The organism is Acinetobacter sp. YH01006 (assembly GCF_013420445.1).
Taxonomy (GTDB): domain Bacteria; phylum Pseudomonadota; class Gammaproteobacteria; order Pseudomonadales; family Moraxellaceae; genus Acinetobacter; species Acinetobacter pseudolwoffii.
Window position 1 is genome coordinate 1 of record NZ_VOYB01000020.1, and the last position, 48415, is coordinate 48415.

Below are 48415 nucleotides of genomic sequence, written 5' to 3' on the forward strand. Positions count from 1 at the left end.
TTCGCAAGAGATGCGATGGATGTCTGGTGATTTGTAGTCATAAATTTTAGTCCCCACTTGTTTTTAAGTGGGGACTAAATTAAGGCTTATAGGATGAATTCATAAGGTGTGTTCAGCGGACGCTTACGAACTGTCAATCTAACATTCAGTTTTTCACTCGTATTTCATTCGATACCTGTAGCTGGTAGCCATAGTTACATTAGACCTCTTTCATAAATCATTTTTTGCTCATTTCCAAGTTGTAGATTCCAGCGATTAAATTGAATCTCAAACCAAGCCTTTTACCTCTATTTCGATAACGCTCAGCAAGGATTTTGAAGGTTTTCAGGCTGCCAAATACATGCTCAATTCCGATTCTTCTTTTATTGATTTCTTGATTATAGATTTTCAATTCAGGATCCAATTTACAGTGTCTTTTGGCTTTTAATGGCAACAGGCTATTCGGATACAACACATAAATCCCCTGATAGCCTTTATCTGCAAGGATAAAAGCCCCAAAAGGAATCTGGTTTAAATTGCGTTTGAACAACTCGAAATCATGCACTGCACCGCGACTGGTACATAAACTCAGAATTTGCTGAGTTTTGTAGTGAATCATGGCCTGTACTTTAAAGGTATGGGTCTTTTTCTTGCCGCTATAGCTTTTCTTCTGTTTTTTTAGGCCTTTGGATTGGAATTTCCGTGGCATCCACGATCACAACATTCCAGTCGATGCCTTCGCCCTCGGGTAAATCTTTGGGTAAATTAAACAGATTGGACCGAATCAGGCAGTCTTCAACATGACGGACAATTCTTGAGGCTGTGGGCTCTGAAACCCCGTAACTCGTCGCAACGTGAAATAAGGTTCGGTATTCCCGCCAATAGCTCAGACAGAGCAGAACCTGATCCTCCAGGCTTAACTTGGGCGGTCTGCCTTTGGCAGAGACATGCTTCTGCAATTGCTCAACCATCAAATAGAAAGTTGACCATGAGATGCCTGTGTATCGCTTGAACTGAGGATCAGAAAGCTTGTTTGAATCGATGTATTTCATCCGCAGATTATGCACGAATGCCAAGAAATCCGGAGTGCAAATATTAACCAAAAAGAAGATCGTTTTTTGATTTATGAAAGAGATCTATTATGCTAATACTCGCTTATGCTCAAAATTAATAGTTTAGATATAATCTTGTAGTACTCCGCATTTAGCTTTCGTGAAAGTCTTATTTACCCATGCTTGGTGTTATTTCACCTCTTTTGTAAATAAACTAGTGTCATGAATACTTTTTTTTGAAAATCGCGCAGCACCAACTTCCTGATCAGGAGCATTAATTCCCTCTTGGCTTAACATTACCTTAGCGGTTTTAAACATAATTTTAAAATCAAACCAAATATTATACTGTTCAATATATTGCACATCTAATTCAAATTTTTCTTCCCAAGATAAATTGTTGCGTCCACTCACCTGAGCAAGCCCTGTCATACCCGGTTTTACCTCATGGCGTCGCATTTGTTCATCTGTATAATGTTCTAGAAATTCTTTCATTTGAGGGCGAGGCCCAACAATACTCATATCTCCTTTTAAAACATTAATCAGTTGAGGCATTTCGTCTAAGCTGGTTGAACGTATCTTCTGTCCAAATGATGTGATACGAAATTCATCAGGCAAAAGATTGCCATCTTTATCTACTGCATTTCTCATAGAGCGGAACTTAATCATTTTAAATAATTTACCATTTTTACCCGGGCGTTCTTGGTAAAAGAAAATGGGGGAGCCTAAATTTTTCCGCACTTTATAGCTCATAATGGCTTTGTTGCATAAACATTCAAAAGCTGAGTTTTCCCCAATCCATTCAAATTTAAGTGACAACTTGGGTGTGAGGTCTACCTAATTCCGTAAATCTATTCAGAACTGCCACACGCGCATGAACTTCATTGACCTGACTTTGAAAATGTCTTGCCGTCAGCTTATCTCCTAATAATTTGATGCAATGCATCTTGGTTTCCACCAAACTGCGACGGTGATAGCCCGACCATTTTTTCCATAGGGTTCTGCCTAAATGCTTAACCGTTTGAAGTAACTCATTTCGTTCTATTGAACTGATTTTAGAATCTTTCCAGGGCTTGGCATTCTTCCTGGGTGGAATTACTGCATGTGCTTGACGATCTGAAATCACTTGTCTGCAGCACTTCGTGTCGTACGCCCCATCGGTATAGACAGAATCTATTCGCTCATTTGGTGGGATTTGATCCAGTAAATCACCTAGTACTTGTGAATCACTGACATTATTTGTCGTAAGCTGAACGGCACGTATTTGCAGTGTTTCAGCATCTATACCAATATGCAGCTTACGCCATTGCCGACGGTATTCAGGCTGATGTTTCTTACGCTTCCATTCACCTTCACCTAAAAATTTTAAACCCGTAGAGTCGACGAGTAGGTGTAACCCATCACGACTTTTCTGATAGCTTATCGCAATATCAATATGCTTTTGTCGTCTACAGAGGGTGGAGTACGAATATCACTGATATTCGGGGCTGCTCAGCCACAGAGTTTAATCAGGCTTTGAGCAAAGCCAGTGACCATACGTAAAGAAAGACGGAATAGAGATTTGATCATTAAACAGCATTGAATCGCTGTATCGGAATAAGTTTGATTTCGTCCGTGCTTGCCTTGTGGTTGTGCATACCATTGGGTCTTAGGATCAAACCAGATTGAAATATTTCCTCGCTTGATTAAAGCTTGGTTATACGAGGACCAATTGGTTGTACGGTAAGTTTTAGGTGCAGGCTTCTTCATCTGGAAATTATATTGCTAAAGAAGCCCTCAAGAATAGCTTTGTGCAACAAAGCCGCTATAAAACCAAAACAAAAACCAGTTGATCTTTTTGAATAAAAAAAACCAGCCATTGCTGGTTTTTTTATTTTTTTAAAGCTCTACCAAACTGCGATATTTGCTTGCTAAAAAACCACCCATTCTGCAAGATTTCTCAAAATTTTCTGCTAAGATGGAATGAACCTCAACGATAACATTAGATTGGAATAATACATGAGCAAGGCCTTACCGATTGCTGTCGCTGTTCTTCTAGGCGGTGCCGCGCTAGTACCTGTTTACTATGCAACTCAAAACCCAGCTGCTCAAACGACTAAAGCATCTAAAGATGCCTCTGCTGTTTCTAAAATCAGCTATGCTCTCGGTTATGAAGTGGCTCATCAAACCCCACCTGAACTCGATATTAATAGCTTTGTGACAGGCGTACGTGAAGGACATGCGCGTACTGAACCGGCGTATACTGAAGAAGAATTACAGGCAGCTTACGAACAGTTCCAGAAAGAAATGCAGCAAAAGCAACTCGATAGCACTAAACAGGCACAAGCATCGAGTGACAGTTTCCTGACCGAAAATGCCAAAAAAGCGGGTGTAAAAACCACAGCTTCCGGTTTGCAATACCTAGTGACCAAAGAAGGCACGGGCAAACAGCCGGCTGCTTCTTCAATCGTGAAAGTCCATTACACCGGCAAACTGGTGGATGGTACTGTATTTGACAGTTCGGTTGAACGTGGCGAGCCGATTGAGTTTCCACTCAATCAAGTGATTCCAGGCTGGACTGAAGGCCTGCAACTGATGAAAGAAGGCGGTAAAGCGACCCTGTATATCCCATCTCAACTTGGTTATGGTGAACAAGGCGTGCCAGGGACGATTCCTCCACACAGTACTTTGATTTTTGATGTGGAACTCATTGAAGTCAAATAATCTATAAATAAGGAGAGCAATGCGCTCTCCTTTATTTTGAGAATAAATATGAAAATACAAATAAGTTTGATGGTTTTACTGCTAAGTTCTGGCAATCTGCTTGCCAAAGATGTGACCAATAAAAGCCCGGAAGCTGAACAGGTCGGTTATAGCTTTGGTTATCTGATGGGGAAAAGTAATGCCGACTCTTTGCAAGGGATTGATCTGGACGCTTTCAGTGCCGGTTTAAAAGCTGCTGCTGCCGGAAAACAGTCCACTTTAACTGAAGAAGACATGGCTCGAGTGCTGACTCAGTTTAAACGTCAAAGTGAAGCCAAAGAGCTGATTGAATTAAAACAAAAAGCTGAAGAAAACAGCAAAATTGGTCAGGCTTTTCTGACAGAAAATGCCAAAAAAGCAGGGATAAAAACGACTAAATCTGGCCTGCAATATCAGATTCTTCAGGAAGGCAAAGGCAAATCGCCAAAAGCCGATAGCAATGTCCGCGTACATTATGAAGGCCGTTTGATTGATGGCACGGTTTTTGACAGTTCAATTGCCCGTAATCAGCCTGTGGTCTTCCGTACCACCCAAGTGATTACCGGTTGGACTGAAGGCCTGCAACTGATGAAAGAAGGTGCCAAATACCGCTTCTTCATTCCTGCAGAACTGGCCTATGGACAAATTGGTTCAGGTGATGTGATTGAGCCAAATAGTACCTTAATTTTTGATGTGGAATTACTGGAAATTATGAAGTAATCAATACTGTTTTTTTAAATATTCAATCAGAGAGGCGCGATAGCGGCCTCTCTTTTTTATATGGATGAAGCATAATTAATCGAATGTTTTCATGTCACATTCAGATCAGTTTTGCTATGTTATATGTTAATTAAACGGTTCAACAAGAATAGAGGACGTCAGCATGGCAGCAATCAAGACCCGTGAAATTCATTATACTGCGCCGGATGGTAGTGCATTGATTGGCTATTTTGCCGCTCCAGAAACAGATACACCCCTTGCAGGTGTGCTGGTCGCACCAGAATGGTGGGGTCGTAATGAATATACCGAACAGCGCGCTCGCGAACTTGCAGAACATGGCTATTCGGCCTTGGCGATTGACATGTATGGTGACAAAAAAGTGACCACCCATTCTGATCAGGCCTACCAGTGGATGATGCAGACCTTTGAATATCCGGACACCATCGTTGATCGTGCAACAGCAGCTTTAAATACCTTGGCAGCACAGGATGAAGTCAATGCAGAGAAACTTGCTGCCATCGGTTTTTGCTACGGCGGTAAAGTGGTGCTGGATCTGGCGCGTGCCAATGCCCCTTTAAAAGCAGTGACCACCTTCCACGGGACACTTGCTGCCAAAGCACCGGCTCAAAAAGGTCAGGTTCAGGCCGAAATTCTAGTCTTGCACGGTGAGCTAGACAGCATGGTCACCTTAGATGATGTCGCCAGTTTCCGTGAAGAAATGCATGCGGCCAACGTCGAGCATGAGGTGATTGTCTTTGAAGATGCCAAACATGGCTTTAGCAACCCGCTCGCCGACGAACGGGCCAAAGCCAATGGCGTGGATCTTGGTTACAATGCTGAAGCGGAACAAAAAAGCTTGGCGGCGATGTATGCCTTATTGGAACGTCATTTGGCTTAAATAGATATAAGTGCTCGACTTGAAATCAAGCTGAGCACTTTAAAGAATCATTGAAGAAAAGAACGATAAATCCTACCAGAGGAGAATGCTGACTATGGCTGAAACCAACTGCCCTTACTGTAACTATGACGAATATGATGTCATTGCCAAAAATGATTATGGTGTGGTGCTGCCTGAACCGAATTCATTATCCGAAGGTCACTGTGTGATTATTCCATTGCGGCATGTGGCCTCGTTTTTCGAAGTGACGGACAAAGAACGTAAAAGCCTGATGTCTTTGCTCGAACAGGCACGTAATGAGCTCCATTTACGTTACCAGCCCGCCGGTTTCCATGTCGGTTTTATTGATGGTGAGGTATTTCAGGAAAAGGTCGAACATCTGCATATTCATATTATTCCGCGCTATAAAGACAAAGTATTGAAGCTGGATGAACGCTGGGGGATTAGCGACTAAATCTTTGCTGTTTTAAAATAAATGCTCTTCGGAGCATTTATTGTTTGTGTTATTAAGCCGATATCCATACACACTACTCCGCAGTTTTTATCTACTTTTCACATTTCAGGCCTGCCGATTCCACTATAATGGCTGCTGCTTATTCGGTTACTATTTATCCATGTTTGTATTTTCAGATGCCCTGTTAGAATGGTTTGATGTGCATGGTCGTCATGACTTGCCCTGGCAGGTGACAGATGATCCCTACAAAGTCTGGGTCTCTGAAATCATGTTGCAACAAACCCAAGTCAAAACTGTGCTGCAATATTATGAACGCTTTATCCAGCGTTTTCCGACCGTTCAGGACTTGGGTCAAGCCTCTTGGGATGAGGTCGCACCGTACTGGGCAGGACTGGGCTATTATGCCCGTGCCCGTAACCTGCACAAAGCTGCCGGCATGGTGACAGCACAGCAGCAGTTTCCCCAAACTCTGGAACAATGGATTGCCTTGCCGGGGATCGGCCGTTCCACCGCTGGTGCCTTAATGTCACTGGGTTTACGCCAATACGGCGTGATCATGGATGGCAATGTCAAACGGGTCTTGTCGCGTTTCTTCGCGATTGAAGATGATCTGTCCAAACCTATCCATGAACGTGCCTTATGGCAACTGGCCGAAGAATTATGTCCGGTCGAACGTAATCATGACTATACCCAGGCGATTATGGATCTCGGTGCTACGGTCTGCACTCCGAAAAAACCTCTGTGCCTATACTGTCCGATGCAGCAACATTGCAAAGCGCATCAGCAAGGTCTGGAAAATGAATTACCATTCAAGAAAGCCAAAAAACCGGTGCCAGTGCGCTCAGCACAGGTCTTGCTGATTCAGTCCGGTGAAGAATGGCTCTGGCAACAACGACCGAACAGTGGCCTGTGGGGCGGACTCTGGTGCTTGCCGATTATTGAAAATGCCCATGAATTCGAACAGCAATGTCAGCAGCTTGGCCTGAAAAATATCCTCAAAAAAGTCCAGATCAGCCACAGTTTCACCCACTTCACCTGGCAGCTTGAAGCAATCGTTTTCGCAGTGGATCAGGATCAGCAGGAACATCTGGCAATTGAACTGCAAGGCAACTGGATGCGTCCAGAGACAGCCATTGATTGCGGTCTGCCGACAGCAATGAAAAAATTGATCTCTGCCGTTAACCTATGACATAGTCTGGACAAAGCATCATATCGATCAGCTCAGAATGAGCATTGCCAATATTTAAGGATGAATAACGTGCGCCAATACCTTGCTTTGACCTGGGTGGCTTTGATTGCCATATTACTGACCGCCTGTAGCAGTACGCCGAAACAACCTTCTTCTGCACAGTTAAATCCGCTACTGGTACAAAAACTGCAAAATAAGCGAATGCCTTCTTCACTGCCCATCCCGGTGGCACGTGTACAGGCACGTGAATTACAGGATACTTGGGGGGCGTCGCGCAGTCGCGGACGTTTGCATGAGGGCATTGACATCATGGCTCCACGTGGAACCAAAGTCTTTAGTGCCACAGAAGGTCTGATTGCAGATTTACGCAATAACAATTTGGGTGGTAAAGTAGTCTGGATTCTCGGTCCGGGCGGCTCCTGGCATTATTATGCACATCTGGATGGACATAAACGTGGCCTGAAAGTAGGTAATGCTGTCAAAAAAGGCCAGCTTATCGGCTATGTCGGCAATAGCGGTAATGCCCGACATACTGCACCACATCTGCATTATGGAATTTATTTAGAAGGCAAGGGGCGCGGTGTGGTCAACCCCTACCCCTATTTACGTTAATTTTAGGATATTTACATGTCAGAAACGTTGATCAACCGTCTGGTAGAATTTGCTGAATCAGGCAATCAACAAAAAATCGTACTGAATGGTCAAAGCTATCAGGGCTGGGTGATGGAAATTACCGAGGAAGCCTTGCTAATCAGTACCGGTTATGCCGACAAAAGTGGTAAAGACATGTGGATTCAATTTAGCGATCTGGATCAGGCTGAACTGTCTTACTGGGATAATCAGCAAGATCAATGGGTTGTGTTTAAATTATAAAACTATAAAAATAAGGAGCATGGCATGACTCTGCAACGCTGTGGCTGGTGCTCCAATGATCCGCTATATATCACCTATCATGATCAGGAATGGGGACAAGCCCTGCTGGATGAAAATCGCCTGTTTGAAATGCTGTGTCTGGAAGGACAGCAGGCCGGTCTAGCCTGGATTACCATCCTTAGAAAACGTGAAGCGTATCGTGAACATTTTTTTCAATATTCCATTCAGTCGATTGCAGCACTTACAGATCAACAACTCGAACTCAAGCTTAAGGATGCCCGCCTGATCCGTCATCGTGGCAAACTGCATGCCATTCGCGAGAATGCTCAAGCATGGCTCAAGCTGCAACAGCAAGGCATCAATTTAGGGCAATGGCTCTGGTCTTTTGCCCAGCAACCACGACTGAATAATGATGTTGCGGATTATCGTCAGGCAGCGGCACAGACTATCGAAAGCCAGATCATGTCAAAAGCCTTAAAAAAGGCCGGTTTTAAATTTGTCGGACCCACCATTTGCTATGCCTTTATGCAGGCCGTCGGTATGGTCGATGATCACGAAAATCATTGTCACTTTAAAACAAGATCCTCCCATTCAAAGAAGAGCTGAATTTATGTCGAATAATATTATCCACGCTTATGCTGCAATGTCAGCCGGTACAGAACTCGAACCTTATCAATTCGATGCTGGTGAACTACAGCCACATCAGGTCGAAGTCAAAGTAGAATACTGTGGCCTGTGTCATTCTGATATTTCAGTCCTCAATAATGACTGGGGTTCATCCGTTTATCCGGTCGTGGCTGGACACGAGATTATTGGCATCATCACGCAACTGGGTGGCGAAGCCAAAGGCCTGAAAGTGGGACAACGGGTTGGCATTGGCTGGACTGCGGAAAGCTGCCAGTATTGCGATCCGTGTATTTCAGGTCAGCAGGTACTCTGTACTGGCGGCCAAGTGGCGACTATTGTCGGACATGCCGGTGGTTTTGCCGACAAGGTCCGTGCTGGCTGGCAATGGGTCATTCCTCTGCCTGAAGATCTGGATCCTGAAAGTGCCGGCCCTCTGCTCTGTGGCGGCATTACCGTATTTGATCCAATCCTGAAGCATCAGATTCAGGCTATTCATCATGTTGGCGTGATCGGGATTGGGGGTCTGGGTCATATCGCAATTAAACTGCTCAAAGCTTGGGGCTGTGAGATTACGGCTTTCACATCAAATCTGGACAAGACCGATGAGCTGAAAGCCATGGGCGCAGATCATGTGGTGAATAGTCGTGATGTTGCTGCCCTAAAGGCACAGCGTGGCAAGTTCGATTTATTGCTGAGTACGGTCAATGTCACCTTGAACTGGCAGGCTTATCTGGCCACTCTGGCACCGAACGGTACAGTACATATGCTCGGTCTCCCTTTAGAACCGATGCAGATTCCGGCGGGCATGCTGATTGGTGGTGCCAAGTCAGTTACTGGTTCACCAACCGGTTCGCCGGCGGCACTGCGTCAGTTACTCCAATTTGCCGCACGTAAAAACATTGCGCCACAAATTGAAGTCTTCCCGATGTCACAGCTGAATCAGGCCATTGAACATCTGCATTCCGGTAAAGCGCGTTACCGGATTGTACTTAAAGCGGATTTTGAAGCTTAAACTCTGCCTGTTTCAATCTGTCAAAAAGACCCAGCAATTGGGTCTTTTTTTTATTGCAATACTTCCGGCAAAACTGCAAGGCCTGCAGGCTTGGCCAGCTCTGCTTTCATCTTTTGTAGCATCTGATAAGGCTGTTGCTGCACGAACATATTTACAAAAGTTAAGGGAATCGAGCCTTCCGGATTGGCATAACCATAAGTTGAAACCTTGACCTGATTATTGGCCAGCTTTTGAAAAGTCCAATCCCCCTGATAATCGGTCAAACGCACATAATTCGGATTTAAGGGATAACCGGTCTGAATGGCTTTATTCTTGATACTAATCTGTCCATTGGCTTGCTTGATCATCTTGCCCTGTACAATCAGGTCGCGGTCTTTTAAGGGAAATGGAAAATCCAGCACCATATACAAGGTAAATTCGCCTTTTTTATCATCACGTGATAAGACCTTGATGCTGCCCATATAAGGCACCCATTGCACGGCATGCTCGATATCCAGAATCAGCGACACGGCATTTTCAATTGGTGCATGGTAGGTAGTTTCTGCCTTATATAGAAAGACCGGATTCTGCTGATCCTGATAGGTCCAGACCTTGATATTATTTTTATCAATACTCAGTTTGGGCGTATGTAGCGGCTTTGCCTGCGCAATGGTGCCAAGCACCACTGCACAGAGCAGGAAGATCATTTTTTGCATTTTATTATTCGTCTTATTTTAGTTTTAGATCTTTTTTATAAATGATTTTGACTGGATTTTAAACCTGAATATCGTTAAAACCCAGCACGTCTTTCATGTCATATTTACGTGCATCACGGCCGACCACCCAGGCAGCAGCACGTACTGCACCGCTGGCAAAGTTCATGCGGTTGGTGGCTTTATGGGTAATTTCCACACGTTCACCATCAGCAATAAACATGGCGGTATGTTCACCGACGATATCACCACCACGAATGGTCTGGAAACCAATGCTTTGACGCTCACGCGGACCGGTATGACCTTCGCGGCAGTACACAGCGTCTTCTTTCAGGTCACGGCCTAAAGCATCCGCAATCGCTTCACCCCACATAAGTGCAGTACCCGATGGTGCATCCACTTTATGACGGTGATGTGCCTCAATCACTTCGATATCCACCGTATCGCCAAAGACTTTCGATGCCAGTTCAAGCAGTTTAATCGATACGTTCACACCGACTGAATAATTCGCTGCATAAACCACAGGGGTTTCAGCTGCTGATTCATCTAAATAAGCTTTTTGCTCATCATTCATCCCCGTGGTACCAATCACGATGGCAACACCTGCTTCACGGCAGATTTTCAGATGATTGACGGTCGCTGCTGGCGCAGTGAAATCAATCACGACATCACAGTCTTTGACTACATCGGTAAGGCTACCCACCACCTTGACACCTGTTGCACCAATTCCGGCAAGTTCGCCAGCATCTGCGCCTAAGAGTGTACTTTCAGGGCGTTCTACCGCAGCCGCCAATTGATAACCTGCTTCATGCACAGCCTGAATAAGGATACGCCCCATACGACCGCCTGCACCCAAGATCCCAATGCGTGGTGTAGCTGACATAACATAGTCCTGATGTTGATCCAAAATTGCTCTTACTATAGCAAAACTGCGGAATAACACTAAGATGCATTGCATAAAAATCAATGAAAATATTCAAAGAGTGAAATCACTGATATTGATAAGAGTTTCCATCAGGTCTTTGGAATTATGGGCTAGATATCATCCAGGCCGAGCGATATGGATCAATAGTACGCATGAACCTAACCGTTATCAAAAAGCAGCTTTCAAATCAGATGGAGAACATTCAAGCTTCGGGGGCAGATTAGGATCCTTTCAATTCAGCTCAGCTTATCTCTCACTGAAGCGATGAACCTAAGTCACTTAGGAATGATCTACACAATTTTGAAAATTTTTCCACTTAAGGTACTTTGAAAGCACATCTCAAAACTGGGACGAATATCTTCACCATCTACAGTGATATGTTTTATATTGGAATGAGATTGTGTTTTAGAAAAATGATGATCGACTGTTGCTTGAATAGCGTGTTGAGCCCCAAACTGATCCTTCACACTGATACTTTGTTTAAGCATATCTATACCTTTAATAATAGTTAAAGTGGCAAAATATCCACTAAAAATTTGATGTTTCTTAATTTTATCTTTAAATAACTTTATGATTTAGCTTAAATAATTGATTTAGAGAAGTATAGAATGTACGGCCATCTAAGTTTAAATCTACCTCAACTCCAGATGAAAGAAGAACTCTTTTACCCACTTCAATTCTTTTTAAACCCTGACGTGTATTTTGCATTTTATTGAGAGGAATTAATGAAACAATAATTTCAGTACCATTTTTAGATTTTGCAATTAAATCATTTATTTTTAACAACTTGAATCCTGTTTTTCTAAAGATTTTTCCAATTTGGAAAATAACTTAAAATTAAATTTTGAACGATAAAAAAAGCACTTATTAAGTGCTTTTTTTACTGTTTATTCTTGCTTAGATAGCAACAATATTTACAGCATTCGGTCCTTTTTGACCTTGAGCTACACTGAATTCAACCAGTTGGCCTTCCATTAAGGTTTTAAAACCTGAACTCGCAATTTCGCTGAAATGAGCAAAAACATCTGGACCTGATTCTTGTTGAATAAAACCAAAACCTTTAGTTTCGTTGAACCACTTTACAGTACCTTTAACAACATTTGAGTTTGACATAATATATCCTACTAATTTTTTAATAATTTTTAGTCAATTTATTGACTGAATATAACTTTGAAATAATAAAGAATGAGACTTAAAATCTGAAAAAAACGAAGGATTATGACTAAAACTGCGATACTTAAAGAAGATTTACCGAAACAAGACTTTTTTCTAGTTAAGTTAACTATACACGAAAAATTTAATTAATCAAGTTTTCTTATATATATATTTATTTTATTTATTAAAAAATGAAATTTTAAAAATTTATAGTGATTTCAACAAGATTAAGCTTTCATTGTCATGATAATAAAATAAGAGTATTCTGCTGTACTGGTAAATTTGATAAGTAATGAATGCGATTATATAGCTCGGTAATAACAATATTGGCCTTTTTAATTTCGGCAATGATGCTTTTTTCTCACTTACAAAATATCTATCACCCTCCAAATTTGGACTCATACTTTCTATTTAGATAGTCAAATATAAAAACAGAAACCGCTTTTTAGGCGGTTTTTATGTTTAAGCGATACCTATCAAACAATAAGATAACTATCAACTAATAAATAGCATCTTCTAATCTAGAGTATCTTATCTACATAATAAAAAAGGACGCCGCAGCGTCCTTCTTTATTTTCATTCGATCAATCAAACAAACGATCAAAGAATGATTTTTTCTTTGGTGAGGATTTGCTGTCTTCCCCATCCATGGTTTCTTGCAGTTCTTTTAACAGTTCACGTTGACGTGCACTTAAGTTCACTGGAGTTTCCACCACAATACGGCACAGCAAGTCACCTTGCATGCTGGTACGTACCGGTTTAACACCCTTACCACGTAAGCGGAACAGTTTACCCGTTTGCGTACCTTCAGGAATTTTCAAGCTAACACGGCCATCCAGCGTAGGAATCTGAACTTCCTTACCTAAGGCTGCATCAGCAATCGATACCGGCACATCCATATACAGGTCAGCGCCATCACGCTGGAAGATTTCGTGCTCACGCACCACCACTTCTACGTACAAGTCACCTGACTGACCATCACGGATCGCTTCACCCTTACCGGTCAAGCGTACGCGGTCGCCATTGTCCACACCCGCAGGAATAGTGACTTCCAGAGTTTGCTGACGATCCGACACACCCGAACCATGACATTTATTACATGGGTTCTTGATGATCTTGCCCTGACCACGACAGGTGCTACAGGTTTGCTGTACCGAGAAGAAACCTTGCTGCATACGCACTTGACCGGCACCATGACAGGTACGGCAGGTTTCCACATCATTTGGATTTTTTGAACCCTTACCATCACAGGCATCACACGGTGCCGGTGCAGTAAAGGTAATAGTTTTCTTGACGCCTTTGACCGCTTCTTCCAGGGTCAGTTCCATCACATAGCGTAAGTCAGAACCACGGCGTGCACGTTGCTGGCCACGACCACCGCCGCCACCAAAAGCGCCACCGAAAATATCACCGAACTGGCTAAAAATATCTTCTGCGCTGAAACCACCGCCGAAGCCGCCACCACCGCCCATACCACCTTCAAAGGCCTGATGGCCCATACGGTCGTACATGCTGCGCTTTTCACCATCAGAGAGCACTTCATAGGCTTCTGCTGCTTCTTTGAATTTATCTTCAGCTTCAGCATTGTCCGGGTTACGGTCTGGATGATATTTCATCGCCAACTTACGGTAGGCTTTTTTGATTTCATCATCACTAGCGGTTTTAGCGACGCCCAAAACCTCATAATAATCACGTTTAGCCATGTCTGGCGATGCTCCTCACGGAATTTTGTTTAATATTCAACTGAGGTCTGAAATTGGGGTCAAACCGAGTTTTACAAGGGGAAATATGAAAAAAATTATACGCTTTAGAACACAGCTTTATTTTGAGAGAATTTATAGATACCTTTAAACCAGGCATTGATCAGGAAAATAAAGGCAATAAAGCTGAAAATCACCCCGGTCACCACACAGGCTTTGACCCATAACTGGCTGTCCCAGGCAAAGAAAAATAGTGGAATAAACCACAGCGCAGCGAAAATCGCCAAAATGGTATAAATCACGATATTACGCATGATCCACAGCGCCTGTGCCTGTAACCAGACCTCGGCATAATCAACCTGGGTAACTTTACGTGCGAACCAGTAGGCCAATAGTCCACTAAACAGGGTAAATAAGGCCAAAAACATGAAGACATAAGCCATCGCTACGGAACGTCGCATCTTGGTTAATGTATCTTGAGTCATGTTTGGTTCAACCTCGTTACCGTATTGGCAGCTCGGCCAATGCAGCAATTACTTATTTTTTTAAATTATAAAAATCTCAGGTGCTACTATATTGAAAATTTCCAAATTTCGCACCTGAAATTATGACAAATTTAAACAGAATTTAAACTTTTTTTCACTTTAAACCATTGTGCATATAAGGCAGGCAGGAAAAACAGGGTCAATAATGTTGCCACAATCAAACCACCCATAATCGCCACCGCCATTGGCCCGAAGAAAATACTACGGGACAAGGGAATCATGGCTAAAACCGCAGCCAGTGCGGTCAATATGATCGGACGACAACGGCGTACTGTGGCATTGATGATGGCATCCCACTGCGACTCTCCGGCCTGAATATCCTGCTCAATCTGATCGATCAAAATCAGCGAATTGCGCATGATCATTCCGGATAATGCAATCGTTCCGAGCATCGCAACAAAGCCGAAAGGTTTATTGAAAATTAACAGGAATAACACCACTCCGATAATGCCCAAAGGTGCGGTCAGGAACACAATAAAGGCCCGTGAGATGCTTTTGAGCTGAATCATCAGCAAGGTCATGACGACTGCGAGAAATAAAGGCATGCCGGCATTAACCGAATTCTGTCCGCGAGCCGATTCCTCAACTGTGCCGCCCACTTGCAGCAGATAGCCATTCGGCAGCTCTGCCCGGATTTTTTCTAGTGGCTCTTTGAGTTCATTAACCACAGTAGCGGGCTGCAACTTGCTACGAATATCGGCACGCACAGTAATGGTCGGTAAACGATTCCGATGCCAGATCAGACCTTCTTCAAAGCTGTATTCAATTTTGGCCAGCTGCGCCAACGGTACCGATGTACCGGTTTCGGTCGGAACAGCCAGACTGGCTAAAGATGCTACCTCCACCCGTTCAGCCTGCGCACCACGTAAACGGATTTCAATCAGTTCACGCTTTTCCCGATACTGATCAATGCCGGCCCCCAAAATCGAGCTGTTCAGCACATTGGCCAGTTCGCTGCTAGTCACGCCCAACTGACGGGCACGATCCTGATCGATCTCCAGTTTGATGACTTTGCTCGGCTCACCCCAGTCTAGATGTACATTGGTGGTATTCGGATTTTCGCCCACGGTTGCGGCGACTTTCTGCGCCCATTCACGAACCAGTCCCAGATCTTCACCAGAGACCCGGAACTGCAATGGATAACCGACTGGAGGGCCATTTTCCAGCAGGGACACCCGGGTACGGACTTCCGGTAATAACAGCCGAATCTGGTCACTCAAGGATTGACGGATTTCGTTACGATCTTCCAAAGAGGATGCCAGCACCACAAACTGGGCAAAACTGGTTTGCGGCAGCTGCTGATCCAGCGGTAAATAGAAACGCGGAGAACCAATTCCGACATAGGCCACATAGTTATCAATGCCCTGCTGTTTCGACAAAAAGGCTTCAACTTTTTTCACCGCAGCTTCGGTGGCTTTCAGAGAGGCGCCTTCTTCAAGTTTGAGATCCACCAGAATTTCAGCCCGATTCGAGGGCGGGAAAAATTGCTGTGGCACCAGCTTAAACATTAAAATGGAGAGAATAAAAATTCCTACCGTTGCTGTAATCACGGTCTTACGATAGGTCACACAGGTATTTACCCAACGGCGAAAACCTTGATAAAACCGGGTTTGATAAGGGTCATGCTGTTCGCCGGCATGATGCACGACCGGCTGGGGTTCGGGCTGCTTGCGCAAACGCGCCCAAAGGCGCTGATACCACGGCGCTTTTTGTATCAAGTCTTTGTTGAAATTGGGCAGCAGTTTATCGCCCAGATAAGGCACAAATAACACCGCGGCAATCCAGGACATCAGCAGTGCAATCGTGACCACCTGAAAAATAGAACGGGTATATTCACCGGTACTCGATGCTGCTGTGGCAATCGGTAAAAATCCGGCGGCGGTAATCAGGGTGCCGGTCAGCATTGGAAAGGCGGTGGTTTTCCAGGTAAAGCCTGCCGCCTCAAGCCGGCTATAGCCCTGCTCCATTTTAATCGCCATCATTTCAATGGCAATAATCGCATCATCGACCAGAAGACCGAGTGCCAGAATCAGGGCACCCAAGGAAATTTTATGCAGGCCGACATCAAATAAATGCATGCCGGCAAAGGTCATGGCCAATACTAGCGGAATCGAAAAGGCCACCACCAGTCCGGTACGAAAACCCAGCGAGAAGAAACTGACCAGCAGCACAATAATTACTGCTTCTGCCAGCACTTTCATAAATTCATTGATACTGCGTTTGACTGCCACTGGCTGATCGGAGACTTTTTGCAGCTCCATGCCGAGGGGCAAGGTTTTTTGCAGACGGGCAAATTCCTGTTCCAGATGTTTGCCCAGTGCCAGAATATCGCCGCCTTTGCGCATGGACACGGCAATACCAATGCCATTTTCAGCCATAAAACGCATCCGGGGTTGGGCCGGATCACTAAAGCCGCGATAGATCTCAGCGACATCTCCCAGCTGAATGGTTTTGCCATTTATCAAAAGTGGCAGTTGCTGTAATTCTTCAATACTGTTTAAGGCACCGCTGACCCGAACCTGAATCCGGTCTGAACCGGTTTCAAAAAAACCGGCATGGGTCATGGCATTTTGCTGCTGCAAAGCCTGCTGAATGGCGCTGACTGGAACTCCGAGCTGGATGGCTTTGGTGTTGGAAATCTCAATCCAGATTTTCTGGTCTTGCAGGCCGATTAAATCGACTTTGGCGACATCTTTGACCCGTTGCAGTTGTAACTGCAAACGGTCGGCGTATTCCTTGAGGGTCGCATAATCGAAGTCTTTGCCTTTGAGCACATAGATATTGCCAAAGGTATCGCCGAATTCATCATTAAAGAATGGGCCTTGTACTCCTTGCGGCAATTCATGCCGGATATCGCTGACTTTCTTGCGCACGTTATACCAGACATCGGCCACATCTTTCGAAGCCAGAGAATCCTTGGCAATAAAGGTCACCATGGATTCACCCGGACGCGAATAGGCCATGATGCGGTCATATTGCCCCGTGGTCATCAGTTCCTTTTCAATCCGATCCGTGACCTGTAAGGACACTTCTTTGGCACTGGCACCCGGCCAGTAGGTCTGAATGACCATCACTTTAAAGGTAAAAGGCGGATCTTCACTTTGCGACAGCTGGGAATAGGACACGATGCCAATCAGCCCGAGCAGGATCATAAAATACAGTACTAGTCCCTTATTCTTTAAAGCCCATTCCGACAGGTTAAAGTTCATATTTAACTCCCTGCCTGAACGGTCACAGGACGATTTTCACGATTAATCGGATTGATTTTTTGCTGGTCACGCAGCAAATGTACGCCGCCAATCACCACATAATCTTCCGCTTTCAGGCCACTGAGTACCGGTACGCTATCGCGACCATAAGCCCCTAAAGTCACCGGGACTTTGTGTACAGTATGATCCGGCTTGACCAGCATCACATAGGCTTGTTGATCTGTGGCTGAGACACTGGACAGCGGTACACTGAGCCTATTGTCCCGGCTGTGCTGGAAAAACACCCGGGCACTTTGTCCGAGCTGGATCTGAGCATTGCCTTCGCGCAGTGAGACTTTTACTCTAAATGTTCTCGATTGGTCTGCGGCTGGTGATATTTCACGGACAAAGGCACTAAATTTTTCTTCTGGTTTGGACCATAAAGTCACAGTGGCAGGCTGTCCGACCTTGACCTCTGAAATGGCCTGTTCCGGCACGCCAATCACCACTTCACGCTCACCGGAAATGGCTAACTCATATACCGCTTGCCCGGCTGCGACCACCTGACCCGTTTCGATATTGCGTGCCGTGATCACGCCATTTTTAGTGGCAATCAGCTGGTTATAAGTGGTCTGGTTTTTGGCAGTAGCATAATTGGATTGCGCCTGTTTCAGACTCGACTGTGCAGCTTTATATTGATTATCGATGGCATCATATTGCGAGCGACTCACGGCATTGACCGGTAACAGCTGCTTGAAACGCTGTAGTTCATCCTGAGCAATTTTACTGGCAGACTGCGCGTTTTCCAGCTGGGCACGTGCCGCATTCAGCTGCAACTGGGCATCTTTTACATCCAGTGTGGCCAGCACCTGTCCGACTTTGACTTGGTCCCCGACATCGACGAAGCGCTGGGTCACCTGTCCCGCTACCCGAAAGGCCAGTGCTGTTTGCTGACGCGCCTGCACATCGCCGGCATAACTTTTCAGTTCATGCTGTGAAGTGCTCGGTGTGGTCACCATGACAAAGGGAATTTCCTGTTCTGCGGCGATTGTATCTTTACTGCATCCATTTAAGGTCACACTGCAAAGCATCATCATGCCAGCCAACACGCTGTAAATCCTGCTCATCTTATTCGCTCTTATCTGATCATCTTTTTTCGGGCAAACTATGCTGATATATTGAATTGCTTATTTTTTAATTAATATACCACCCGGTACACTAATTACAACAGAACCCTCAAAGCAATGACCAAGTTGACTTTTTTTGGAAGAAATTGTGCAAATACCTGTAGGACGACCGAAAGATCTGGAGAAACGCCAACGCATCCTGAGCGCGGCCAAAGCGCTATTTTTAGCGCATGGTTATCATGCCTCCAGCATGAACCAGATTGCCCGTGAAGCAGGGGTGAGCAAACTGACGGTCTATAACCATTTTCAGGACAAGGCGACGCTGTTCAGCTGTGCCATTGAAGATACCTGTGAAGCCATTCTGCATGAGCATCCGCAGGTCTTGCAGCCAAGCAGTGACTTTGCTCAGGAATTTTATCGGGCCTGTTTACGCGCTTTGAATATTATTAGCCTGCCTGAAGCCATCAAACTGGACCTATTACTCATCGAGCTGGCCTCGCAGCAAAGCCCGCTGGCAGAGCAGTTTTATCAGGCCTCGCATGCCAAACTGGAGGCGGTCTGGCATGATTTCTTTGCGCTGGCGCAGCACTACCAGTTTATTCAGGTCGATCGACCCGAGAAACAGACCGAACTGATCGTGTCCCTATTGACCGGAACACGTCATCAAAAAATCCTGCTCGGACTTACAGCTCCGCCCTCCAGTACAGAACAGCAGCAGATCATTAGTCAGGCGATTGAGCTGTTTATGCTGAAATACGGAATATCTGGCTAAATCCCTTCTGATCGCTTGAGTGCTGGCGACAGGATACTGGCTAAAATTTGCTAAAAAATCCGCAAAATATCTGCAACTTTTGTCTGTAAAGGACTTGGATTGTCCTACAGTCGCGGTATAGTCAAAGCAAGCATTTAAGGGAATATAAAAATGATTCAACAAATTGATGCACCACTACGCGAAGACGTACGCTTACTGGGTAATTTGCTGGGGGAAACCTTAAAATTACATGCGGGGCAGGATTTGTTTAATCAGATTGAGCAGATTCGTGCTTTATCTAAAGGCGCACGTGATGGACAGGTCGAAGCAGAAAAACAGCTAGAACAATTATTTTTGAGCCTGGAAGATGCGGAAATCCTGCCTCTAACCCGTGCCTTTACCCATTTTTTGAACTTTGCCAATATTGCCGAACAATATCATGTGGTGCGTCGTCGCCGTCAAAGCGAATTCGATGACACGGCAGAATCCCCTAATCCTCTGGTACCGTTATTTGAAAAATTTAAACAGCAGGAGATTTCTGCCGACACGCTGTACCAGCAAATCTGTGAATTAAAAATTGAACTGGTACTGACCGCGCATCCGACAGAAGTCAGCCGCCGCACCCTGATCCAGAAATATGATGGTATCAATAATGCCCTGTCCAAATTCGACCAGCAGAAACTCACGCCGCGTGAACGTCAGGCGGTGTTGGCAGATCTGAAACAGCTGATTAGCTCGGCCTGGCAAACCGATGAAATCCGTCAGCATCGCCCGACCCCGATCGATGAAGCCAAATGGGGCTTTACTACCATTGAACAGACCTTGTGGAATGCGGTTCCGAAATTTATCCGGGAATTAAATGGCATGGTCGAACAACAATGCGGCCAGAACTTGCCCTTAGATATTGCACCGGTACGTTTTGCTTCCTGGATGGGCGGTGACCGCGATGGCAACCCGAATGTTACCCATAATGTGACGCAAGAAGTGTTATGGCTGTCACGCTGGAAAGCTGCCGATCTGTATTTACGCGATATTGAGAACCTGCGCTGGGAACTCTCCATTCAGCAATGTAGTACGGAAATCTCCGAGGCATTGGGTCTGGATCATCCGGAACCCTACCGTGAATATTTACGTGACACCCGTAGCCGCCTGAAAGCGACCCGACACTGGCTGGCAGAAAAATTAAAGGGCAATGATGCCGATGATAGTTTAGTCATTAAAAGTAAAGATGAGCTATTACAGCCACTATTGACCTGCTATCGCTCCTTAATGCACTGCAATCTGGCCGAAATTGCCAATGGCAGCCTGCTGGACTTTATTTACCGGGTCAACAGCTTTGGAATTGAGTTACTGAAACTGGATATTCGTCAGGAATCAGGACGTCACCGTCAGGCGATCTCGGCGATTACCGAATATTTAGGGCTGGGAAATTTTGAAACCTGGACCGAACAGGCACGTCAAAACTTTTTACTGCAAGAATTGCAAAGCAAACGTCCCTTGCTCCCAAAACATCTGAATGAACCAGCCGGCAGTCTGATTCAGCACCCGGATGTACAGGAAGTCTTTGCCACCATGCGCACCCTGGCAGAACAGCCAAGTGAGTCTCTGGGTGCCTATATTATTTCCATGGCGGAATATCCAAGTGATGTGCTGGCGGTATTGCTTCTACAAAAAGAAGCGGGTATCAAGCACGCCTTACGAGTGGTACCGCTGTTTGAAACCCTCAAAGATCTGGACGGTGCAGCCGAGACCATGTCAACCCTGTTCAATATGCATTGGTATAAACAGCATATTCAGGGCAAGCATGAAGTGATGATTGGCTATTCGGATTCAGCCAAGGACGCCGGTTTTATGTCGGCCAACTGGGCGCAGTACCGTGCCCAGGAAGAACTGACGACGATTGCCCAGCAACATGGCGTTCAGCTGACCCTGTTCCATGGCCGTGGCGGTTCGATCAGCCGTGGCGGTGCACCAACCCAGCAAGCCTTGTTCTCACAGCCACCGGGGTCGATTTCAGGCACGATTAGGGTGACTGAACAGGGTGAAATGATCCGCTTTAAATTCGGACTGGAAGAAATTGCCCTGCAAAATCTGGAAATTTATACCGCTGCGACCTTAGAAGCAACCTTGCTCCCGCCACCCGAGCCAAAACAGGAATGGCGCGACTTGATGCATCAAATGACCGAACTCTCGGTTCAGGTCTATCGCCAGACCGTGCGGGAAAATCCGCATTTTGTCAAATACCTGCGCACTGTCACTCCTGAACTTGAACTGCAAATGCTGCCGCTGGGGTCACGGCCGGCGAAACGTAAAGTCAGTGGCGGGATTGAGTCCTTGCGTGCGATTCCGTGGGTATTTGCCTGGACCCAGATTCGTCTGATGTTACCTGCCTGGCTGGGTACCGGTGCCGCGCTGAATAAAGTACTGGATCAGGGGCAACGGGCGGTACTCGATGAGATGCTGGCAGAGTGGCCATATTTTCAGACCCTGATTGATATGCTGGAAATGGTGCTGTCCAAAGCCGATGCACATGTGGCCTTGTACTATGAATCACATCTGACCCAAGATGAAGATCTCAAAGTACTCGGCACAGAGCTGCGCCAGCGTTTGCAGGATGCTGTACAGACCTTACTGACGTTAAAGGGTGAATCCAAATTGCTGAGTAGCAACGGCGTCCTGGATCAATCCATGAAAGTCCGTAAACCGTATTTGTTGCCACTACATTTGCTGCAAGCCGAGCTGATGAAACGTCGTCGTCTCTATCTGCAACAGCAGCAAGCTGAAAATACCCCGGTGGATCATGCCTTGATGGTCAGTATTGCCGGAATTGCTGCGGGTTTACGCAATACCGGTTAATCCAAACAGACTGTTTAAAAGCACATCTTCGCGATGTGCTTTTTTATTGAGCAGTCAATAGCCAAGAAATATTTTATTTTATATAGTAAATCAGATTTATTTATACATAGCCCTATTGATTATAAGAAATTAATCTACTGATTTCACTTTAGTTTTAACTCAAAATTCTTTTACCACCCGGTAAAATATCAAATAAAGTCATAGAATTAATTTGAACAAAAATTTTGTTTAAGTGATTAAATCTTCTAAAGAACAAGAGTATGATGTGCACAATTTATCTTTCGAGTGCTCATTTTATGTCCAGTTGGTTTCCCAAATGGCGCCCTTATGAGGGCAGCATCGATGCACGCCCAGTAGGTACCGCAGAGTATTTGCCACCCGCACAAACGGTCGTTTTGGGTGTACAACATGCTTTTGCCATGTTTGGCGCGACTGTACTGGCACCTTTTTTAATGGGCTTTGACCCTAACCTGGCCATTTTAATGTCAGGGATTTGTACCATCCTGTTCTTTCTGATTACCGGTGGCCGGGTTCCAAGTTATTTAGGTTCAAGCTTTGCCTTTATTGGGGTGGTCATCGCGGCAACCGGTTATGCCGGTGGTGGTGGACTCAACCCCAATATTGGCGTCGCAGCCGGCGGTATTATTGCCTGTGGTATCTTCTATGCCCTGATGGGTTTTCTGGTCATGGCGACCGGCACGCGCTGGATTGAAAAGCTGATGCCACCGGTGGTGACCGGTGCCGTAGTGATGATCATTGGTCTAAACCTGGCACCGGTGACGGTAAAAAGCGTGATGGGCAACACCTTTAATATGTGGATGTCTCTGGTTACCGTCATGTGTATGGGCTCAATTGCCGTCTTTACCAAGGGCCTGCTACAACGCCTGCTATTATTGGTGGGGCTGTTATTGGCCTATCTGATCTATTTCGTGCTCAGCAATATTATGGGTTATGGCACTGCAATCAATTTCCTGCCCATTCAGCAAGCCGCCTGGTTCGGGTTACCGACCTTCCACGCACCGACTTTTGAAGTCAATGCCATGTTGATCATTGCACCGATTGCACTGATTTTGGTGGCTGAAAATCTGGGACATATCAAAGCGGTAGGCGCGATGACCGGAGAGAATCTGGATCCGCATATTGGTAAAGCCTTTGTTGCAGATGGTGTTGCAACCACTCTGGCAGGCGGTGTGGGTGCCCCGGGCATGACCACCTACGGTGAAAATATTGGGGTCATGGCCGTAACACGGGTTTATTCGACCATCATTTTTGCAGTGGCTGGTGTCTTTGCGATCTTCCTGGGTTTATCACCCAAGTTTGGGGCGGTGATTCATACCATTCCCACCGCGATTCTGACCGGTGCTTCGATTGTGGTCTTTGGTTTGATTACCATTGCCGGTGCCAAAATCTGGATTGAAAATAAAGTCGATTTCTCGCAAAACAAAAACCTGATGGTGGCTGCAGTGACCATTATTTTAGGTACCGGTGATTTTGCCCTGACTTTTGGTAGCTTCAATCTGGGTGGTATTGGTACGGCAACGTTTGCAGCCCTGTTCTTAAACTGGTTCTTCAGTCTGGTCGATAAAAAATAAAATTCAGCGATGACTGGGCACAGCCTGTTGCAAGCAAAAAGACCGAACATATATGTTCGGTCTTTTTTGTAGCCTAAAACAGTCTGTCTAGAATGAACTGTTTTAAGTGACTGGCAATTGATTCACGTTGGCTTATTTCTGTTTTTTAAGCGCTTGCTTCAGTTGCTTCAATTTGCCTTTATGTTTTGAAATCTTTTTCAAACGTGCTTTGATTTCTTGCTTTAAAGATTTAACTTGCTTAGCCATGGTATTACTCCCTAGTAAGGCTATTCGTTAGGCTTGTGTTGTTTCACAAAACCACGAATAAATTTTCTTAATTCACGAGCAGCACTAGTATCCAGTTCTTCGCAGAGACGAATAAATTCATCACGCTCCGTACTCTGAATACGAATTAAAAGTTGTCCATCTTTCTTGCCTGTCTTTATTTTTTTGATTTGCTCGCTCATTGCTTATCTCTCCAAAATAAAGACTACTTTGCAAAAGATGTATATACAATATATATACTTTTTAAATTAAATCAAACTTACATTGTAAAAATATTTAATAAAATCAATTTCTTTTTTTTACCATAATTTCTATAAAACCGTGCAAAGCCCGTCCAGGCAAGGCTTTAGGCACTTGGCTGAATGGGCTTTTTATGGATAAATTATTTTTGTAAAAAGGCGATGTTGTGCTTAAAAATCGCCATGGCTACAGCAAGATCTCCTGCATAGCTTGAAGATCGTCCGGCGTAGTTGAACTGAAATGAGCCCGTTTAAGGACGAAACTCTTTCAGTTCACGTTGAATAAAGTATTGGAACATTTCACGGTATAGATGTTCAATAAACTCCTGATCGAGGCCCTGCTTTTGCGCCAATGCCCTAACATTTTCTACAATCTGTTCCATACGTTCTGGTGACTGCAAATCGGTTTCGGTTTTTTTGAAACGGGTGGTTTGATCAACATAAAATTGACGCGCAGCGATCAGCTCAACTAAAGCTGTATCAATGGCATCGATCTGTTGACGTGCATATTCTAGTGATTCAGCTTTGATCTTTTCCATGTTTTTTCAGTTCACTTTCAGTTTGATTATTACTCTTATACTTTTCTTCTAACACATTACTGAAAATACTTTCAATCATCCAGACCCGATATAAGCTATTAAATGTATAACTTTGATCATCTATCCGCAGTTCCAGTACCGGAAAGTTCGGCTGCGACTTCATTTCACAGAGCATATCATTGTCCTGCAGCTTCACCAGAATATCGTCCTGGGTCAGATCTACAATATTTAACTGTTGCTGCAAAAGTTTGAAATGGGGTGCATAAGACAGGTCTTCACCACGGGTCCAGACGGCCTGCAAGATCTGGTACATCGCCTCAATCCGCTGCTCCTCGGGACAGCTATAAAATAACTGTGCGATTGGCGCAATCGCCTGCTCGGTCGGTCGGCAAAACGGGGTAAATTCTACGTCCGTCCGTTTGGATAAACGTGTGGCCAGACTCCAGTCAAACTCATCCCGGCCACGATAGGACAAGGGATAGACATTCAACTGGATATTATAATAATCCGCCAGTTCTTCCTTGATATAGGCCAGCAAAAGCCAGGAGATCGGATCTTCCAGCGCGATATACAAGTCCAGTTCCGGATCCATCGACTGGATCTCGTTCAGCTCTTCAGCATCACTGATCAGATGCTCACGCCATTCAATGTGATCGATCATAAAAATCGGATTACCGGTCAGCAGTTTTTGCTGCTCCAGACGCCGGGTCAGACGCAACAGGTCATCGACTGCCTGATACTGGCGTCCGCCTAAATTAAAATAGCTGGCCAGAATCGGGGTCTGGTCAAAAATACGTTCGGGAAAGTCCTGTGGCTGATGATGACGACTGGCCATGGCATAAAGGGTTCGTAATTTTCCGGTCTGTTTTTGCCACAACATATGAAACACATCTTCCAGCAAATACAGAAAATCCTGCCCGCGCAGCGGGGTATGCCGTAAAATCAGTTCCGCCTGTTGCAAGGCTTCAGCGCTGGGCAATTCTGGCGTGTCATGAAAACTAAAACGATGCTGTTTCGACAGAATCTTGGCATCATTTAGGGTGTAGTGCTGCCATTCATCAAAAGACATCTGATTTGGGGGGGCTGCATGCGAACTGGAAATAATTACTTTCAGCGGCTTGAGCTGCGGACTTAAAATTTCTTCGAGCTGGGGCAGCTGCTGTACCGCCAGATAGCTGTACACATCATCCAGTCTTAAATGGATACTCAGCCCATCTTGAATAGATAACACCGTTTGACGGATTGGTTTCTGGTAAAACCAACTCGATCGGATTGGATCAAACCAACGGCGTAACAGGGACATGAGTTCGGCCTCGACAAAGATGACGGTGTGCAGTTCAAAAAATTGAATCTGTACAGAATAATCTATTTTTAAGATCGCAGAGCAAAAGCCCTGCATGGTGTAAAAACTTATATCAAGTCTTGACATACTCCCCCACTTTCGACTAGCTCAAGTGGGGGATTCTAAAAGCAAAAGCTCTTAGGTGACTTCCTCACGGATTTCACTTGCTTTCTGCTTCACAGGGCGATCTTTACCGCATCTTCCCTCGACAGACAAAACGGTGTGTCCCACCGCTAAAATGTTGCGAGAAGCATTAATATCTGCATTCTCGCTAAAGCCACACTCGACACAACTAAAGTTTGCCTGAGTGAGCCTATTTTCTTTTGCAACGTGACCACATGAACTACAAGTCTGACTTGTATATTTAGGGTCAACTTTAACGAGTAAACCACCTCGCCATTGCTGTTTGTACACCAACATATTAACAAGCATTGACCAACCTTGATCTAGGATTGATTTGTTCAAGCCTGATTTAGCTTTAACATTCTTTCCTTTTTCTTCGATTGAGCCTTTGGCTGACTTCGACATATTGGCTACTTTTAAGTCCTCAACTACGATCATTGCGTGGTTTTTGCTGAGAGTTGTCGTGACTTTGTGCAAGTAGTCATGCCGAATATTGGCAATATGATGATGTAATTTATTGATCCTTAAATTAAGTTTTTTCCAATTTTGACTAAATTCGGTTTTCTTTCTCAACTTGCGTTGAAGCCTAGCCAACTTTACTTGATTGGCTTTAAAACTATTGATTGGGTCAAATACCTGACCTGTTGATATTGTAATTAATTTCTTAATGCCAAGATCAACACCAATTGTAGATTTTGATGGATGAATTGGTTGTTCGATTTCACGGTTAGTACAAAATGAAACATACCAAAGCCCACAAATTTTCTTAATTGTAATACTTGTAATTTTACCAACAATTTCTTGTGATTTTTTAAATCTTATCCAACCTGTTTTTTTAGGCAAAGAAACTCGATCACCAATAACCTCACAATTTGCAAATGGAAGTCTAAAAGATTGCTTACCATCTAATTTCTTCTTGAATCTTGGCATGAGTGGTCTAAGCTCAATCTCACCACCATCAGCCAATTTTAAAAAATTGGGTTTACGTGGTTTCCGCTTGTTTTGCTTTAAACGAGCTTGTTCTTTTTTGTTGTAAAACTTACCCCATGCTTGAGCAAGATCACGTATTTTTTGCTGTAAGCAAGCTGAATATGTTTGACCAAGAAAAGAAAATTCAGGTGTTTTTTTAAGGGGTACTAATTTTTTTTCAATGCTTTCGTAACGAATATATTCATCTTTAGCAAACATTTCAAATGATTTAGCGAGAATTTGATTCCACACAAAACGAGCAGAACCTATTGCTTGATTAAGCAATATTTCCTGTTCTTGGTTAGGCAGAAGCCTAAACTTGTAGTGTTGTAAAATCTTCATTAAATCATTGTTTATAAAAGAATTGTAGTGTTTGAATTATAGCAAAAATAAGCAATAAAACCAAGAAAACATTATCTTTAATATGGCTATCGCCACTCGCTTGTATCCCCCACCTGACTGTCGGTGAGGGTCTTACGCCCGATTAAGATAAACAAATGTTCAATGTTTAACAATGGATTAGAGGTCAAGATTCAAGTCAGTGACCGCCCCGGTTTCTGCACCTGAGGTCAGTTTGGCGAATTTGGCCAGTGCTCCATGGGTATAGTTCGGTTTTGGTTTGATCCAAGCTGCTTGACGTGCTGCAATCTCCGGCTCATCCACATGCCAGGTCATTTCCCGGGTTTCCGCATTAATTGAAATCTGGTCGCCATTTTGTACCAGACCAATCGGGCCGCCATCATAAGCTTCGGGGGTGACATGACCAATCACAAAACCGTGACTGCCACCCGAGAAGCGTCCATCGGTAATCAGGGCAACTGAAGCGCCTAAGCCCTTCCCGATAATCGCAGAGGTCGGTTTCAGCATTTCTGGCATTCCCGGGCCACCTTTGGGACCAACGCCACGAATCACCACCACTTCACCCGGCTGGACTTCGCCATCCAGAATACCGCGCATGGCACCCTGCTCACCTTCAAACACGCGAGCCGGGCCAGCAAAATGCAGTCCTTCCTTACCGGTAATTTTGGCGACCGCGCCCTTCGGTGACAGATTGCCTTTTAGAATCACCAGATGTGAGTCTTTTTTCACTGGCGCATCAAAAGGCAGAATAATCTGCTGGCCTTCCGGATAGTCCTGCACATCGGCCAGATTTTCTGCCAGCGTCTTACCTGTGACCGTCAGACATGAGCCATCCAGCATGCCGGCATCCAGCATGCGCTTCATCAGTGGTTGAATTCCACCAATCGCAATCAGTTCTGACATCAGATATTTACCTGATGGACGCACGTCGGCCACCACCGGAATATCTTTACCAATCCGCACGAAATCATCCAGACTCAATTCCACTCCTGCTGTATGTGCCATGGCTAAAAGATGCAGTACACCATTGGTCGAACCACCCAGCGCAATCAAGACTTTAATCGAGTTTTCAAAGGCGGCTTTGGTCATGATGTCGCGCGGCTTAATATCCAGTCGCAACAGGTTCATCACCGCTTCACCGGCCCGGGCACAGTCAATTTGCTTGTCTTCCGATACCGCTTCCTGTGCCGAAGAGCCCGGCAGGCTCATACCTAAAGCTTCAATCGCAGAGGCCATCGAGTTGGCCGTGTACATACCGCCACACGAACCCGGACCTGGCAAGGAAACCTCTTCAATATGCTTGACCTGAATCGCGTTGATTTCACCTTTGGCATATTGACCCACCGCTTCAAACACTGAAATCATGTCGGTATGACCTTCACCCGGTTTGATGGTTCCGCCATAAATAAACAGCCCCGGACGGTTGAGGCGCGCCAATCCCATGATGCAGCCGGGCATATTTTTGTCACAGCCACCAATGGCAATCACACCATCATAAGCCTGACAGCCGACCACGGTTTCAATCGAATCTGCGATCACTTCCCGTGACAGCAGGGAATATTTCATGCCTTCGGTGCCATTGGAAATGCCATCTGAAATGGTAATGGTATTAAAGATAATGCCCTTGCCACCCACCGCACTCACGCCCTGCTCTACGGTTCTGGCCAGACCATCAATATGCATATTACAAGGCGTGACATTGGCCCAGGTCGAAGCAATGCCGATAAATGGCCGGTTAAAATCGGCATCCTGAAAACCGGTGGCACGCATCATGGAACGCGCCGGTGCATTTTCAATACCTTCATAAACGGGGGCAGAATGCTCGCGGATATTATCTTTACTCATTATTCTCTTCCTGGGCGATGACCGATTTTAAGCGTCGGTCTTGGACAATTTATTTTAAGATCATTGTTTGACATACTCCCACCACTTTCACTTTATTCAAGTGGGGGATTCTAAAAGCATCAGCTCTTAGGTGACTTCCTCACGGATTTCGCTTGCTTTCTGCTTCATCGGGCGACCTTTACCGCATCCACCCTCCACAGACAAAACGGTGTGTCCCACCGCCAAAATATTACGAGAAGCGTTAATATCCGCATTCTCGCTAAAGCCACACGCAACACATTCAAAATGTGCCTGAGTAAGCCTATTTTCTTTTGCAACATGACCGCAGGAGCTACACGTTTGACTTGTGTATTTCGGGTCAATCTTAACGAGTAAACCACCTCGCCATTGTTGTTTGTACTCCAATATATCAACAAGCATTGACCAACCTTGATCTAGGATTGCCTTGTTTAAGCCCGACTTGGCTTTGACATTCTTTCCTTTTTTCTCGATTGTGCCACTTGCTGACTTCGACATATTGGCTACTTTTAAGTCCTCAACTACGATCATTGCGTGGTTTTTGCTGAGAGTTGTCGTGACTTTATGTAGGTAGTCATGCCGAATATTAGCAATATGATAATGTAGCTTGTTAATTGTGGTGTTCAACTTTTTCCAATTTTCACTAAACTTCAATTTTTTGCTCAACTTACGTTGAAGTTTAGCTAATTTAATTTGGTTGGTTTTAAAACTGTTCTTTGGGTTAAATACCTCACCCTCAGATGTTGTGACTAATTTCTTGACACCTAAATCAACACCAACTGCGGTTTTGGATGGATGTACTGGATTTTCCAATAACTCTTTTTCACTGCCAAATGAAATATACCAATGACCTGATCTCTTACTGATTGTCACATTCTTAATTGTGCCTAGAATATCTTGTGATTTTCTAAATTTCACAAATCCTATGCCATTTGGCAGCTTAACTCGATTACCCTCAATTCGACAATATTTATCAAATTGCACCAATCTAATTGAATCGTAACCATCTGATTTTTTCTTAAATCTAGGCATCAGTGGGCGTAACTGGATTTCAGAACCATCAGTGAGTTTGAGGAATTTGGGCTTGCGTGGTTTACGCTTATTTTCTTTTAATCTTGCATGTTCTTTTGCATTGAAAAACCTTGTCCAAGCCGAAGCCAGATCACGAATTTTTTGCTGTAGGGAAACAGCATTAGAATGATTTGCTAAAAAAGCATATTCAGGATTCTTTTTAAGACTGGTGATTTTATTCACCAAATTGGTTGCATTGATAAATTCATTCTTTGCAAACATTTCAAATGACACAACTAAAATTTGATTCCAAACAAAACGCGCAGAACCAACAAGATTGTTTAAAATAACCTCTTGCTCTTCATTAGGCTCAAGCCTAAATTTATACGCCTTGTTGATTTTCATTTTTTTAAAAACTTATTTAAATACAATGTTATATTTCTTTTATTTTAACATAAAAACGAATTAAAGCTAAATTAAAAAACTTACGAAATTCACCTCCACCCTGACTGTCGGGTGGAGTCCTCTTTCATTTTAAGATAGTTTTTTGTATAAAAAAAGCACCCCATCTGGAGTGCTATTTAAATCTGTAAAATTACAGCTTAGATATCACGTACCGCACCTTTCGCCGCACTGGTGGCATGCATTGCATAGGCTTTCAGCGCTTTAGATACTTTACGTGGACGTTCCTTTGCAGGCTTCCAACCTTTGGCTTCTTGTACTTCACGGCGTGCTGCCAATACATCTTCAGCAACGGCTAAATGAATGCTACGGTTTGGAATATCAATTTCGATACGGTCGCCATCTTCAACCAGGGCAATTGTGCCGCCTTCAGCTGCTTCTGGGGAAACGTGACCAATGGAAAGACCTGAAGAACCACCAGAGAAACGACCATCAGTGACAAGTGCACAGTCTTTACCTAAACCTTTCGATTTTAAGTAGCTGGTTGGGTACAACATTTCTTGCATGCCTGGACCACCCTGTGGACCTTCATAACGGATCAGCACCACATCACCTGCCACGATTTTCCCACCAAGAATGGCTTCAACTGCATCATCCTGGCTTTCAAATACACGTGCTGTGCCGTTGAATTTCAAGATAGAGTCATCTACACCCGCAGTTTTGACGATACAACCATCCAGTGCAATGTTGCCGTAAAGCACTGCCAAACCGCCGTCTTGCGAGAAGGCATGTTCAACATTACGTATTACACCATTTTCACGGTCGCCATCTAGACGGGTGTAATAACGATCTTGTGAGAATGCAGTTTGGGTTGGTACACCGCCCGGTGCCGATTTGAAGAAGTTATATACCTCTTCATCTTCAGTACGGATGATGTCCCATTTGTCTAAAGCATCTTTCAACGTTGCTTCATGTACGGTCGGTACAGACGTATCCAGTAAGCCACCACGGTCTAGTTCACCGAGGATCGACATAATGCCGCCGGCACGGTGAATATCTTCCATGTGGACATTTTTAACCGCAGGTGCCACTTTACACAGTACAGGCACTTTACGAGATAAACGGTCGATATCGTCCATGGTGAAGTCTACTTCTGCTTCGTGAGCAGCTGCCAACAAGTGAAGAACGGTGTTGGTTGAACCACCCATCGCGATGTCCAAAGTCATGGCATTTTCATAAGATGCTTTGGTTGCTACATTACGTGGCAATACGCTGTAATCATTCTGTTCATAATGACGCTTGGTGATTTCAACGATCAACTGACCTGCGCGCTCAAATAATTTCTTACGGTTGGCATGTGTTGCCAGCGTAGAACCATTACCCGGTAATGAAAGACCCAAAGCTTCAGTCAAACAGTTCATTGAGTTGGCCGTAAACATACCTGAACAAGAACCACAGGTTGGACATGCAGAACGTTCGTATGCTTTGACTTCTTCGTCTGTGTAGTTGTCATCTGCCGCCACAATCATCGCATCAACAAGGTCAATTGCCTGTTCATTGCCACGAATTTGCACTTTACCCGCTTCCATCGGGCCGCCTGAAACAAACACCACAGGAATGTTCAAACGCATGGCTGCCATGAGCATGCCCGGGGTGATTTTGTCACAGTTTGAAATACACACCATCGCATCTGCACAGTGTGCATTAACCATGTATTCAACCGAGTCAGCAATCAGGTCACGTGAAGGCAATGAGTACAGCATGCCGTCATGACCCATCGCGATGCCATCATCGACAGCAATGGTATTGAATTCTTTTGCTACGCCGCCTGCTTGTTCAATTTGACGTGCAACCAGCTGACCCAGGTCTTTTAGATGGACATGACCCGGTACAAATTGCGTGAATGAGTTAACGACCGCAATAATCGGCTTACCGAAATCTTCGTCTTTCATTCCGGTAGCACGCCATAAACCGCGCGCGCCAGCCATATTTCTTCCGTGTGTCGATGTTTTTGAACGATAGTCAGGCATTTTATATTTCCAACAAAGTTTGAGCTTGAAATGAACCGGGCAGATCCACTCTGGCTAAATCATACTGACAATGAGCTTAAATCAGTTGCATTTTAGACCTATCATACTACAAGTCCTTGTTTTACAAGATGACCTTTTGGTTGTAGATGCAGGCAAAAATATCTATAGAGAGATTATGATGATCTGGCGATAAAAATTTCTTGATGAAATCTACTATACCGCCATCATCGTCAGGACAATACAAAACTTTCATGAATAATTTTTACAATTTGCATGAGTTTTTTTTATATAAAAATTCCACCGAAATTCAAGCACTCAGCAAGCTTCTTGGATAAGTTTTTGCAACGATTAGGCTGAAATTTGGCTTTTGGCTTATAATAGCTTTTAAGTTTATTTGGAATTTCATGTGTGAAGATCATATTTGCAGGCACACCAGAATTTGCAGCGACTGCATTGGCTACGCTACTCAAAACCGAGCATGAAATTGTGGCGGTCTATACCCAGCCTGACCGCAAAGCCGGACGCGGGCAAAAACTCACGGCATCTGCAGTCAAGCAGTTGGCGCTAGAACACAATATTCCGGTCTATCAGCCTTTGCACTTCAAGTCATCGACTGAAGAAGGTCTGGCAGCGCAAGCAGAACTCAAAGCCTTAAATGCAGATGTGATGGTGGTGGCGGCCTATGGCCTGATTCTGCCACAAGTGGTTCTGGATACACCCAAATATGGCTGTCTAAATATTCATGGTTCATTACTTCCGCGCTGGCGCGGTGCAGCACCGATTCAACGTGCCATTGCCACCGGCGATACCGAGACTGGTGTAACCATCATGAAAATGGCAGCAGGCTTGGACACAGGCGATATGATGCTGAAAACCATCTGCCCAATTGAAGCGACAGATACCTCTGCAACCTTACACGACAAACTTGCTGTTAAAGGTGCTGAAGCTACCGTTCAGGTACTTGAGTCTGAAGAAAGCTTACAAAAATATTTGGCTGAACGTGAAGTGCAAGACGAAGCACTTACGGTTTACGCACATAAACTTTCAAAAGCGGAAGCACAAATCAACTGGAGCCAGCCTGCGGCAGAGATTGACCGGAATATTCGCGCCTTTAATCCCTGGCCGGTGGCCTTTACCCCGCTGGATGACAGTAACAATTTACGCATCTGGAATTCATCACTTTCTACCCAGCAGGCAACCGCTGCAGTGGCAGGTGAAGTAATTGCTCTGGATAAAGACGGCGTACATGTGATGTGTGGTGATCAGAACGCCATTTGCATCACCAATCTGCAATGGCCAGGTGGCAAAGCCCTGAATGCTGTTCAAATTAATCAAACTCAAAAACTATCGGTAGGATATAAATTCGCATGAGCCAAATTCAATCATCAGCTAAAAACTTGAATTTGCGCGCGCAAGTTGTAAAAACGCTATTGGCTGTACAAAACGGCCAATCACTTGCTTCTGTACTCAACCAACATATCAATATTGTGTCTGAACGTGACCGTGGCTTGTATCACGAGTTAACTTTGGGCTGTTTACGTCAGTGGCATGGCCTGAAAGCCATTACCCTGCCACTGTTAACCAAACCTCTCGATAATCAGGCCTTGGAAAGCTGCTTATATTTAGGTTTATACCAGATTCTATGTACCCGTATTCCGGCGCATGCTGCGATTTCAGAAACGGTGACAGCAGCCAAACAGCTGGGATTCGAACCTTTAAGTGGTCTGGTCAATGCGGTGCTGCGTCGTGTTTCACGTGAAACAGAAGAATTTGATCTGGCTTTAAATCAGGCGCATGGCCTGCCAAGCTGGTTATTTAAGCGTTTAAAGAAAGACTGGCCGGAACAGCTGGCTGAACTGTCGCATGAGTTAAAACAGATTGCGCCGTTGACCTTGCGTGTCAATGTCAATCAGGTCAGCCGTGATGAATATCTGGAAATTCTGGAAGAAGAAGGTTATGAAGCACGCGCCTGTACCCTGTCTGAAGTCGGCATTGTGCTGGAACAAAACGTGCATATTCCGAACCTGCCAGGCTATGAAGCCGGCGGTTTCTCGGTTCAGGATGAACACGCACAGCTTTGCGCAACTTTAGTGCCTGATCTTGAAGGCAAGGTCGTGGTCGATGCCTGCGCTGCGCCGGGTGGGAAAACTGCGCATATTCTGGAAAAATACAGCCCGAAAAAGCTGTATGCAATTGATCAGGACGCCAAACGTTTAGTGCGTGTGGCAGAAAATCTGGAACGCCTACTGTTAACAGAATATGCCGAAGTTGAAATTATTGCAGCCGATGCCATCAACTGGACAGCGCCTGAACCAGTCGACTGTATCGTACTGGATGCGCCATGTTCTGCGATTGGTGTGATTCGTCGTCATCCGGATATTCGCTTGCTGCGTCATTCCACAGATATTCCGCAAACCGTCGCGCTGCAAAAGCAGATTCTGGAAAATATGTGGCAGCAGCTGAAAGTTGGCGGCAGCTTGCTGTACATCACCTGTTCGATTCTAAAAGCGGAAAATGAACAGCAGATGGTCGAGTTCTTTGCCCAGCATAGCGATGCCAAAGAAATCAAGATTGAAGCCGATTGGGGCATCGAACAGATACATGGTCGTCAGTTGTTACCGAAAGCAGATCAAGGCGATGGCTTCTTCTATTGTCGTATTGAAAAGATCGCATAAATCATCATTTTTAAAGTCGGAAAAGGTAGCTTCGGCTGCCTTTTTTATTGCATGCTTTATTGCATGGCCGACTTGTAACAGGACTTACTGAATAAACTTAAAGATCACCAGACTGGTTGCCAGTGCAGCCATGCCACTCACCAGTCCATAGACGGTTTCATGTCCTTCGGCATAACGTTTTGCCGTCGGCAATAACTCATCCAGTGCCAGATAGACCATCACCCCGCCAATCAGGCCAAACACCAGACCATATACCGTATCGCTCATATAAGGCGCCAGAATAAAATAACCCAAGGCGGCACCCAAAGGTTCAGCCAGTCCCGACACCAGACTGGCCCAGAGCGCATAATCTTTGCGTCCGGTCGCCATATACACTGGCAAGGCAATTGCCACACCTTCCGGGATATTATGAATCGCAATTGCCACCGCCAAAGGCGCACCCAAGGCAGGACTTTCCAGCGTGGCAAAAAAGGTCGCCAGACCTTCTGGCAGGTTATGTGCGCTAATGGCGAATAAAGTCAGCATGCCGGTACGCAATAGTTGCGGTGAACTGACGCCCTCACTGGCATGCGTTTCAACAGTTTCATGCGGATTCGGCACAAAATGATCCAGCAATAACACCAGAATCACGCCCAACAAAAATGCAAAGGTGCCAAAGGCAAAACCGGTTTTTTCATCAAAAGCCAGACTAAAGGAGGCAATCGATTTATTCAGAATTTCGGTTAAAGAAACATAGATCATGGCGCCCGCGGCAAAGGCCAGACCAAAGGCCAGCAGACGGAAATTGGGTTTTTTTAAGAAGAGTATCAGTCCCCCACCCAACACGGTGGCAAGCCCAGCGAAGAAGGTCACGGCAAAGGCTGTATAGACTTGTCCATCTGAAACGGAAATCATGCCAAATCGTCAGCCATTAAAAAAGTCATTATCACCATAGATGATAATGACTTTCGTTTATAGTAAAACAGTAGGTTTATGTGAAGATTTTTAGTCTTCTGGTTCTTCCGGATTTTTTGCCAGATGAATCACGGACAGTACCAGACCCCCCCACAATAAAACGATAGAGATGATCATCATCACCAGTGCAGATGTATTCATAGTCGCTCTCCTAGCTATGACGGTCTTTGACCAGACTAAACAGAATGGCGCCCAGAATAAAGAATGCCATGACACCTCCACCTACCATCCACAGGGTGCTGGCAGCATAGCCACCATAACCTTCTGCCATGATCGATTTCAGGGTCAGACCCAATGCCATTAATAAGGACAACGGCGTGATGACGGTCAGCATGAAGTTCCAGCTGCGACCAAGTTTCACGCTGGCAAACTGATTCACATGGCCTTCCAGCTGCTTCATCAATGGACGACGGAACCACGACAACAGAATAATGGAGATCAAACCACCACCGACAATACCGATATTATTGGCAAAGTAGTCAATAATGTCGACAAAGGTAATCGCACTATGGGTCGAGAACATCAAGGTAGAAATCACCGCTGAACCACCGGCAATAATCGTGACTGACTTGTTCTTCGACCAGCCCAGTTTGTCCTGGAATGCGGCAATCGGAACTTGCAGGATACTGACCATCGAGGTAATACCGGCAACGGTCAATGAAGCAAAGAATAGGAAGCCAAACAGGTCACCGCCTGCACCTAAACTGGAAATGATTTTCGGGAAAGCAATAAAGGCCAGACCAATACCGCCAGATACGACATCTTCAACATTTGCACCTGCGCTGAAGGCCATAAAACCAAGCGCTGCAAATACACCAATACCCGCCAGAATTTCAAAGGATGAGTTGGCCAGTGCTACCACGATCCCAGAACCGGTCAAGTTGGTTTTGCGTTTCAAATAAGAGGCATAGGTCAACATAATCCCGAAGCCCACCGACAGTGAGAAGAAGATATGACCAAATGCGGCCAGCCAGACTTTATAGTTACTCATGGCCTCCCAGTTCGGCGTAAAGAAAGCATTCAAGCCGTCGACTGCACCCGGTAAGCGTACCGCCTGAATCACCAGAATAGAAAATAAAATTACCAGAAGTGGCATAAAGATTTTATTCGCCAGTTCCACCCCACGGCGTACCCCACCGTAAAGAATCAGCATCACCGCAGCCCAAACAACCACCAGACCGAAAAACAGGACAGGAACAAAACCTAAACTTAAACCTTCACCATTTTGCAGATAAGTGTTAAAGAAAAAGTCCTGGGTATCTGTGCCCCACTGCTGCCCAAAGGAATAGAACATATAACTGCCGGCCCAAGACAAGACGCTGGCATAGTAAATCCCGATGATCAGGGTCACCATCACCTGCCACCAACCCAAGGATTCGGCATTCATGAGTTTTTTATAGGCCATGGGTGGTGCTTTACGGAACTTGTGTCCGACCGCATAGTCTAAAAACAATAAAGGCAAACCTGCTGCAAAAATCGCAATCAGGTAAGGGATCAGGAATGCCCCACCCCCATTTTCATAAGCCACATAAGGGAAACGCCAGATATTTCCCAAGCCAACGGCGGAACCAATGGCTGCAATAATGAATCCTGATCGTGCAGACCAATTCTCACGAGTTTCTGTCATAGAACACCTAAACTTTAAACCCCTTCAGATGCTGCTTGTTATGGTTATAGCGCAAGCAAATAAAGAAGCATTTCAATTATTTTGGGTGTTTGGATTAGAGCTGCACCTTTTGGGCGTCGAATTCTAATGTACAAACAGGTCAGCAGGTCTTACATCTTGCTTAAAGTCTGATCGAAAAGCTGACCTTGTAGATGGTTCAACAATACTGACTTTTTTAAATTTTTTCTGTAAATTCTGCTGAAAATATTCGTTATTTATAATCTATTCGAATTAAGCGTTCAATAATTCAACGAAACCTACCTGATTTTACAGGTTATATATTGACAAACTTTTTGGAATATATCTTTCTTAAGTTTGACTACAGAACCGTAGTCAAGCAAAGCTCATGCTGCGATCATCCAAATCGCCTTATATTTATAGAAGAATTAAAGTCAAAGGCTTATCGCGATGTGAGCCACTCTATAGCTGAAATGCGCGGAGCAGAGATCTGATCGCCCTGCTCCACGTGCATTTTTGACATCTAAAAATGGACTGCAATACCCCGGTCTGACCTGCAGCAAATCCATCACGGGATCTGAGCGATTGATGTCATTTACTTAAGATTTAATCACCAGCATCCGTTCTTCCTGCATATCGCGAATGGCAGATTGAATCCCTTCACGGCCTAAACCTGAATCCTTCACCCCACCATAGGGCATGTTGTCCACCCGGAAAGATGGAATGTCATTGATAATGACCCCGCCGACATGCAGATGATCCCAGGCATACAGCATCTTGTTCAAGTTCTGGGTATAAACTCCGGCCTGCAAGCCAAAACGGCTACGATTGATACAGGCAATCCCTGCTTCAAAATCAGGATAAGGTTCAATCATCGCCACCGGACCAAAGACTTCATCACGGTAAATTTCCAGATTATGATCCACGTTTTCCAATAAAGTCGGTGCGAACATCACTCCATCCAGCTCACCACCTACCAGAATTCTGGCATCCTTTTTCAGTGCTTTTTCCAGCCATTTTTTCAGGCGTTTGGCTTCTGCTTCCTTGATCATCGGCCCCACCAAAGTTGTGCTCAGATTTGGATCGGTGGCTTTCAGATGTTTGAGTTTTGCAAGCAGTTTATCTCTGACTTCGGCATAAATATCCTGATGCACCAGAATGCGCTGCACACTGATACAGACCTGCCCGGCATGACCATAAGCACCGCCAACCAGACGGGTAATCAAGGCATCATTAATTTCGGTATCCGGCTCGATCATCACTGCGGCATTACCGCCCAGCTCCAGAACCACTTTTTTGCGGCCAGCTCGCGCTTTCATATCCCAACCCACCACATCGGAACCGGTAAAACTGAGTAATTTAAAACGGTCATCGGTGACCAGCACATCGGCCAGCTCGCGCGGACAGGGTAAAACTGAAAATGCGCCTTTCGGCAAATCGGTTTCCGCCAGAATCTCGGCAATTTTCAAGGCAGAAATCGGCGTCAGACTGGCGGGTTTCAACACGAAAGGACAACCGGCAGCAATTGCCGGTGCAATTTTGTGGGCGGTCAGATTTAAGGGAAAATTAAAAGGGCTGATTAAAGACACTGCGCCAATCGGCACCTGCTTAACCATACCCTGATACCCCGATGCTGCCGCGGTTACAGCCAAAGGCAGCATACGTCCCTGATCAATTTGAGTCACGGCATCTGCGGCAATTTGAAAGGTATTAATCAGACGCTCGACTTCGGCTTCTGCCGCTTTGCGCGGTTTACCGCCTTCTGCAATCAGAATTTCAGTCAGTTCTTCACGAATTTCATGAAAACGGCGCACACAATGCAGTAGAATTTTCTGTTTTTGAAAGGGTTCTAAAGCCGCCATCTCTGCCTCGGTGTCTAGGGCAGACTGGATGGCCTGCTCCAGACTTTTGGCATCGGCCAAAGCGACACGTGCATAGAGTGCTTGCGTATATTTATGTTTAACCTCTAGCCATTCTCCGGTCTGAACCGCCTGACCAGCCACATAGAATGAATAGTCTTTACACTGTTGTACTGCTGTAGATCGCATTTTTTAGTCCTTCAAAATCTCAGGATATACATTTTTGAAATTCTCTATATCATGCACTTGCTGATAAATATTAAGAAGATGTTTTTAAGTAACCAGACACGCTCAATTTTAATAAAGCTTTAGGGACTCACTGTCATGCAGACAAAAATACTCGCCACATTATTCTTCAGTTTTGGATTAAGCACGCTCAGTCATGCAGATTTCATCGGGGCAAAAGCCGATCTCAGCTACTGGAATTTTAACGGTTATAGCGAAAATAGCAGTATGAAACATGATCTGGATCGACAAGGTACGGCGCAGCTGTCCGTGGCTTTTGAACATCCAGTGCCACTGTTGCCAAATGCCAAAATCAAATACGTCAATCTGGACAGCAACAGCGAACAAAGCACTCCGATCAATGCCTCAGAAATCAAACTGAAGAATATTGACTATATTCTGTATTACGAATTGCTGGATACCGTGGTACATGCCGATATAGGCGCAGGCTTAAGCAATCTGGAGGGTACGGTAAAAAACCTGAATACCGGGGCTTTCACACAATACGATCTGGATGAATACACTCCACTGCTCTATGCAACTGCAGGGGTTAAATTGCCATTTACCGGACTGAGTGCCAAAGCAGAAGCCGTTTACAGTCATGGCAGCGATAGCAAAAAGACCGATGTACAGGCTGAGTTACAATATGATTTTATTGATAATCTGCTGGTCGATGTCGGTGCCAAAATCGGTTATCGCATAATGAAGGTAGATTTTGAACAGGAGCAACGTCCAGATTTACAGCTGGAATTTAAAGGCCCGTATATTGGCTTAGATGTACATTTTTGATGCCAAGAATTCAGCAGCTGGTCGTGCTCAATTTCTCTGCGTTCATGTAAGTCAAAGCGTACAACAATAAGCGCAATCTGCTGCTGGTACAAAATCTGCTTGTGTATTACTTTAGACACATAGAGAGCAGGATGCTCCGAAAACCTAAAAACAACAAGAATAAGCAAGCATCAGGACGTGAGGTACGACAGGAGTTATACCTAAATCACGAGATACGGAAAAAGCCCCAACAGGATGTTGGGGCTTTTTTTCTGCTATTTCTTTTTCTGTGCATTGCTTTATTTATCATTGCTTAACAGTTCCGAGTTAAAACTCCAACATTGTAAAAATCGGCTTGTTGTTAAGCTAAAAATCCTCACATTTTTTGGGAACAGCAATCATGGTAAAAAAGGTCCTCTTTATTACATCCAATCAAGGTATTGAACATGATGAACTGACTGAGCCTTTAAATTTTTTAAAGTCCAAAGGTTTTGAAGTGATTCATGCTGCAGAAAAAAATGAAGATGTAGCCACTGTCAAAGGTGATACCAAAGCTGCTACCCAATATACGCCTGATACCAGTTTCGACCATGTCGACCTGAATGATTATGATCTGTTGGTGATTCCAGGTGGTACAGTCAACGCAGATACTTTAAGAATTAATCAGGATGCCCAGAAAATTATTCAGCACTTTGCCGACAATCACAAACCGATTGCGGCGATTTGTCACGGGCCATGGGCCTTAATTGATGCAGATCGAATTAAAGACAAGAATCTGACCTCGTATAAAAGCATCAAGCTGGATCTGGAAAATGCCGGCGGAAAATGGGTCGATGAAGAAGTGCATCGCTGTAATACCGGCGACTGGGTACTGATTACTTCACGGAATCCGGATGATCTTCCGGCCTTTAATGAAGCCATTTTAAAAGAACTTGAAGGCGATGCTTCCTAAGTTCCTACCATAAAAAGAACCTCATGATTGAGGTTCTTTTTAAATTTAGATACCACCGGCCAGACTTTTCAGATAAGCCACAACATCTTTATTGCCGGCCATTTCTGCCAGTTCTAAAGCAGTATTAGGACTGCGATGGGCAATATCTGCACCTTTGCTAACCAGAAGCTTGACTACGTCTAGATGATCATTTTCAGCAGCGGCCTGTAAAGCGCTGTAGCCTTCGTCATCGGCAGAGTTGACGTCCAGACCTTCTTGCAAGCCCTGCTCGACCTGTTCGATGTCGCCTAAAGATGCCCAGTACACCAGTTCAGGAAGATGCAGTTCATCATCATCTTCAGGGATTGGGGAGAATGAGTTGAGTTTCATAATTTTTTTCCTACATCTAATAAAAAAGATTTTAAGCTAATTCTTGAGCAATATATTCAATCTCATCGGCTTCAAACTCTGATATTTGTTTAGTTTCTACACCAAATTTATATCGAGGATGACCTTTAAAACAATATATTGGATTAGATTCTCTTAAATAGCGTATTTGATCAAAATCTTCTTTACTTAACCAAACTGAAACAGTGCTTCCCCCTGAGCGTCTAATGCCCACAAGATTACTATTTGGGTAAAATTTATAAACGCTACCTTTAATCTCCCGATATGATCCTAAATAATATTCATCTTTTATTGAGGTCAAATAATCTTTTGTATTCGAGTCAAACGCAGCTATAGTTTCACGGCCTAAGAGTGGTGAACCAATACTTATTCCTTCTACTCCTCCTATTGTATCTATTCTATTTACTATATTCGCAACTTCAGTATGAATAGCACCTATAAAAATTTTCTTGTTATCATCTTTTTCATTGTTTAGTCTTTCTATTAAATCACCCGTGTAATATCCAACAATTCCAGAAATAACATAATCGAAAGCCTTTCTTAAAGCCTCATTTATATTAGGATCAGCAATTAATGGGACTAGTGCAAATAAATCAGATCCTTTTTTTCGTGCACCAAGTTGGAGAGCTAACTTTTCCCTAATTTCTCTTTTAGGATATGACCCCTTATATAATCTATTCTCTTGGGCTAAATGGGCTTTATGAATTATTCTTTGTATTGCTAGCAAACATTCTGATAAATCATAAATACTTACTCCATGCTGATCTAGATCATCACCAGTAAATTTTATACTTAATAAACTTCTTTCAAATTTCTCTTTAGAATACCAATCCATTATTTTCTTATCCCCCCTTTTAATGTCGATTATTTAATAATCAGCAATATAACATTAGAAAATTCATAAATATAATCAAAAAAGCCCCCTTTCGGAGGCTTCTTATTTGATCCTTAGCTTTAAGCTTTAGACACTGCGGGTTCAATTGAACCAATCTTTTCAGACTCATTGTCATGCATGATCAAGGCAACCGCAATTGCAGTAATCAGCACCGGTAAACCGACTGCCATAAAGTTAAAGTAAGCAGGCAGGTTCATACCCAGTAAGCCACCGATCAGGATTGGCCCTACAATCGCACCCATACGACCAATCGCAGAAGACCAGCCAATACCTGTCGAACGTACCGCAAGTGGGTAGAACTGCGCAACATAGCTATATAGCAACATTTGCGAACCAATCGACGCTGCACCCGCCAAGAACACCAAGATATAAAGCAGGAACGAATTCGACTGGAAGCCCATCAGGCTCATCACAATCGCACCCATAATACCGAGGAACATCAGCACCGGTTTCAGGTGGAAACGATCCGCCAGAATACCACCACCGACAATACCTACAACCGCACCCACGTTCATCACCATCATGAACATCAGACTGTTGTCCATCGAGTAGCCCGCTGCCATCATCAACTTCGGTAACCAGCTACTTAAAGCATACATGGTTAACAGACAAGTGAAGAACGCGACCCAGAACAATAAGGTATTGACCGCACGGCCACGACGGAACAAGCTCACCACGTTCGCTGCTTCAGGCACATTTTCCTGTGGCAGGGTAAGCGTTGTATTCTCGGTAACCGTTAGATTTGGTGCCAGACGACGTACGATTTGACGTGCTTCAGCCTGCTTGTTTTGCTTCACAATAAATGCCAGCGATTCAGGCAAAAATTTCCAGATCACTGGTAATAAAAATAATGGAATACCCGCGATAAAGAACATGATTTCCCAACCAAAACTTGGGGTAAACCATGAACCCAACAACGCAGCCATTACACCACCGACGGCATAACCACTAAACATGGTGGTTACCAAGGTACTGCGCATTTTTTGTGGCGCATATTCCGAAGTCAATGCCACCAGATTCGGCATGACCCCACCAATACCCAGACCGGCAAGAAAACGTAAAATACCGAATTCGGTTGGATTTGAGGCAAAGCCACCCGCAAAAGTTAAACCACTGAATAATACAATACAGATCATGATCACTTTCTTACGACCGATCTTGTCCGCGAGGGAACCGAAGATCATCGCACCAAACATCATGCCAGCCAGTGCGGTACTTGCAAGCATGCCCGCTTGCACTGCACTTAAGCCCCAGTCTTGCATCAGTAAGGGTAAAACCACACCATTGATTGCTAAATCGTAGCCATCAAATAAGATAATGAGTAAACACCAAGCAACTACATTGAAGTGGAAAGGCGTGAATTTCGCATTATCGACTACAGAATTTACATCTATTTTTTCCGTTGTCATCGTTCTCATCTCCCATGAGTACTTGTCCATAACATCTTTGTTGAAGATTGAAGGCAATCTTCAATGTCAGGCAATATACGCAAGCGGGATTTAAGGCACAATAAGACTAATTGATATTCTGCTATGACAAATGTAATGCCATTTATTTGCGTGATATGTCACATTATTATTAAAATTAAATTTTAAGCCATTAATAATAATGACTTTAATTTAAGCAGAATTTGTAGATTTTTTAGCTCAATCACTTTTTTTGAGTGGTTTTATTTCATACTAAAGATATAAAAAACCCCTTCAGACAAAGGGGTTTTTTAAACTGAATGAATCTATGAGGATCGTTTAAATTTTGGCTGCTTTTAATTGTTTCACCTGAACGCGACCGGGTTGTGGTTGACGAATCATTGAAATAGCGATGATACCAATAATACCCGGCATGGCAACCGCGATGAAATTCCATTTATGTGGTAATTCCATACCCAGCAGCATACCAATCACAATTGGACCCACAATTGCACCTGTACGCCCCACAGCAGAAGCCCAACCAATACCGGTAGAACGTACTGCAACAGGATAGTATTGAGCAACATAGCTATATAACAAGATACTGGTACCAATAGATGAAGCACCTGCTAAACTGACAAGTAAATAAATAACAGGTGTTGGAGAGTTAAAGCCTAAACCAACCAGAGACAGTACACCCACAGTTAACATACTAATAAGAACAGGTTTAAAGTCAAAACGGTCTGCCAGAATACCACCACTAATGGTTCCGATCACGGCACCAATATTCAGTGCTAATAAGAACATTAAACTGCTGCCTAAAGAATATCCCGCAGCCATCATGAGTTTTGGCAGCCAACTTCCAAGTGCATAAAGCATGAGCAAGCACATAAAGAAAGCAATCCAGAATAAGAATGTTCCCATTGCACGATTTTCTGTAAATAACGCTTTTACTGATGCACTTTGTGTCTGATCGCCTGTGGCTAGAACCAGTTCAGTGTCTGCTCGTACGTCTGCAGTTGGCTCAACTCGTTTTATAAAATGACGTGCCTCATTCATTTTTTGTTCTTTAACCAAGAAAGTTAGAGACTCAGGTAAGAACTTCCAAAACAATGGAACAAAAAGTAAGGGAATACCTGCAATGAAGAACATAATTTCCCAACCAAAACTTGGAGTAAACCATGTACCACATAATGCAGCCATAATCCCACCTACGGCATAACCACTAAACATGGTGGTTACAAGTGTACTTTTTAAACGTTTAGGTGCATATTCAGAGGTTAAAGCAACCAGGTTAGGTAATACCCCGCCTATGCCCAAGCCGGCAATAAAACGTAAAATACCAAACTCTGTTGGAGTGGTGGTAAATCCACCCAAAAATGTAAAAGCACTAAATAAAGTGACACAAATTAAAATCACTTTTTTACGACCGATTTTGTCTGCAAGCATCCCAAACAGCATGGCACCAAACATCATGCCGGCTAGTGCTGTACTGGCAAGCATGCCTGCTTCAACAGCACTCATGCCCCACTCCTGCATCAGTAGAGGCAGAACGACACCGTTAATTGCTAAATCATACCCGTCAAATAGAACAATAAACAAACACCACAATACAATGCTTAAGTGAAATTTATTGAATTTTGCCTGATCAATCACATCATTCACACTAACCGTATTTGCTGCCATTTTCGTGTTTTCTACCATTTTTACTCACCTCCTGTGAGTTATTATTCGTTGTTTTCAGCACGACACATGCCACTAACTCTTATTTATTATTTTTAATGATTCTTATCGCCATGTTCGTGCAACAACTTAGTTCAACACAGCTAATTTTCAGGCAATATGCGACTAAAGTCTTAAGCTTTGCTCAAAATTCTAAACCCATGCGTCCAGTTTTTAATGATTTCTTAACAATTCAAGCTACTTCTTCGATATAAAAATCCCTGAGTTCTCAGACTCAGGGAACGTTTTAAAATTGAGAAAAAACTGAAATTAATATAATGCTTGAGCTAATCGGATTTGAATAATTTCATTATCATCTGCCAGATTTCGATTACGACCACTTGAACCGGGAAAGTTATTGTCATTCAAGACGGTAATTAAATCAGGCCCTTCAATAATAATGTCTTCAATGGTCTGAAATGGAAAACCAAAGCGCTGACCGGTGGCAAGATCTCCCGGACGTACCGGACCATAAAGTAAATCTGGATTGGCCAGATCCATTAAATTAACCAGTTCTTCACGTGCGACAGACTCACCGGACTGATTCAATCTGACCTTGATTAATTTTTTATAGCCGCCCAGATTATTTTCACTGTCATCACGTTCAATAATCACACCTTCTTTGGCACTAAATAACTGAAAATCACCAATTGCAGAGGCTTTCGAAGCCAACTCAAAATAATAGAAATTTCTAGTATAAACTTTCTTTTCCAGATCAAATTCTGAAATGATTAGTTGTGGCGTCGTGGCATTTAATAAAGGTTTTTCAAGTAAAGGATATAAATAGCGACCATTGGGGGAAATTGCCATACCTTCAAAGCCCCCACTCCGCTGTACCAAAGGTTCAATATAACCGGTAGTCCCCTTGTTTAGCTGATTTTGTGGAGATCTGAGTTCAGTTCCAGCTTCTAATGGATCAGCTAAAGCAATCGGCGGGCTTTTTAATATTCCATCTGCACTAAAATGTAATAAATAAGGGCCAAATTCATCTCCAATCCAGATATCGCCATTGGGCGCGCGCTGCATAGATTCCGGATCAAAGTCAGCACCTGTCAATAAACGCTCTTGAGTATTCTGATGGACAATTTCAAAAGGAATCAGTTTGTTCGGATCACGAAGCTGAATATAAGATAAATGTTTGACAGTTGCTGTACCGCCCGCCTTGGTTCTGAAATCGCTAGAAAGATGATGCAAACGCAATAAATAATCAGAAGAATTATCCTGCGAGCCAAAGCCATTATCCGACATCACCAGATAAGTTCCATCCGGCTGCTTTAATGCAGCAGAAAAACCCTGTACAGGCTGGCCTGAAAATGGAGGAAAAATACCATTTGCTCCACGTACATCTCGTCCTGAATCAGAGCCTTCTGCATAGGTCTCTACATCCAGTTTGGCAAAAGACACCAAAGTTGGTTCAGTTACGCTTTCGATGGGCTGAAGGGTTTTATCATCGGATTCATTGCATGCCGTCAGAGCGAATACAGAGACCGCCAGCAAACTTAAAGAAATTTTTCTCATACGTCTATTCATCTTTTTATAAAGTCGACGTCTTATTTAATACAGTGTGAATGACAGGACAGTTGCGATGAGATGAAGTTTTAAGGACAGTTTTATCTTAATAATTATAAACCCCACGCACAAAAAAACACCCCCAACTGTTAAATTGGGGGTGTTTCGAATAATGAGCTGGCGATGACTTACTCTCACATGGGTAACCCCACACTACCATCAGCGCAAAGAGGTTTCACTTCTG

Annotated in this window: 43 protein-coding genes and 2 pseudogenes; 16 read left to right on the forward strand and 29 right to left on the reverse strand. The window is 44.2% G+C overall.

Annotated features, from left to right (window positions below):
- Positions 1–217: 217 nt before the first annotated feature.
- From FTT73_RS13345 to FTT73_RS13360, 4 genes and pseudogenes are all read right to left on the reverse strand, one after another.
- On the reverse strand, positions 218–688 hold the full coding sequence (locus FTT73_RS13345) for a transposase family protein (RefSeq protein WP_120366350.1): 471 nt from the start codon (positions 686–688) through the stop codon (positions 218–220).
- Positions 636–1031, reverse strand: a complete 396-nt coding sequence (locus tag FTT73_RS13350; protein WP_008306679.1) for a transposase family protein — start codon at positions 1029–1031, stop codon at positions 636–638. Before FTT73_RS13350 ends, FTT73_RS13345 begins: the two co-directional genes overlap by 53 nt.
- Before the next feature lie 189 nt (positions 1032–1220).
- A pseudogene (locus tag FTT73_RS13355) lies at positions 1221–1784 on the reverse strand (sugar transferase); the annotation flags it as partial.
- 52 nt (positions 1785–1836) lie between these two features.
- Positions 1837–2777 (reverse strand): annotated as a pseudogene (locus tag FTT73_RS13360) (IS5 family transposase).
- 249 nt (positions 2778–3026) lie between these two features.
- Between FTT73_RS13360 and FTT73_RS13365 the strand changes: the two are divergent.
- The 9 genes from FTT73_RS13365 (at position 3027) to FTT73_RS13405 (ending at position 9522) form a co-directional block, all read left to right on the forward strand.
- The gene (locus FTT73_RS13365) at positions 3027–3731 is read left to right on the forward strand and encodes an FKBP-type peptidyl-prolyl cis-trans isomerase (protein WP_005094756.1); all 705 of its coding nucleotides are present in this window, start codon (positions 3027–3029) and stop codon (positions 3729–3731) included.
- 48 nt (positions 3732–3779) lie between these two features.
- Positions 3780–4469, forward strand: a complete 690-nt coding sequence (locus FTT73_RS13370; protein ID WP_180191553.1) for an FKBP-type peptidyl-prolyl cis-trans isomerase — start codon at positions 3780–3782, stop codon at positions 4467–4469.
- A gap of 163 nt (positions 4470–4632) precedes the next feature.
- Entirely contained in the window at positions 4633–5367 is a 735-nt protein-coding gene (locus tag FTT73_RS13375; protein ID WP_180191554.1) for a dienelactone hydrolase family protein, read from the forward strand.
- Positions 5368–5461: 94 nt separating this feature from the next.
- A complete protein-coding gene (locus FTT73_RS13380) occupies positions 5462–5821 on the forward strand; it encodes an HIT family protein (RefSeq protein WP_155861633.1) in 360 nt (119 codons plus the stop codon).
- 160 nt (positions 5822–5981) lie between these two features.
- The gene (mutY, locus tag FTT73_RS13385) at positions 5982–7010 is read left to right on the forward strand and encodes an A/G-specific adenine glycosylase (protein WP_180040383.1); all 1029 of its coding nucleotides are present in this window, start codon (positions 5982–5984) and stop codon (positions 7008–7010) included.
- A gap of 69 nt (positions 7011–7079) precedes the next feature.
- Complete coding sequence (locus FTT73_RS13390) at positions 7080–7622, forward strand: M23 family metallopeptidase (RefSeq protein WP_180191555.1); 543 nt, start codon at positions 7080–7082, stop codon at positions 7620–7622.
- A 15-nt stretch (positions 7623–7637) separates the two neighbouring features.
- A complete protein-coding gene (locus FTT73_RS13395) occupies positions 7638–7883 on the forward strand; it encodes a hypothetical protein (RefSeq protein ID WP_180191556.1) in 246 nt (81 codons plus the stop codon).
- A 24-nt stretch (positions 7884–7907) separates the two neighbouring features.
- Complete coding sequence (locus FTT73_RS13400) at positions 7908–8489, forward strand: DNA-3-methyladenine glycosylase I (RefSeq protein WP_180191557.1); 582 nt, start codon at positions 7908–7910, stop codon at positions 8487–8489.
- A 4-nt stretch (positions 8490–8493) separates the two neighbouring features.
- Positions 8494–9522, forward strand: coding sequence for an NAD(P)-dependent alcohol dehydrogenase (locus tag FTT73_RS13405; protein WP_180191558.1), 1029 nt, complete (start codon positions 8494–8496; stop codon positions 9520–9522).
- Positions 9523–9572: 50 nt separating this feature from the next.
- Here FTT73_RS13405 and FTT73_RS13410 read toward each other — a convergent pair whose 3' ends face one another.
- The 9 genes from FTT73_RS13410 to FTT73_RS13450 all read right to left on the reverse strand — a co-directional run bounded on the left by FTT73_RS13410 (position 9573) and on the right by FTT73_RS13450 (position 18854).
- Positions 9573–10217, reverse strand: a complete 645-nt coding sequence (locus tag FTT73_RS13410) for an START domain-containing protein (protein WP_005094773.1) — start codon at positions 10215–10217, stop codon at positions 9573–9575.
- Positions 10218–10275: 58 nt separating this feature from the next.
- On the reverse strand, positions 10276–11097 hold the full coding sequence (gene dapB / locus FTT73_RS13415; RefSeq protein WP_005094776.1) for a 4-hydroxy-tetrahydrodipicolinate reductase: 822 nt from the start codon (positions 11095–11097) through the stop codon (positions 10276–10278).
- Between the two features lie 332 nt (positions 11098–11429).
- Entirely contained in the window at positions 11430–11627 is a 198-nt protein-coding gene (locus FTT73_RS13420) for a hypothetical protein (RefSeq protein ID WP_004280859.1), read from the reverse strand.
- Positions 11628–11697: 70 nt separating this feature from the next.
- Complete coding sequence (locus tag FTT73_RS13425) at positions 11698–11925, reverse strand: hypothetical protein (RefSeq protein ID WP_004647679.1); 228 nt, start codon at positions 11923–11925, stop codon at positions 11698–11700.
- A 111-nt stretch (positions 11926–12036) separates the two neighbouring features.
- Positions 12037–12252 (reverse strand): cold-shock protein, encoded by a 216-nt coding sequence (locus tag FTT73_RS13430; RefSeq protein ID WP_004280856.1) that lies wholly within the window; start codon positions 12250–12252, stop codon positions 12037–12039.
- Between the two features lie 626 nt (positions 12253–12878).
- On the reverse strand, positions 12879–13997 hold the full coding sequence (gene dnaJ, locus FTT73_RS13435) for a molecular chaperone DnaJ (RefSeq protein WP_005094779.1): 1119 nt from the start codon (positions 13995–13997) through the stop codon (positions 12879–12881).
- 104 nt (positions 13998–14101) lie between these two features.
- Positions 14102–14479: a hypothetical protein gene (locus tag FTT73_RS13440; protein WP_005094781.1), complete on the reverse strand. Its 378-nt coding sequence runs from the start codon at positions 14477–14479 to the stop codon at positions 14102–14104.
- A 131-nt stretch (positions 14480–14610) separates the two neighbouring features.
- Positions 14611–17748, reverse strand: a complete 3138-nt coding sequence (locus FTT73_RS13445) for an efflux RND transporter permease subunit (RefSeq protein WP_180191559.1) — start codon at positions 17746–17748, stop codon at positions 14611–14613.
- Between the two features lie 2 nt (positions 17749–17750).
- Entirely contained in the window at positions 17751–18854 is a 1104-nt protein-coding gene (locus tag FTT73_RS13450) for an efflux RND transporter periplasmic adaptor subunit (protein WP_180191560.1), read from the reverse strand.
- A gap of 148 nt (positions 18855–19002) precedes the next feature.
- On the opposite strand from FTT73_RS13450, the gene FTT73_RS13455 reads away from it, so the two are divergent.
- From FTT73_RS13455 to FTT73_RS13465, 3 genes are all read left to right on the forward strand, one after another.
- The gene (locus FTT73_RS13455) at positions 19003–19626 is read left to right on the forward strand and encodes a TetR/AcrR family transcriptional regulator (RefSeq protein ID WP_005094786.1); all 624 of its coding nucleotides are present in this window, start codon (positions 19003–19005) and stop codon (positions 19624–19626) included.
- Positions 19627–19776: 150 nt separating this feature from the next.
- Positions 19777–22461, forward strand: a complete 2685-nt coding sequence (ppc, locus tag FTT73_RS13460; protein WP_180083564.1) for a phosphoenolpyruvate carboxylase — start codon at positions 19777–19779, stop codon at positions 22459–22461.
- A gap of 296 nt (positions 22462–22757) precedes the next feature.
- Positions 22758–24053 carry a solute carrier family 23 protein gene (locus FTT73_RS13465; RefSeq protein ID WP_180101473.1) on the forward strand — a complete coding sequence of 432 codons (1296 nt, stop codon included), beginning with the start codon at positions 22758–22760 and terminating at the stop codon, positions 24051–24053.
- A 266-nt stretch (positions 24054–24319) separates the two neighbouring features.
- Here FTT73_RS13465 and FTT73_RS13470 read toward each other — a convergent pair whose 3' ends face one another.
- The 7 genes from FTT73_RS13470 to ilvD (FTT73_RS13500) all read right to left on the reverse strand — a co-directional run bounded on the left by FTT73_RS13470 (position 24320) and on the right by ilvD (FTT73_RS13500) (position 33195).
- Positions 24320–24499: a hypothetical protein gene (locus FTT73_RS13470; protein WP_004280844.1), complete on the reverse strand. Its 180-nt coding sequence runs from the start codon at positions 24497–24499 to the stop codon at positions 24320–24322.
- Positions 24500–24807: 308 nt separating this feature from the next.
- Complete coding sequence (locus tag FTT73_RS13475; RefSeq protein WP_159516534.1) at positions 24808–25095, reverse strand: chorismate mutase; 288 nt, start codon at positions 25093–25095, stop codon at positions 24808–24810.
- Positions 25076–26398 carry a hypothetical protein gene (locus FTT73_RS13480; RefSeq protein WP_180001780.1) on the reverse strand — a complete coding sequence of 441 codons (1323 nt, stop codon included), beginning with the start codon at positions 26396–26398 and terminating at the stop codon, positions 25076–25078. Before FTT73_RS13480 ends, FTT73_RS13475 begins: the two co-directional genes overlap by 20 nt.
- A gap of 177 nt (positions 26399–26575) precedes the next feature.
- Entirely contained in the window at positions 26576–27871 is a 1296-nt protein-coding gene (locus FTT73_RS13485) for an RNA-guided endonuclease TnpB family protein (protein ID WP_180191561.1), read from the reverse strand.
- A gap of 177 nt (positions 27872–28048) precedes the next feature.
- Positions 28049–29734 carry a dihydroxy-acid dehydratase gene (ilvD, locus tag FTT73_RS13490; protein ID WP_180191562.1) on the reverse strand — a complete coding sequence of 562 codons (1686 nt, stop codon included), beginning with the start codon at positions 29732–29734 and terminating at the stop codon, positions 28049–28051.
- 126 nt (positions 29735–29860) lie between these two features.
- The gene (locus tag FTT73_RS13495) at positions 29861–31168 is read right to left on the reverse strand and encodes an RNA-guided endonuclease TnpB family protein (protein ID WP_005173589.1); all 1308 of its coding nucleotides are present in this window, start codon (positions 31166–31168) and stop codon (positions 29861–29863) included.
- Positions 31169–31365: 197 nt separating this feature from the next.
- Complete coding sequence (gene ilvD, locus FTT73_RS13500) at positions 31366–33195, reverse strand: dihydroxy-acid dehydratase (RefSeq protein WP_004280822.1); 1830 nt, start codon at positions 33193–33195, stop codon at positions 31366–31368.
- Between the two features lie 408 nt (positions 33196–33603).
- On the opposite strand from ilvD (FTT73_RS13500), the gene fmt reads away from it, so the two are divergent.
- Both fmt and rsmB read left to right on the forward strand, forming a co-directional pair.
- The gene (fmt, locus tag FTT73_RS13505) at positions 33604–34566 is read left to right on the forward strand and encodes a methionyl-tRNA formyltransferase (protein ID WP_180001778.1); all 963 of its coding nucleotides are present in this window, start codon (positions 33604–33606) and stop codon (positions 34564–34566) included.
- Positions 34563–35870 carry a 16S rRNA (cytosine(967)-C(5))-methyltransferase RsmB gene (gene rsmB, locus FTT73_RS13510; RefSeq protein ID WP_180191563.1) on the forward strand — a complete coding sequence of 436 codons (1308 nt, stop codon included), beginning with the start codon at positions 34563–34565 and terminating at the stop codon, positions 35868–35870. The genes fmt and rsmB overlap by 4 nt, the downstream gene beginning before the upstream one ends.
- 84 nt (positions 35871–35954) lie before the next feature.
- Here the strand turns inward: rsmB and zupT are convergent, their stop codons facing one another.
- The 4 genes from zupT to FTT73_RS13530 all read right to left on the reverse strand — a co-directional run bounded on the left by zupT (position 35955) and on the right by FTT73_RS13530 (position 40496).
- Positions 35955–36764 (reverse strand): zinc transporter ZupT, encoded by an 810-nt coding sequence (gene zupT, locus FTT73_RS13515; RefSeq protein WP_180191564.1) that lies wholly within the window; start codon positions 36762–36764, stop codon positions 35955–35957.
- Positions 36765–36854: 90 nt separating this feature from the next.
- On the reverse strand, positions 36855–36965 hold the full coding sequence (locus FTT73_RS13520; protein ID WP_005173576.1) for a methionine/alanine import family NSS transporter small subunit: 111 nt from the start codon (positions 36963–36965) through the stop codon (positions 36855–36857).
- Between the two features lie 10 nt (positions 36966–36975).
- Positions 36976–38451, reverse strand: coding sequence for a sodium-dependent transporter (locus tag FTT73_RS13525; protein ID WP_074383770.1), 1476 nt, complete (start codon positions 38449–38451; stop codon positions 36976–36978).
- Between the two features lie 596 nt (positions 38452–39047).
- Positions 39048–40496 (reverse strand): aldehyde dehydrogenase family protein, encoded by a 1449-nt coding sequence (locus FTT73_RS13530; RefSeq protein ID WP_180075602.1) that lies wholly within the window; start codon positions 40494–40496, stop codon positions 39048–39050.
- Between the two features lie 135 nt (positions 40497–40631).
- Here FTT73_RS13530 and FTT73_RS13535 point away from each other — a divergent pair, with 135 nt between their 5' ends.
- Positions 40632–41321 (forward strand): TIGR04219 family outer membrane beta-barrel protein, encoded by a 690-nt coding sequence (locus FTT73_RS13535; protein WP_180191565.1) that lies wholly within the window; start codon positions 40632–40634, stop codon positions 41319–41321.
- 379 nt (positions 41322–41700) lie between these two features.
- Positions 41701–42252: a type 1 glutamine amidotransferase domain-containing protein gene (locus FTT73_RS13540; protein ID WP_180191566.1), complete on the forward strand. Its 552-nt coding sequence runs from the start codon at positions 41701–41703 to the stop codon at positions 42250–42252.
- Positions 42253–42297: 45 nt separating this feature from the next.
- Here the strand turns inward: FTT73_RS13540 and FTT73_RS13545 are convergent, their stop codons facing one another.
- The 5 genes from FTT73_RS13545 to FTT73_RS13565 form a co-directional block, all read right to left on the reverse strand.
- Complete coding sequence (locus FTT73_RS13545) at positions 42298–42621, reverse strand: ankyrin repeat domain-containing protein (protein ID WP_180191567.1); 324 nt, start codon at positions 42619–42621, stop codon at positions 42298–42300.
- 31 nt (positions 42622–42652) lie between these two features.
- Positions 42653–43474, reverse strand: coding sequence for a hypothetical protein (locus FTT73_RS13550; RefSeq protein ID WP_180191568.1), 822 nt, complete (start codon positions 43472–43474; stop codon positions 42653–42655).
- Positions 43475–43593: 119 nt separating this feature from the next.
- Positions 43594–44943, reverse strand: a complete 1350-nt coding sequence (locus FTT73_RS13555) for an aromatic acid/H+ symport family MFS transporter (protein ID WP_005173562.1) — start codon at positions 44941–44943, stop codon at positions 43594–43596.
- Positions 44944–45279: 336 nt separating this feature from the next.
- Positions 45280–46644, reverse strand: a complete 1365-nt coding sequence (locus FTT73_RS13560; protein ID WP_171255752.1) for an MFS transporter — start codon at positions 46642–46644, stop codon at positions 45280–45282.
- A gap of 288 nt (positions 46645–46932) precedes the next feature.
- Complete coding sequence (locus FTT73_RS13565; protein ID WP_252357272.1) at positions 46933–48180, reverse strand: esterase-like activity of phytase family protein; 1248 nt, start codon at positions 48178–48180, stop codon at positions 46933–46935.
- Positions 48181–48415 lie beyond the last annotated feature (235 nt).

What these genes read in the sequence shown, in the direction of transcription:
- FTT73_RS13345 (WP_120366350.1), bottom strand. Translation starts at nt 688, where the DNA reads ATGCCACGGAAATTCCAATCCAAAGGCCTAAAAAAACAGAAGAAAAGC.
- FTT73_RS13550 (WP_180191568.1), bottom strand. Translation starts at nt 43,474, where the DNA reads ATGGATTGGTATTCTAAAGAGAAATTTGAAAGAAGTTTATTAAGTATA.
- FTT73_RS13430 (WP_004280856.1), bottom strand. Translation starts at nt 12,252, where the DNA reads ATGTCAAACTCAAATGTTGTTAAAGGTACTGTAAAGTGGTTCAACGAA.
- FTT73_RS13495 (WP_005173589.1), bottom strand. Translation starts at nt 31,168, where the DNA reads ATGAAAATCAACAAGGCGTATAAATTTAGGCTTGAGCCTAATGAAGAG.
- FTT73_RS13530 (WP_180075602.1), bottom strand. Translation starts at nt 40,496, where the DNA reads ATGCGATCTACAGCAGTACAACAGTGTAAAGACTATTCATTCTATGTG.
- dnaJ (WP_005094779.1), bottom strand. Translation starts at nt 13,997, where the DNA reads ATGGCTAAACGTGATTATTATGAGGTTTTGGGCGTCGCTAAAACCGCT.
- FTT73_RS13540 (WP_180191566.1), top strand. Translation starts at nt 41,701, where the DNA reads ATGGTAAAAAAGGTCCTCTTTATTACATCCAATCAAGGTATTGAACAT.
- ilvD (WP_004280822.1), bottom strand. Translation starts at nt 33,195, where the DNA reads ATGCCTGACTATCGTTCAAAAACATCGACACACGGAAGAAATATGGCT.
- FTT73_RS13565 (WP_252357272.1), bottom strand. Translation starts at nt 48,180, where the DNA reads ATGAGAAAAATTTCTTTAAGTTTGCTGGCGGTCTCTGTATTCGCTCTG.
- FTT73_RS13475 (WP_159516534.1), bottom strand. Translation starts at nt 25,095, where the DNA reads ATGGAAAAGATCAAAGCTGAATCACTAGAATATGCACGTCAACAGATC.
- FTT73_RS13350 (WP_008306679.1), bottom strand. Translation starts at nt 1,031, where the DNA reads ATGAAATACATCGATTCAAACAAGCTTTCTGATCCTCAGTTCAAGCGA.
- rsmB (WP_180191563.1), top strand. Translation starts at nt 34,563, where the DNA reads ATGAGCCAAATTCAATCATCAGCTAAAAACTTGAATTTGCGCGCGCAA.
- FTT73_RS13395 (WP_180191556.1), top strand. Translation starts at nt 7,638, where the DNA reads ATGTCAGAAACGTTGATCAACCGTCTGGTAGAATTTGCTGAATCAGGC.
- FTT73_RS13465 (WP_180101473.1), top strand. Translation starts at nt 22,758, where the DNA reads ATGTCCAGTTGGTTTCCCAAATGGCGCCCTTATGAGGGCAGCATCGAT.
- FTT73_RS13380 (WP_155861633.1), top strand. Translation starts at nt 5,462, where the DNA reads ATGGCTGAAACCAACTGCCCTTACTGTAACTATGACGAATATGATGTC.
- FTT73_RS13410 (WP_005094773.1), bottom strand. Translation starts at nt 10,217, where the DNA reads ATGCAAAAAATGATCTTCCTGCTCTGTGCAGTGGTGCTTGGCACCATT.
- FTT73_RS13400 (WP_180191557.1), top strand. Translation starts at nt 7,908, where the DNA reads ATGACTCTGCAACGCTGTGGCTGGTGCTCCAATGATCCGCTATATATC.
- FTT73_RS13420 (WP_004280859.1), bottom strand. Translation starts at nt 11,627, where the DNA reads ATGCTTAAACAAAGTATCAGTGTGAAGGATCAGTTTGGGGCTCAACAC.
- FTT73_RS13480 (WP_180001780.1), bottom strand. Translation starts at nt 26,398, where the DNA reads ATGTCCCTGTTACGCCGTTGGTTTGATCCAATCCGATCGAGTTGGTTT.
- FTT73_RS13450 (WP_180191560.1), bottom strand. Translation starts at nt 18,854, where the DNA reads ATGAGCAGGATTTACAGCGTGTTGGCTGGCATGATGATGCTTTGCAGT.
- FTT73_RS13445 (WP_180191559.1), bottom strand. Translation starts at nt 17,748, where the DNA reads ATGAACTTTAACCTGTCGGAATGGGCTTTAAAGAATAAGGGACTAGTA.
- ppc (WP_180083564.1), top strand. Translation starts at nt 19,777, where the DNA reads ATGATTCAACAAATTGATGCACCACTACGCGAAGACGTACGCTTACTG.
- zupT (WP_180191564.1), bottom strand. Translation starts at nt 36,764, where the DNA reads ATGATTTCCGTTTCAGATGGACAAGTCTATACAGCCTTTGCCGTGACC.
- FTT73_RS13520 (WP_005173576.1), bottom strand. Translation starts at nt 36,965, where the DNA reads ATGAATACATCTGCACTGGTGATGATGATCATCTCTATCGTTTTATTG.
- FTT73_RS13375 (WP_180191554.1), top strand. Translation starts at nt 4,633, where the DNA reads ATGGCAGCAATCAAGACCCGTGAAATTCATTATACTGCGCCGGATGGT.
- FTT73_RS13440 (WP_005094781.1), bottom strand. Translation starts at nt 14,479, where the DNA reads ATGACTCAAGATACATTAACCAAGATGCGACGTTCCGTAGCGATGGCT.
- FTT73_RS13485 (WP_180191561.1), bottom strand. Translation starts at nt 27,871, where the DNA reads ATGAAGATTTTACAACACTACAAGTTTAGGCTTCTGCCTAACCAAGAA.
- FTT73_RS13365 (WP_005094756.1), top strand. Translation starts at nt 3,027, where the DNA reads ATGAGCAAGGCCTTACCGATTGCTGTCGCTGTTCTTCTAGGCGGTGCC.
- FTT73_RS13560 (WP_171255752.1), bottom strand. Translation starts at nt 46,644, where the DNA reads ATGGTAGAAAACACGAAAATGGCAGCAAATACGGTTAGTGTGAATGAT.
- ilvD (WP_180191562.1), bottom strand. Translation starts at nt 29,734, where the DNA reads ATGAGTAAAGATAATATCCGCGAGCATTCTGCCCCCGTTTATGAAGGT.
- FTT73_RS13555 (WP_005173562.1), bottom strand. Translation starts at nt 44,943, where the DNA reads ATGACAACGGAAAAAATAGATGTAAATTCTGTAGTCGATAATGCGAAA.
- FTT73_RS13525 (WP_074383770.1), bottom strand. Translation starts at nt 38,451, where the DNA reads ATGACAGAAACTCGTGAGAATTGGTCTGCACGATCAGGATTCATTATT.
- FTT73_RS13535 (WP_180191565.1), top strand. Translation starts at nt 40,632, where the DNA reads ATGCAGACAAAAATACTCGCCACATTATTCTTCAGTTTTGGATTAAGC.
- FTT73_RS13405 (WP_180191558.1), top strand. Translation starts at nt 8,494, where the DNA reads ATGTCGAATAATATTATCCACGCTTATGCTGCAATGTCAGCCGGTACA.
- FTT73_RS13370 (WP_180191553.1), top strand. Translation starts at nt 3,780, where the DNA reads ATGAAAATACAAATAAGTTTGATGGTTTTACTGCTAAGTTCTGGCAAT.
- FTT73_RS13545 (WP_180191567.1), bottom strand. Translation starts at nt 42,621, where the DNA reads ATGAAACTCAACTCATTCTCCCCAATCCCTGAAGATGATGATGAACTG.
- mutY (WP_180040383.1), top strand. Translation starts at nt 5,982, where the DNA reads ATGTTTGTATTTTCAGATGCCCTGTTAGAATGGTTTGATGTGCATGGT.
- dapB (WP_005094776.1), bottom strand. Translation starts at nt 11,097, where the DNA reads ATGTCAGCTACACCACGCATTGGGATCTTGGGTGCAGGCGGTCGTATG.
- FTT73_RS13470 (WP_004280844.1), bottom strand. Translation starts at nt 24,499, where the DNA reads ATGAGCGAGCAAATCAAAAAAATAAAGACAGGCAAGAAAGATGGACAA.